At 72.5% G+C, this 57671-nt stretch carries 44 protein-coding genes and 3 pseudogenes (1 of these 47 running past the window's edge); 23 read left to right on the top strand and 24 right to left on the bottom strand.

Annotated features, from left to right (window positions below; all coding sequences use genetic code 11):
• On the top strand, positions 1-934 hold the 3' portion of the coding sequence (locus RM590_RS24750) for a LacI family DNA-binding transcriptional regulator (RefSeq protein WP_311706908.1). 95 nt of this gene lie to the left of the window's left edge; the window shows 934 of its 1029 coding nt (coding positions 96-1029); the start codon falls outside the window, past its left edge; the stop codon is at positions 932-934.
• A gap of 14 nt (positions 935-948) precedes the next feature.
• Here RM590_RS24750 and RM590_RS24745 read toward each other — a convergent pair whose 3' ends face one another.
• The gene (locus tag RM590_RS24745) at positions 949-1638 is read right to left on the bottom strand and encodes a TetR/AcrR family transcriptional regulator C-terminal domain-containing protein (protein ID WP_311706907.1); all 690 of its coding nucleotides are present in this window, start codon (positions 1636-1638) and stop codon (positions 949-951) included.
• Positions 1639-1760: 122 nt separating this feature from the next.
• On the opposite strand from RM590_RS24745, the gene RM590_RS24740 reads away from it, so the two are divergent.
• Positions 1761-3245 (top strand): MFS transporter, encoded by a 1485-nt coding sequence (locus tag RM590_RS24740; protein ID WP_311706906.1) that lies wholly within the window; start codon positions 1761-1763, stop codon positions 3243-3245.
• Positions 3246-3267: 22 nt separating this feature from the next.
• On the opposite strand, the gene RM590_RS24735 is transcribed toward RM590_RS24740, so the two are convergent.
• The 5 genes and pseudogenes from RM590_RS24735 to RM590_RS24715 all read right to left on the bottom strand — a co-directional run.
• Positions 3268-4914 carry an extracellular solute-binding protein gene (locus RM590_RS24735; protein WP_311706905.1) on the bottom strand — a complete coding sequence of 549 codons (1647 nt, stop codon included), beginning with the start codon at positions 4912-4914 and terminating at the stop codon, positions 3268-3270.
• A gap of 10 nt (positions 4915-4924) precedes the next feature.
• Positions 4925-5842: a carbohydrate ABC transporter permease gene (locus RM590_RS24730; RefSeq protein WP_311706904.1), complete on the bottom strand. Its 918-nt coding sequence runs from the start codon at positions 5840-5842 to the stop codon at positions 4925-4927.
• Entirely contained in the window at positions 5839-6759 is a 921-nt protein-coding gene (locus RM590_RS24725) for an ABC transporter permease (protein WP_311706903.1), read from the bottom strand. Before RM590_RS24725 ends, RM590_RS24730 begins: the two co-directional genes overlap by 4 nt.
• A gap of 253 nt (positions 6760-7012) precedes the next feature.
• Entirely contained in the window at positions 7013-7789 is a 777-nt protein-coding gene (locus tag RM590_RS24720) for an ABC transporter permease subunit (protein WP_311706902.1), read from the bottom strand.
• Between the two features lie 59 nt (positions 7790-7848).
• A pseudogene (locus tag RM590_RS24715) lies at positions 7849-8511 on the bottom strand (ABC transporter ATP-binding protein); the annotation flags it as partial.
• A gap of 111 nt (positions 8512-8622) precedes the next feature.
• Here RM590_RS24715 and RM590_RS24710 point away from each other — a divergent pair.
• A complete protein-coding gene (locus RM590_RS24710; RefSeq protein WP_311706901.1) occupies positions 8623-9798 on the top strand; it encodes a sensor histidine kinase in 1176 nt (391 codons plus the stop codon).
• Positions 9798-10457 carry a response regulator transcription factor gene (locus RM590_RS24705; RefSeq protein ID WP_311706900.1) on the top strand — a complete coding sequence of 220 codons (660 nt, stop codon included), beginning with the start codon at positions 9798-9800 and terminating at the stop codon, positions 10455-10457. The genes RM590_RS24710 and RM590_RS24705 overlap by 1 nt, the downstream gene beginning before the upstream one ends.
• Before the next feature lie 160 nt (positions 10458-10617).
• On the opposite strand, the gene RM590_RS24700 is transcribed toward RM590_RS24705, so the two are convergent.
• Complete coding sequence (locus tag RM590_RS24700) at positions 10618-11166, bottom strand: snapalysin family zinc-dependent metalloprotease (RefSeq protein WP_311706899.1); 549 nt, start codon at positions 11164-11166, stop codon at positions 10618-10620.
• A 123-nt stretch (positions 11167-11289) separates the two neighbouring features.
• Positions 11290-12492 carry an alanine racemase gene (locus tag RM590_RS24695; RefSeq protein WP_311706898.1) on the bottom strand — a complete coding sequence of 401 codons (1203 nt, stop codon included), beginning with the start codon at positions 12490-12492 and terminating at the stop codon, positions 11290-11292.
• A 169-nt stretch (positions 12493-12661) separates the two neighbouring features.
• Between RM590_RS24695 and RM590_RS24690 the strand changes: the two genes are divergently transcribed.
• Complete coding sequence (locus tag RM590_RS24690; RefSeq protein WP_311706897.1) at positions 12662-13972, top strand: D-arabinono-1,4-lactone oxidase; 1311 nt, start codon at positions 12662-12664, stop codon at positions 13970-13972.
• Between the two features lie 331 nt (positions 13973-14303).
• The gene (locus RM590_RS24685) at positions 14304-14942 is read left to right on the top strand and encodes a DUF4360 domain-containing protein (protein WP_311706896.1); all 639 of its coding nucleotides are present in this window, start codon (positions 14304-14306) and stop codon (positions 14940-14942) included.
• 221 nt (positions 14943-15163) lie between these two features.
• On the opposite strand, the pseudogene RM590_RS24680 reads toward RM590_RS24685, so the two are convergent.
• From RM590_RS24680 to RM590_RS24665, 4 genes and pseudogenes are all read right to left on the bottom strand, one after another.
• Positions 15164-15886: pseudogene (locus tag RM590_RS24680) on the bottom strand (class I SAM-dependent methyltransferase); the annotation flags it as partial.
• Between the two features lie 645 nt (positions 15887-16531).
• A complete protein-coding gene (locus tag RM590_RS24675) occupies positions 16532-17380 on the bottom strand; it encodes an enoyl-CoA hydratase-related protein (RefSeq protein WP_311706895.1) in 849 nt (282 codons plus the stop codon).
• A 453-nt stretch (positions 17381-17833) separates the two neighbouring features.
• Complete coding sequence (locus tag RM590_RS24670; protein ID WP_311706894.1) at positions 17834-18811, bottom strand: hypothetical protein; 978 nt, start codon at positions 18809-18811, stop codon at positions 17834-17836.
• 117 nt (positions 18812-18928) lie between these two features.
• Positions 18929-20698 (bottom strand): sigma-70 family RNA polymerase sigma factor, encoded by a 1770-nt coding sequence (locus tag RM590_RS24665; RefSeq protein ID WP_311706893.1) that lies wholly within the window; start codon positions 20696-20698, stop codon positions 18929-18931.
• A gap of 309 nt (positions 20699-21007) precedes the next feature.
• Between RM590_RS24665 and RM590_RS24660 the strand changes: the two genes are divergently transcribed.
• Entirely contained in the window at positions 21008-21415 is a 408-nt protein-coding gene (locus RM590_RS24660) for a PPOX class F420-dependent oxidoreductase (protein ID WP_311707002.1), read from the top strand.
• Positions 21416-21648: 233 nt separating this feature from the next.
• On the opposite strand, the gene RM590_RS24655 is transcribed toward RM590_RS24660, so the two are convergent.
• A complete protein-coding gene (locus tag RM590_RS24655; RefSeq protein WP_394813964.1) occupies positions 21649-23295 on the bottom strand; it encodes an MFS transporter in 1647 nt (548 codons plus the stop codon).
• A 232-nt stretch (positions 23296-23527) separates the two neighbouring features.
• On the opposite strand from RM590_RS24655, the gene RM590_RS24650 reads away from it, so the two are divergent.
• Complete coding sequence (locus RM590_RS24650) at positions 23528-26803, top strand: BTAD domain-containing putative transcriptional regulator (protein WP_311706892.1); 3276 nt, start codon at positions 23528-23530, stop codon at positions 26801-26803.
• A 162-nt stretch (positions 26804-26965) separates the two neighbouring features.
• Here the strand turns inward: RM590_RS24650 and RM590_RS24645 are convergent, their stop codons facing one another.
• The 3 genes from RM590_RS24645 to RM590_RS24635 form a co-directional block, all read right to left on the bottom strand.
• Positions 26966-28630, bottom strand: coding sequence for a cellulase family glycosylhydrolase (locus RM590_RS24645; protein ID WP_311706891.1), 1665 nt, complete (start codon positions 28628-28630; stop codon positions 26966-26968).
• Positions 28631-29043: 413 nt separating this feature from the next.
• On the bottom strand, positions 29044-30207 hold the full coding sequence (locus tag RM590_RS24640; RefSeq protein ID WP_311706890.1) for a Gfo/Idh/MocA family protein: 1164 nt from the start codon (positions 30205-30207) through the stop codon (positions 29044-29046).
• Positions 30204-30971, bottom strand: coding sequence for a ThuA domain-containing protein (locus tag RM590_RS24635; protein WP_311706889.1), 768 nt, complete (start codon positions 30969-30971; stop codon positions 30204-30206). Before RM590_RS24635 ends, RM590_RS24640 begins: the two co-directional genes overlap by 4 nt.
• Positions 30972-31177: 206 nt before the next feature.
• Between RM590_RS24635 and RM590_RS24630 the strand changes: the two genes are divergently transcribed.
• From RM590_RS24630 to RM590_RS24615, 4 genes are all read left to right on the top strand, one after another.
• Positions 31178-32209 carry a LacI family DNA-binding transcriptional regulator gene (locus RM590_RS24630; protein ID WP_311706888.1) on the top strand — a complete coding sequence of 344 codons (1032 nt, stop codon included), beginning with the start codon at positions 31178-31180 and terminating at the stop codon, positions 32207-32209.
• A 57-nt stretch (positions 32210-32266) separates the two neighbouring features.
• Complete coding sequence (locus tag RM590_RS24625; RefSeq protein WP_311706887.1) at positions 32267-33073, top strand: phospholipid scramblase-related protein; 807 nt, start codon at positions 32267-32269, stop codon at positions 33071-33073.
• 178 nt (positions 33074-33251) lie between these two features.
• A complete protein-coding gene (locus RM590_RS24620) occupies positions 33252-34553 on the top strand; it encodes a glycoside hydrolase family 27 protein (RefSeq protein ID WP_311706886.1) in 1302 nt (433 codons plus the stop codon).
• Between the two features lie 29 nt (positions 34554-34582).
• The gene (locus RM590_RS24615; RefSeq protein WP_311706885.1) at positions 34583-35227 is read left to right on the top strand and encodes an SGNH/GDSL hydrolase family protein; all 645 of its coding nucleotides are present in this window, start codon (positions 34583-34585) and stop codon (positions 35225-35227) included.
• A 19-nt stretch (positions 35228-35246) separates the two neighbouring features.
• Here RM590_RS24615 and RM590_RS24610 read toward each other — a convergent pair whose 3' ends face one another.
• Positions 35247-36137 carry an NAD(P)-dependent oxidoreductase gene (locus RM590_RS24610; RefSeq protein WP_311706884.1) on the bottom strand — a complete coding sequence of 297 codons (891 nt, stop codon included), beginning with the start codon at positions 36135-36137 and terminating at the stop codon, positions 35247-35249.
• A 338-nt stretch (positions 36138-36475) separates the two neighbouring features.
• Between RM590_RS24610 and RM590_RS24605 the strand changes: the two genes are divergently transcribed.
• Complete coding sequence (locus RM590_RS24605; RefSeq protein WP_311706883.1) at positions 36476-36679, top strand: cold-shock protein; 204 nt, start codon at positions 36476-36478, stop codon at positions 36677-36679.
• Between the two features lie 177 nt (positions 36680-36856).
• Entirely contained in the window at positions 36857-38239 is a 1383-nt protein-coding gene (locus RM590_RS24600; RefSeq protein ID WP_311706882.1) for a DEAD/DEAH box helicase, read from the top strand.
• A gap of 16 nt (positions 38240-38255) precedes the next feature.
• Here the strand turns inward: RM590_RS24600 and RM590_RS24595 are convergent, their stop codons facing one another.
• Positions 38256-38810: a GNAT family N-acetyltransferase gene (locus RM590_RS24595; protein WP_311706881.1), complete on the bottom strand. Its 555-nt coding sequence runs from the start codon at positions 38808-38810 to the stop codon at positions 38256-38258.
• Between the two features lie 447 nt (positions 38811-39257).
• Here RM590_RS24595 and RM590_RS24590 point away from each other — a divergent pair, with 447 nt between their 5' ends.
• Positions 39258-40310: a non-reducing end alpha-L-arabinofuranosidase family hydrolase gene (locus tag RM590_RS24590; protein ID WP_311706880.1), complete on the top strand. Its 1053-nt coding sequence runs from the start codon at positions 39258-39260 to the stop codon at positions 40308-40310.
• 325 nt (positions 40311-40635) lie between these two features.
• On the opposite strand, the gene RM590_RS24585 is transcribed toward RM590_RS24590, so the two are convergent.
• The gene (locus RM590_RS24585; protein ID WP_311706879.1) at positions 40636-41679 is read right to left on the bottom strand and encodes a LacI family DNA-binding transcriptional regulator; all 1044 of its coding nucleotides are present in this window, start codon (positions 41677-41679) and stop codon (positions 40636-40638) included.
• Between the two features lie 159 nt (positions 41680-41838).
• Here RM590_RS24585 and RM590_RS24580 point away from each other — a divergent pair, with 159 nt between their 5' ends.
• The 8 genes from RM590_RS24580 (at position 41839) to RM590_RS24545 (ending at position 51554) form a co-directional block, all read left to right on the top strand.
• Entirely contained in the window at positions 41839-43158 is a 1320-nt protein-coding gene (locus RM590_RS24580; RefSeq protein ID WP_311706878.1) for an ABC transporter substrate-binding protein, read from the top strand.
• A 72-nt stretch (positions 43159-43230) separates the two neighbouring features.
• Complete coding sequence (locus RM590_RS24575) at positions 43231-44184, top strand: carbohydrate ABC transporter permease (RefSeq protein WP_311706877.1); 954 nt, start codon at positions 43231-43233, stop codon at positions 44182-44184.
• Entirely contained in the window at positions 44184-45062 is an 879-nt protein-coding gene (locus RM590_RS24570; RefSeq protein ID WP_311706876.1) for a carbohydrate ABC transporter permease, read from the top strand. The genes RM590_RS24575 and RM590_RS24570 overlap by 1 nt, the downstream gene beginning before the upstream one ends.
• Before the next feature lie 42 nt (positions 45063-45104).
• On the top strand, positions 45105-46640 hold the full coding sequence (locus tag RM590_RS24565; protein ID WP_311707000.1) for a glycoside hydrolase family 43 protein: 1536 nt from the start codon (positions 45105-45107) through the stop codon (positions 46638-46640).
• A gap of 132 nt (positions 46641-46772) precedes the next feature.
• Positions 46773-47147: a DUF2255 family protein gene (locus tag RM590_RS24560; RefSeq protein WP_311706875.1), complete on the top strand. Its 375-nt coding sequence runs from the start codon at positions 46773-46775 to the stop codon at positions 47145-47147.
• 60 nt (positions 47148-47207) lie between these two features.
• Entirely contained in the window at positions 47208-48422 is a 1215-nt protein-coding gene (locus RM590_RS24555) for a low temperature requirement protein A (protein ID WP_311706874.1), read from the top strand.
• Positions 48423-48913: 491 nt separating this feature from the next.
• A complete protein-coding gene (locus RM590_RS24550) occupies positions 48914-49930 on the top strand; it encodes a nitronate monooxygenase (protein WP_394813969.1) in 1017 nt (338 codons plus the stop codon).
• Between the two features lie 325 nt (positions 49931-50255).
• A complete protein-coding gene (locus RM590_RS24545; protein WP_311706872.1) occupies positions 50256-51554 on the top strand; it encodes an FAD-dependent oxidoreductase in 1299 nt (432 codons plus the stop codon).
• On the opposite strand, the pseudogene RM590_RS24540 reads toward RM590_RS24545, so the two are convergent.
• The 5 genes and pseudogenes from RM590_RS24540 to RM590_RS24520 form a co-directional block, all read right to left on the bottom strand.
• Positions 51541-52564 (bottom strand): annotated as a pseudogene (locus RM590_RS24540) (alpha/beta fold hydrolase). The gene RM590_RS24545 and the pseudogene RM590_RS24540 overlap by 14 nt on opposite strands.
• 105 nt (positions 52565-52669) lie before the next feature.
• On the bottom strand, positions 52670-53893 hold the full coding sequence (locus RM590_RS24535) for a cytochrome P450 (protein ID WP_311706999.1): 1224 nt from the start codon (positions 53891-53893) through the stop codon (positions 52670-52672).
• A gap of 37 nt (positions 53894-53930) precedes the next feature.
• Positions 53931-54140 (bottom strand): MbtH family protein, encoded by a 210-nt coding sequence (locus tag RM590_RS24530; RefSeq protein ID WP_311706871.1) that lies wholly within the window; start codon positions 54138-54140, stop codon positions 53931-53933.
• Between the two features lie 5 nt (positions 54141-54145).
• Complete coding sequence (locus RM590_RS24525) at positions 54146-55498, bottom strand: aminotransferase-like domain-containing protein (RefSeq protein ID WP_311706870.1); 1353 nt, start codon at positions 55496-55498, stop codon at positions 54146-54148.
• Positions 55495-57671: non-ribosomal peptide synthetase (locus RM590_RS24520; RefSeq protein ID WP_311706869.1), on the bottom strand; the 2177-nt coding region annotated here is incomplete at its 5' end. The genes RM590_RS24520 and RM590_RS24525, both read right to left, overlap by 4 nt.

Raw genomic sequence — 57671 nt, 5'->3', positions numbered from 1 at the left:
CGTCACCCGCGCGATGAACGACATGAGCGGCATCAGCGAGGAAACCAAGGAGCGGGTGCTGCGCGCCGCCGCCCTGCTGGACTACCGCCCCAACCGGGCCGCCCGCGCCATGGTCCGGGGCTCCGGCACCTCGCTGGGCCTGGTCATCCGCAGCCTGATGAACCCGTACTTCCCCGAGGTCGCCGAGAGCGTCATCGACGAGGCGCACGCCCGCGGCTGGAGCATGCACTTGAGCTACATCGGCTCCAACGGGCGCGACGCGGCCGAGGTCATGCGCGACCTCGCCCCACAGGTGGACGCCGTCATCGGGTATCTGCCGCCGGACATCGGCCGGACGGGACCGCACTTCTCCGGCCCGCTCGTGCAGCTCGACCTGTCGGGCACCGACTCGCGCGACGCCGGGTTCCGTTTCGACCTGGACCACGATCTCGGCCTGGTCGTCGACCGGTTCGTCGCCGCCGGGCGCGGCCGGCTGGCCATGATCGACGGCAGCGAGGACGGCAGCCTCAGCGTCCGGGCGCCGGTCTTCACCCGGCTGGCCACCGAGGCCGGCCTGCTGGCGGGCCCGGACGCGGTGGCGCTCGCCCCCGAGTCGCCGGCCGGCGCGCGCAAGGCGCTGCACGAGCTGCTGGAGCAGGTGCCGAGCCTGGACGGGCTGTTCGTCTTCAACGACGTGATGGCGCTGGGCGTCGTTCACGAGCTGGTCCGGCTCGGCGTCCGGGTGCCGGACGACCTCGCGGTCATCTCGATGGACGGCATCCAGCTCGGCGAGCTGACGTCGCCCACGCTCACCAGCGTGGACCTCGACCCGCGCGGGCTGGCCCGGGCCGCCGTCGAGCTGGTCGAGGCGATCCTCGCCGGCGACGCCCCCCGGCACGGCCCCGGCGCCCAGCACACCCTGCGCCACCGCCTGCTGGCCCGCGAATCCGGCTGAACGGCCGGGGCCCGCTATCCGGTCCGGCCGAGCTGTGCCTCCAGGCCGTCGAGCAAGTACTCCAGGCCCGTGGTGAAGCTGCCGTCCCAGTCGTCGTCGTAGAGGTAGCCATGCGCGGCCAGGGTCGGGTAGCAGTCGCTGTCGGCCTTCAACTGGGCCTGGCCCAGGCGTCGTTCCTCGTCGGTGATGCGCAGGGCGGATTCCGTTGACGCCGATCCCATGACGTGGTTGTACAGCGCCCAGGTCGCCGCGGACAGGCCCTTGCCGGTGAACCCGGCGGCGACCAGGGTGGCTTGAAGTGCCTCCATCTGGGCGAGGAAGTTCGGCCCGATGGTGGGGCGTTGCCGGGCCGGGACGGCGGCGGCCCAGGGGTGCCGCAGCAGCGCGGCCCGCCAGGTGGTCAGCACGGCGGTGACGCTCTCCCGCCAGTGGGCCGCGGTCCCGGCCCCGGGGGGCGCCTCGCCGAAGATCGCGTCGACGGCCAGGTCGATCACGTCGTCCTTTGTGTCGACGTGCCAGTACAGCGACGGCGCGACGACGGCGAGCCGCTCGGCCAGCCGCCGCATGGTGAGCCGTTCGATGCCCTCCTCGTCGAGCAGCGCGACGGCCGCCTCGACGATCCGTGTGAGCGTCAGCGGCGGCTCGCCCCGGGAGGTCCGCCGGGGCCGCAGCCACACGCTCCGTACGTCGCCCGCCCTGCTCATCGCACCCCGTCCATCGCTCTGTTCGCCCTGCCCGGTCCGGGAAGTGTAGTACTTTGTTCGGCGCCCCTAACATCGTTAGGGGAAACCGTACATCGTTAGACACTAAGAGATGGTGGTGGAGCATGGCGGACAACGGCCCGGCGGGACCCGACGCCGGACGGCGCCGGTGGTGGACGCTGCTGGCGGTGAGCGCGGCCCAGTTGCTGGTGGTCCTGGACGGGACCATCGTGAACATCGCGCTGCCCTCCGCGCAGCACGCGCTCGACATGTCCGACGCGAGCCGGCAGTGGGCGATCACCGCGTACGCGCTGGCCTTCGGCGGGCTGCTGCTGATCGGCGGCCGGGTCAGCGGCGCGCTGGGCCACCGGCGCACGTTCGTCATCGGCCTGAGCGGCTTCGCCGCCGCCTCCGCGCTGGGCGGGGCCGCGGTGAACCCCGAAATGCTGTTCGGCGCCCGGGCGTTGCAGGGGGTGTTCGCCGCCGCGCTGGCGCCCGCCGGGCTGTCGCTGCTGACGACCACGTTCACCGAGGCACGCGAACGCGGCCGGGCCTTCGGCGTGTTCGCGGCGGTCGGCGCCGCGGGCTCGGCCCTCGGCCTGGTCGCGGGCGGGCTGCTGACCGAGTACGCGAGCTGGCGCTGGTGCCTCTACATCAACGTCCCGGTCGCGCTGCTCGCGGTGCTCGGCACGGCCCTCGTGCCCCGGGACACGCCGATCGGCCGCGGCGGGCGGCTCGATGTGCCGGGCGCCCTGCTCAGCGCCGCCGGGTTCGCCGCGGTCGTCTACGCCTTCAACGAGGCCGAACCGCTCGGCTGGGGCGCGCCCAAGGTGCTGGCCCTGCTGGTGGGCGGCGTCCTGCTCCTGGCCGCGTTCGTCGCGGTCGAGGCCCGCGCGCCGCATCCACTGCTGCCGCTGCGCGTGCTGCTGCACCGCGCCCGCGCGGGGGCGTTCGTCTCGATCACGCTCATGTTCGTCGCGATGTTCGGCTTCTACCTGTTCATGAGCTACTACACGCAGACCGTCCTCGGCTACTCGCCGGTGCAGGCGGGGCTGACGCTGATCATCAACGCCCTTGCCGCGCTGGCCGGTTCGACGCTCATCGCCGGGAGGCTGCACGGCCGCGTCCCGCCGGTCGCCCTGATCGTCCCGGGCCTGCTCGCCGCGGCGGCCGGGATGTTCGTCCTGACCCGGCTGACGGCGCAGAGCACGGACGTTCTGCCCCTGTTCCTGGTGCCCTCGCTGATACTGACGGGGCTCGGCCTCGGCTGCGTCATGCCGCCGACCGCCAGCCTGGCCACCGCGGGCATGCGGTGGCACGACATCGGGGCGGCGTCGGCCGCGTACAACGCCTCGCAGCAACTCGGCGCCGCGCTCGGCACCGCGCTGCTCAACACGATCGCGGCCAGCGCCACCGCGTCACATCTGGCCTCGGCGGGCCGGCCCACGCCCGCCGAGGCCTCCGTGCACGGCTACACCACCGCGTTGCTGGTGGCGTTCGGCATCCTCCTCGCCGCCGCGTGCGTTGCCGCGCCCCTGACCATGGCCCGCGCGGCGCGGGGGCCGGCCGAGGCGCCGGAGAAGGAGCGGGAGCCGGTGCCGCGGGCCTGAGCCGGTGCCGCACCGGGCCGTCTCAACTCCCGTGCACCGCCTCGTATTCACGCTGGAGTTCGGCGTCGATGCGGTCGCCGCCGTCGGTGCGCCAGCGGCGTACCGCGTCGTCCCAGCGGCTGATCGGGCTGTGGCCCTGGATGACCGACACGGCGGCGTCGAAGAAGACGTTGCGCAGCCGGTTCTGGTCGACGCGCGCCTCGCGGACGACCAGGCCGCTGGTCAGCGGCGGGATGCCCATCTCCACATCGGCGACCTGGAAGGCGTGCGCGCGGCGGGCCGCCTCCGGGTTGCCGGGGAAGAAGTGGACGGGCGGCGGCGCGGTGATGTACTTCACCGGCACCACGCTGGGGTTCTCCCGCTGTGCCAGCTCGGTGAGTTCGAGGTCGCCGTCGCCGCGCGTGAAGTGCGCGCCCTCCACCCCGTAGTAGGTGAGCTCGTACTCGGTCGTGCCGAACGGCGCGGCCAGGAAGTCGAGAACCCGCAGCAGGAGGCGGATCCGGTCGGGGGCGGCGGGCTTGAACAGGGTGTATCCGTAGGTGCCGCCGCTGAAGTGCGAGACGGGTCCCCGGCCCAGCCCGGTGGGCGCGCGCAGCAGATCGACGGTGAACTCGTCCCGGACGGCGGTCACCGCGGCCTGGTAGCCAGGAAGGTTGTCGACATGGCTGCGGACGGTCCCGTTGAAGAACATCGACTTGAGCGTCTCGGTGGCAAGCGTTGCGGCGCCGGGGTAGTAGACCTTCTCGTCCTGGTGCAGCCGGGTGGCGAACTCGATCGCGGCGCGGTACTCCTCGGTGGCCTCGGCCTTGACGAAGTTCCCGGCGTCGTCGACGCGGTACATGTTGGGCGCGCCGAACCAGGACGCGAACAGCGGCGCGCCGAACAGCCAGCCGCCGCTGGCGGAGCCGAAGCCGTAGTGGCCGTCGCCGGTGGCCCGGACCAAGGCGTCGACGAGTTCCTCGCCGGTCCAGTCGTTGTAACGGCCCTGGGCCGCCTCGGACATGGCCTCCTGGTTGGCGAGGACGGTCGAGCCGGTGCGGGGCCGGACGATGGGCACGCCCTGGATGCGGCCGGCCATCAGGCCCATGTCCTGCCAGGCGTAGGTGGGGAGGTTGGCGAGGTTGGGGTAGTCGCGGATCCGGTCGCCGGCCAGGAACTCGCTGAGGTCCTGGGCCGCGTTGACGGCGTAGTCGGCGACGCGGGGCATCCAGTTGCGGACGAGCATCAGGTCGGGCATGTCGCCGCTGGCCATCATGGTGGCGATCTTGTGGCCCATGTTGCCGGAGGGCACGACCCGCAGTCGCAGGTCCACACCGAGCGCGTCGTTGAGGGCGGCCCAGTACTGGTTGCTGCCCGGGCCGAGCGGCGGCGCCTCGTAGGTCTCGACGAGCGCGGTGACCGTTTCCCGGCCGGTGCCGGGCTTCTCGGGGACGGAGGTGGTCAGCCGGTCCGGGTAGCGCAGGAAGCCGGCGTCCACGCCCCGGGGGTCGGGCGGCAGGTCGGGCTCGGGCCCGTCGAAGGGGATGTGCTCGGGCCAGGGCACCGGGTCGGCGCCGACGTTGCTGGCGCTGCGGACCTGGGAGGTGCCGCAGCCGGCCAGGGCGGGGGCCGCGATAAGGGAGGCGGCACCGGCACCGAGGAGACGGCGCCGGGAGAGGGACGTGTGCATGCGGTCCTCCTCAGCTCTTGATGGCGCCGGTCAGAACGCCCTTGGTGAAGTACCGCTGGATGAACGGGTAGACGATGAGGATCGGGACCACGGCGACGACGACGGTCGCCATCTGGTAGGTCTGCGGCGCGGCGACGGCGCCCGAGTCGGACAGCGCCTCGGTGGTGTTGCCGCCGAGGTTGGCGCCGCGGGTGACCACGGTCTGGAGGACCGCCTGGAGGGGCCACTTGTCGGAGTCGTTGAGGTAGAGGATGGCGTTGAAGAAGCTGTTCCAGTAGCCGACGGCGTAGAAGAGGCCGATGACGGCGACGACGGCCTTGGACAGCGGGAGCACGATGCGCAGCAGGACGGTGAGTTCGCCAGCGCCGTCGATGCGGGCGGCGTCGTAGAGCTCCTGGGGCAGGCCCTGGAAGAAGCCGCGCATGATGACGAGGTTGAACACGTTGATTGCGACCGGCAGGACCAGCGCCCAGTACGTGTCCAGCAGGCCGAGGTTCTTGACCACCAGGTAACCGGGGAGCATGCCGGGCGGGAAGAGGAACGTGAACAGCACCATCAGCAGCAGCGGCTTGCGCAGCGAGAAGTGGTCCCGGCTCAGCGCGTAGGCCAGCGTGATCGTGCCGAACAGGCTGATCAGGGTGCCGCCGACGGTGACGCCGACGCTGACGGCCAGCGCGCGGGTGATCGTTCCCCCGGAGAGGATGTCCTCATACGCCTGGAGCGTGGGCTCGGTGGGGAAGAGCACCCAGCCGCCATTGTCAGTGACCTCGTCGGGGGAGGCCAGCGAGGTGGAGACGACGATGAGGAACGGGACGGCCACCAGGGCGCAAATGACGATAAGGGCAACGGCCTTGGCGCCCCGGGTGATGGCGCGCGGCTTCTCCTGCCAGGCGGGGCGGGGCTCCTTGGCGCCCAGGATGCCGGTCACTTGTAGACCCCCTGTTCCCCCATGCGGTGGGCGATCTTGTTGGCGCTGTAGACCAGGAGCGCGCCGACGACTCCCTTGAACAGGCCGGCCGCGGCGGAGTAGCCCCAGTCCGCGCCGAGCACGCCCTGGAAGTAGACGAAGGTGTCCAGGACTTCACCGGCCTCGGGGCCGACCGCGTCGCGCTGGAGCAGGATCTGCTCGAAGCCGACGGTGAGGATGTCGCCCAGCCGCATGATCAGCAGCAGGATGATGATGGGCCGCACGGCGGGCAGGGTGACGTGCCAGAAGCGGCGCCAGGGCCCGGCTCCGTCGATGGCCGCCGACTCGTACTGGTCGGTGTTCACCTGGGAGAGGGCGGCGAGGAAGATGATCGTGCCCCAGCCGCAGTCCTTCCAGATGATCTGCGCGACCATCAGCGGCTTGAACGCGTCCGGATTGCTCAGCACGTCGGCGACGAAGGCCACATCGCCGCCGAACATCCCGGTGGGGCCCAGGACTTGCTGGAAGAGGGCGACGACGATCACCCAGGACAGGAAGTGCGGCAGGTAGACGACCGACTGCACCAGCCCGCGTATCCGGGCCCGGGCGAGGCTGTGCAGGAGCAGCGCCAGCGCCAGGGGGAGCGGGAAGAAGAAGACGAGCTGGAGACCGGCCAGGGCCAGCGTGTTCCACGCCGCCTGCCAGAACGCCGGATCCTCAAACATCCGCTCGAAGTTGTCGAATCCGACCCAGGGGCTCTCCCAGACGCCCTGGAAGGGCACGAAGTCCTTGAACGCGATGACGTTCCCGAACAGCGCGGCGTAGTGGAACACCAGGAAGTAGGCCACTCCGGGCACCGCCAGCAGCAGCAACGTGCGCTGTCCGCGCAGCCATTGCCAGGCGGAGCGCGGCGCTCCGGCGTGAATATGCTCGTTCATGATCCGCCTCAGGACTCCGGGGACGGGAAGGCGGCACGGTCGAGCTCGCGAACAGGCGGAACGGCAGGGACGGCCGGCCCGGCGAACATGATCGGCGCCGCGTGGCGAACGTCACTTCAGCGCAGACGAAACAGGCGGTCAACAACCCAAACAGATAACGATCATTAATGTTCAGAAACGAACATCATCAGGCGGGCGGACGGCAGTTCCCGCGGCCATCGGTGCCGTGAACGGGGCTTCCCGTCCCCGGCTTCTAGGGCACGTCCGCGCGGCGGAGGGTCGCGTAGCCGGCCAGGAGGGAGGCGGACGTCCACAGCAGAACGACGGCCAGTGCCGCGCCGGGGCCATAGGCGGGCGTGAAGACCCGGTCGTCGGCGCCCTCCCAGAGGTGCATGGCCACCATGCCCGCCTGGTCCGGCAGGAACTGGAGCACGGTGCGCGCCACCGGCACGTTCCCCAGTCCCTGCGAGCCGAGGAACAGCAGCGGCAGCAGCACCGCCAGCGCCCGGGTCGTGCCACGCAGCAGAGCCGACAGCCCCGCCGCGAAGAGGCACATCAGCGTCAGGTACAGCCACCCGGCGGCGATCGCGCGCAGCGTGCGGCCCTCGGCGAGGGCGGCGCCGTGCGGGCCGAGCGCGACCTGGGCGGTTCCGAACGTGGCCGCCGCCGTGAGCAGCGCGACGGCGCAGGCCGGCACCGCGACGGCGAGGAGCTTCGCGGCGAGGAAGCGGCCCCGGCTCGGCACCGCCAGCAGCGAGGAGCGGATCGTGCCGCCGGAGAACTCGCCGCCCACCGCCAGCACACCGAAGACGACCAGCGCGAGCTGGGCGAGGGTGAGGCCGTAGAGCGACGGCAGGAGCGGGTCGTAGTCGGCCTGCTCCGCCGGGGTCATGTCCGGGTAGGCGTTGCGGTAGCTCAGCCCGGCCAGGACACCCACAACCGCGCCGGTCAGGACGGTGGCAGCCAGCGTCCAGACGGTGGAGCGGACCGTGCGGATCTTGATCAGTTCGGCGAGAACGAGGTCCTTCATCGCGTCTCGCCCCCGCCCGTCAGGCGCAGGAAAGCGTCCTCCAGGGAGCCGGCGCCACCGGCCTCGACGAACTCCGCCATCCCGGCGTCGGCCACCAGCCGGCCACGGGCGATCACGATCAAGTGGTCGGCGGTCAGCGCCATTTCACTCATCAGATGGCTGGAGACCAGCACCGTCCGGCCCTCCGCCGCCAGCCCGCGCAGCGTCTCGCGCAGCCAGCGCACACCCTCCGGGTCCAGTCCGTTGCCCGGCTCGTCCAACAGCAGCACCGGCGGATCGCCCAGCAACGCGGCGGCCAGGCCGAGGCGTTGGCGCATGCCGAGGGAGAAGCCCGCGACGCGCCGCCCGGCCGCCGCCTCCAGGTCGGTCTGGCGCAGCACCTCGCCCACGCGCCCGGCGGGGATGCGATGGGTGCGGGCCAGCCACCGCAGGTGGTCGCGCGCGCTGCGCCCGCCGTGCGCGCCGCCCACCTCCAGCAACGCCCCGACGCGGCGCAGCGGGTCGGCCAGGTCCGCGTAGGGGCGGCCGTCGATCAGCGCCGCGCCCGCGGTGGGCCGGGCCAGGCCCAGGATCAGCCGCATGGTCGTGGACTTTCCGGCGCCGTTCGGGCCGAGGAAGCCCGTCACCCGGCCCGGCCGCACCGTGAACGACAGGCCGTCGACGGCCGCCACGCTCCCGGCGCCGCTTCCGAATCGCTTGCTGAGGTCTTTCACTTCGATCACCGGGCACACGCTAGGAACGCCGAATGGGCGCGGACAGTCCCCGAAAGTGGGCCGGGGCGGGCGACGAAGGTGGATGGCGGGGCGCGGCGCGCGGCACGTACGCTCAGGCGCATGCGCCCGTCTGCGAGGCCGCTGCTGGCCGCCGCCGTGGTGGCGGCGGACACCGCGATCCTGGCCGCCGCCCGCCCGAACGGCCTGCCCGCCTGGGCACTTGGCGCCTTCGCGCTCGCCGCGACGCTGATCGTCGCCGCGGAACGCCGCGGCCCGCTCGCCGCGTTCGGCGCCACGGTGCTGCTGCTGTCCCCGGTCACGGGCGCGGGCTTCGCGCTGCTGCTGTGGACGGGGTACCGCGCCGGGCACGCCATCACCTCCCGCGCGACGGCGGCCCGGACGGTGGGCATCGCGGCGGGCGGCCTGGCCGCGCAGGCCGCGGCGCACGGCATCGCGCCGCGAACGCTGCTGTTCCTGGCCTGGTTCGAACTGGTCTTTGTGGTACTGCCGTTGCTGTCCGGCCGCTATCTCGCCCAGCACCGCCGGCTGGTGGAGACGCTGTTGCAGGAGCGCCGGCTCCTCGCCGAGCGCGAACGGCTGCGGGAACGGCTGCGCATCGCCCGCGACATGCACGACTCCCTCGGCCGCCGCCTGAGCCTGGTGTCGATCCAGGCCGCCGCGCTGGAGGTCTCCGACCGGCTGCCGCCCCGGGAGCGCGAGACCACCCGCCAACTGGCGGCGGCGGCGCGGGAGGCCATGGCCGAGCTGCACGAGCTGGTCGGCGCGCTGCGCAGCGGCGAGACGACCTTCGGGCCGGAGGCGATCGAGCGCCTGGTCGGTGACTTCCGCGCGGCGGCGGTCGAGGTGGCGTTCCGGCGGGAGGGCACCCCGGTCGAACTGCCCGACGCGACCTGGGAGGCGGCCTACCGCGTGGTGGAGGAGGGCCTGACGAACGCGGCCAAGCACGCGCCCGGGCGGCCCGTCACCGTCCGGATGGCGTGGGAGCGGGACGCGTTGCTGCTCACGATCGTCAACCCGGCCGGCCCTCCGGCGGCCGGGCGGCCCGGCGGCGGGCACGGGCTCGCCGGCCTGCGCGAACGGGCGCGCGCCGTGGGCGGCTTCGTCGACCACGGCCCCGTCGCCGAGGGCTTCCGGCTGCTCGCCATGCTCCCGGCGGCGCCCGCCGCGCCCCGGCCGCCCGCGCCCGCCGCCGCGCGCCGCCTCTGGCTGGCGGCGGCCACGGGGGTGCTGGCGTTCGGCGTGCTGCCGGCGAGTCTGCTGCTCGGGGGCCGGTGATGATCAGGGTGCTGGTGGCCGATGACGAGCCGCTGATCGTCGCCGGGATCCGCACGGTGCTGGAGTCGGCGGGCGACATCGAGGTGGTGGCGGAGGCGGGCGACGGCAGGGCCGCCGTCGACCAGGCGCTGCGGCACCGCCCGGACGTGGTGCTCGTCGACATCACGATGCCGGTGCTGAACGGCCTCGCCGCCGTTGAGGAGTTGCGCCGCCGGACCCCCGGCACGCGCACGGTGGTGCTGACGGCCTTCGGCGCGGAGCCGAACGTGCTGCGCGCGCTCCAGGGCGGCGCGGCCGGTTTCGTGCTGAAGAACTGCACGCCGGACGAGCTGATCCGCGCGGTCCGCGCGGCCCACGGCGGCGACGCCTACCTCTCCCCCGCCGTGACCCGCGTCGTCCTCGGCGTCGTCACCCCGGACGCCGTCCCCCGCCGCCGCGAGGCGCTGGCCCGCCTGGCGGCGCTGACGGACCGCGAGGCGGACGTGGTGCGCCTGCTGGCCGAGGGCCTGACGAACGCGGACATCGGGCGGCGGCTGCACATGACGGAGCTGACCATCAAGACGTATGTGAGCCGCATCCTGGCCAAGCTGGCCTGCGACAACCGGGTCCAGGCGGCGCTGCTGGTCCGCGACGCCGGCTCGGGCTGGGACGAGGCGTAAGTCACCGGCCCGGCAGGAGCGTTCGGGCACCTGGAGCTGGAGCGGGCCGGTGCGGAGCAGCCGCGCCAGGACCGGCCGGAAGACGTCCGTTCACATGGGAACGGGCTTCCCGGCCCGCCGCGTTCCGGAACCGGGGAGCCCGTTCCCGCTCACCCCGGAGTCAGTCCCGGTGCACCGAAGGTCCGGACGGCGCCGTTCCGGCCAGTGCGCCGCCGCCGAAGTCCGCCTCGACCGAGGAACGTTCGGCCGCGTTGGGGTACGGGTTGGTGCAGGAGACGCCCGCCGAGGAACCGGACATCAGGCTGGAGCAGGGACCCGGCTTGATGTCGGGAAGGCCCAGGATGTGGCCGAGTTCATGGGCGGCGATGCGGATGGTGTTGTAGCCGTCGTTCACCGCCTCGCGGCCCATCCACACCGTGCCGTTGCCCAGGCTGGTCGTCAGGGCACGGGGCCAGCCGTCGTCGGCTATGACGCGGATGTTCGCCCGGGCGCCGGGCGCGGCGGGCTCCAGGCGCACGTTGGCCACGCTCTCGTTCCAGACGGCCGCGCCGCTGTCCACCGCGTCCACGAACTCCGCGGCGCCGCTGGCGTCATAGGTCAGGACGACGGCCGCCGACGCCTCCGGCGCGGCGTACGCCTGGGTGCCGGTCACGGACAGCGCGACCGCCAGCAGGGCGATGAGCGCCCGGGCGGCGTTTCTGATTGTCACGAACAACCTCCAGTGGGGGGACGGCGTTTCCGTTTGACCATGCCCATGCCATTCCCCGGTCACCTGCTCATGCCGCCCCCGCCCCAACCACCGGGGCGGCGCGCTCCGGCCACCCCCAGCCGCTCAGAGGAACGCGAAACCCTCGCCCCGGTACGTGGGCACGTCCGCCACGATCCGGTCGCCCTCGATCAGGGCGAACGAGCCGACGTGCTCGGCCAGTTCACCCGCCTTCGCGTGCCGGAACCACACCCGGTCCCCCACCCGCAGCTCATCCGCCGCCGCGCCCAGCAGCGGGGTCTGCACCTCGCCGGCCGCCTCCTGGCCCCGGTAGGACAGGCCCGCCGGGAAGACCGGGAGGGGCAGCCGGTCGCGGCCGGGCGGGCCGGAGGCGATCCAGCCGCCGCCGAGCACGGTGACGACGCCGGGCGCCGGACGCCGCACCACCGGCAGCGCGAACCAGGCCGCCGGGCGCGGCCGGAAGGCCCGGTAGCCGTCGAACAGCGCCGGCGCGTAGAGGCCCGAGCCCGCGGCGACCTCGGTCACGGCCGGCTCGGCGGCGGTGCGTTCGACGCTGCCCGTGCCGCCGCCGTTGACGAACTCCAGGTCACACACCGAACGCACGGCGGCCACCGCGGCGGCCCGCCGCTCGGCCACATCGCCCGCCGAACGCCGCTGCATCGCCCGCACGGCCAGCCCCCGCAGCGGCGCGCCGGGCGGGGCGTCGCCCACCCCGGCGATCTGAGACTCGTACGCCATCATGCCGACGAGCCGGAACTCCGGCCGTTCCGCGATGGCGCGCGCCAGGGCCAGCGCCGCCTCGGGCCCGTGCACCGGCGAGCGCCGGGCGCCGACGTGCACGCGTCCGCCGAACAGCCGCAGGGAGACGTCCAGTTCGAGGCACACCCGCAGCGGGCGGGCGGGCACCGGCCGCGCCGCCGCGCGCAGGAACGCCAGGTGGTCGGGGGAGTCGGCCATCAGCGTCACCCGCCGGGCCAGCCGCTCGTCCCCGGCCAGCCGCCGCAGGGCCGCCCGGTCGGCCGTCGGATAGCCCACCACCACGTCCTCGATCTCCTCGGCGAGCCACAGCGCCTCGGCCAGCGTGAACGCGAGCACGCCCCGGAACCCGGGCAGTTCAAGCGCCCGCCGCAGCAGGGCCCGGCAGCGCACCGACTTGCTCGCCACCCGCAGCGGCTTGCCGAGCGCGCGACGGGCCAGGTCACCGGCGTTCGCGCGATAGGCGTCCAGGTCGACCACCGCGAACGGCGGCTCCCGGTCCGCGGTCGCCCGCGTCAGCCTGGCGATGGATGTGGTGGCGGATGCGCTCATGCGGCCTCCGGATCACTCGGCGCCCACCGGGCGCGGGACGCGAACACGGTAGTGCCACCGGCGCGTTGGCAACAGCGCGCGGAAAGGTCTTCGCGCGCCGATTGACGCGGCCCGGGCCCGGCAGAAGACTTGCGCGCACCACGGCGGCGAGCACGAGCGGAGTCCACGGATGACGACGGCCGGCTGGCGGAACTGGTCGGGCACGGTGACGGCACGTCCGGCGCGGGTGGAACGCCCGGAGTCCGTCGAGGAGTTGGCCGAGGCGGTCCGGCGGGCCACCGCGGACGGCCTGCGGGTCAAGGCGGTCGGCAGCGGCCACTCGTTCACGGGGGTCGCCGCGACCGACGGCGTCCTCATCCGGATGGACGCGCTGCACCGGCCCGTCCGCATCGACCCGCGCACCGGCCTGGTCACGGTCGAGGCCGGGATGCCGCTGCACCGGCTGAACGCGGTGCTGGCCGCGCACGGCCTGGCCATGACCAACCTCGGCGACATCGACCGGCAGACCGTATCCGGCGCGATATCGACCGGCACCCATGGCACCGGGGCCACGTCCGGCAGCCTGGCCGCGCAGGTGCACGCGCTCGAACTCGTGCTGGCCGACGGCACGTTCACCCGCTGCGCCGCCGACGAACGCCCCGACCTCTTCGCCGCCGCCCGCATCGGACTGGGCGCCCTCGGCGTCATCTCCCGCGTCACCCTGCGGTGTGAACCCGCGTTCGCCCTGGCCGCCGCCGAGGTACCCGCGCGGCTCGGTACGGTGCTCGGCGGCCTCGACCAACTGGTCGCGGAGAACGAGCACTTCGAGTTCTACTGGTTCCCGCACACCGACCGCACCCTGACCAAGCGCAACAACCGGCTGCCGGAGGGCACCCCCGCGCACCCGCTGGGCCGCGCCCGGGCCTGGTTCGAGGACGAGTTCCTGTCCAACACCGTCTTCGAGGGCATGAACCGGCTCGGTACGGCCTTCCCGCCCGCCATCCCCCGCCTCAACGCCGTCGCCGCCCGGGCCCTGTCGGCGCGCCACTACAGCGACGCCTCCGCCCGCGTGTTCACCTCACCCCGCCGCGTCGTCTTCCGCGAGATGGAGTACGCCGTCCCCCGGGAGTCGGTCGCGGAGGTGCTGCGCGCCGTCCGCCGCTGGGTGGACGGCGGCGGGGAACGGATCGCGTTCCCGGTGGAGGTGCGGTTCACGCCGGCCGACGACATCTGGCTGTCCACCGCCCATGGCCGGGACAGCGCCTACGTTGCGGTTCACCAGTACCAACGGCTGCCGTACGAACGGTACTTCCGGGCGGTCGCCGCCATCGCGGACGCGGTCGGCGGCAGGCCGCACTGGGGCAAGCTGCACTGGCTCGACGCGGCGGCGCTGCGCGAGCGCTACCCGCGCTTCGCCGACTTCCTGCGGGTACGGGCCGAGCTGGATCCGGCGGGCGTCTTCACCAACCCCTATCTGAACCGGGTGCTCGGCACCGGGTGACCCCCCGCGCCGCGAAGACACCGCGTCCGGTCACACCTACGGCCGGAAGGGTGCCTGCGTCCGCTGCGGCCACCGGCCGCGCGCCCGGTCCCGCCGCCGCTCGCCCGCGGCATATTCCGGGAAATGACGAAAGCCTGAGGGCACTTCTCGGCCGCATCCGCGAAAAGCCGTTCCTCATCTTCCGCACCCGGGAGCCCACTCCTATTATGGGAGCGCTCCCAAACCGAGCGCAATTCGGCTCGGCAACGGGAACTTTGTGCGTTCTGCGCATTCCGCACGGGCGGTGTCGGATTCTTCCCGGCAACAGCCCGAAAGACCGATTGGAGAAACCATGTCCGGCATTCTGGTGGCCGGTGGCGCGATCGCCGCGTTATTCGCCTCGACAGTTTCCGCGGGGAGCGCCCCGGCGGCGGCCGAGGCGCCGCCGGAGGGCGTGCGGGTCGGCATCGAGACCGTCAACGGCTCGGGCTGTCCGGCGGGAACGGTCGGGGTCTCGCTCTCGCCGGACCGCGGCTCGTTCACCGTGAACTACAGCGAGTACCTGGCACGCGTGGGCGCCGGCGCGGATCCGACCGGCTTCCGGAAGAACTGCCAGCTCGTCCTGAACATCGGCTCCCCGGCGGGCTGGACCTATGCCGTCTCCGGCCTGGACCACAGCGGCTACGCCCACCTGGAGCGGGGGGCGACGGGCGAGCAGAACTCGGCGTACTACTTCCAGGGTTCCTCGGGCACCACCTCGGTCTCGCACGACTTCACCGGTCCCTACGACGACGAGTGGCAGACCTCCGACAGCGCCTCGATGGGCGAGCTGGTCTGGGCGCCGTGCGGCGAGCAGCGCTTCCTCAACGTCAACACCGAGCTGCGCGTGGACGCCGGGTCCTCGGACGCCGAGCACTCGGTCAGCTTCCTGGCGATGCGGTCGACGGACGTGCCCGCCACGACGTACCACCTCACCTGGAAGCGGTGCTAGGTCGCATTCCCGAGGAGCGGACCGTTCTTTTTCCGGCCGGATAGCGCGGCGGCGCGACGGCGGAACGGAAACAGAATGCGGACTTGTGTAAACCGCTTCCGCCCGTTGGTCGATAACCGTGCCCGTTGCCATCTTTTCGGCCGGGAAACGCCGCCGTGACGCATTCGCCCGCCAGCCCTCCCGACCGCCCGGCCCGCCGTCAGGCCGGGGGGGGCGGGAGGGCGCCGGGCGATGACGAGGCGGCAGCGCGGGCTGCCGTCCGGCCGGGTGCCGAGGTCGGTCAGCGGCAGCGTGCCCACGCGGAACCCGGCGCGGATCAGGTCCGCGCGCACGTCCGGCAGCCGGAACGTCCGGTAGTACATGACGAACGGCGGGCGCCAGACCGCGTTGCGCACGCGCATCGCGGCGTCGAACCCCCACAGCGCCCAGTAGAGCGACGAGCCGACGGGGGGCGGCGCGGCGATGGGGAAGACGAACGCGCCGCCGGGCCGGAGCGCCGCGTGCGCCTGGGCGAACAGCGCCGGCCGTTCGCGGGGCAGGAAGTGCCCGAACGCGCCGAAGCTCACGGCCAGGTCGAAGGCGCGGCTGAACGGCAGCGCCAGGGCGTCCGCCCGCACCCAGTCCACGACCGGCGCCCCCGGCGCGTCGGCGAAGGAGGCGCGCGCCACCTCCAGCATGCCCGCGCTGAAGTCCACGCCGGTCACGCGCCGTTCGCACACCTCGCGCAGCACACCGACGCCCGCGCCGGTGCCGCAGCAGATGTCGAGCCCCGTCTCGAACGGCCCGAGGTCCCGAAGGGCCCGGGCCACGGAGTCCAGCACGCGTTCGGGCGTCCTGAACGGTGTCAGGTCGAACTTGGGCGCGAGCAGGTCGTACCCGCGCTCGACGGACGAGAGCGCCTGAACGACGAGCTCCCGGAGGGCCGGTCCGCGCGAAGTGAACACGACGCCCACGGTAACGAACGCCCGGCGCGTCCCGCAGGACAGCCCGGGCCCGGCGGAACCGGTCCGCTCGCCCGGTGGCACGCCGCCGCCGGGAACGCGCGGCGGCGGGGCGGTTCCGTGGGCATGCCCCTTGAATCGGCCGATTCACGTGTGCCGCCCACCGGTGCGCGCCACGCCCCTCCCGTCCTCCACGCGACCCCGCGGTCACCGCTGGGGATCCTGCTCGGCCGGCTCGGGACCGCCTGGCTCTCCGGCCTGTTGGTCGCGCTTCCGGTCGCGTTGGGGCTCGCCCGGCTGACCGCGGCGGCCTACGAGGCGTGCGATGTGGGCGTCAACGCGTCGGCGAACAGCTTTCACCTGCTCTTCGAGGTGGTGATCGGCGTCTCCGTGGTCAACACCCTGCTCTTCGCGGTCGTTCATGTCCTGCTGCCGATCGCCTCCCGTCCCCTGCGCTGGGTGGCGACGGTGGCCGTCGCCCTTCCGGCGATGGCCCTGGTGGCCTGGTGGTACTTCGCGGTCCGGGGCACCCCGGCCGACTATCCGGCCCCCTTCTGCCCGGAGAACGTGCCGCCGTGGTGGCCGTCGGCCATCCCGGTGCAACGGGCCGGGGCGCTCAACTCAGCGGCGGCCCGGGCCGGTTGGGCGTCAGGGCGCGCCGCCGGGGCCGCCCGCCCGGAAGGGGGAGAAGTCGGCCTGGCGCTTGTCGGTGAACGCGGTGTAGCCCTCCCGGGCCTCCTCCGTGTCGCCGAACAGCGACAGCGCGTTGTAGCAGACCCGGCCCAGACCCGCGATGTGCTCGGTGTCGGCGTTCAGCGAGTGCTTGAGCATCGCCAGGGCCGTGGGCGAGAACGCGCAGCACCGCCGCCCCCACTCCAGCGCCGTGGCCAGCACGCGGTCCGGCTCGACGACCGCGTTGACCAGGCCCCAGCCGAGGGCGGTCGCGGCGTCGACGTGCTCGCCCAGCAGCAGCATCTGCCGCGCCCGCTTCTCCCCCACCACCCGGGCGAGCAGCGCCGAGCCGTATCCCGCGTCGAAGGAGCCGACGCGCGGGCCCGGTTGGGCGAAGGTGGCGTCGGCGGAGGCGACCGAGAGGTCGCACACGAGGTGCATGACGTGACCGCCGCCCATGGCGTGGCCGTTCACGGCGGCGATGACCGGCTGGGGGCACTCCCGGATGACCCGGAACAGCTCCTCGGTGGCCGGGCCGCCGGACAGGCCCGCGCCGTAACCGCCCACCTCGGCCCGGTGCTTCTGGTCGCCGCCCGCGCAGAACGCCTTCCGGCCGGCGCCGGTCAGCACGATGGCGCCGGTCTCCGGCCGCTGCCGGACCTCCCGGAAGGCGGTGATGAGCTGGTCCACCGTGTCGCGGGTGAAGGCGTTGAGCCGGTGCGGCCGGTTGATCTCGATCACCGCCACCTGGTCCGTTCTGAGCACGCGGACCTCACCCAGATCCTGTGTCAGGACGGCGTCCGGCCTCTCCTCGACGGGCTCCATGTCACTCCCGGGACTTCCGCGGCTTGCGTGACCGCTGCGGCAGGACCGATGAAGGGTGACGGGCGCGCGGCCTCGGACAGCAGTCAACAAGGGAGGCGGGGCGAACGGAACAGCGCGTTGGCGCGGGGCAGTTGAGGCTCACGCCGCCGCGCAACCCACCGCGCGCCCCCGCGCGGGTGACCCACGCCTCGGCCGGCGGGCCGCCGATCACCCCGACGAGAACTGGGACCCGCCCGCCCAGTACGCCCAGGGCCTGGACGAGCTCTGGCGCCACATGCCGGGGACCTACCCCGAACTGCTCGCCTTCCGCAACGACGGCTGGGAGCAGCTCATGGCCAACGGCGGCGAGATCAACTACCGCGTCCGCTGGGAGTCCAGCGCCCCCGTGACGGCCGAGCCGCGCGACCGGATCCACGCTGACCCACAAGCCCCGGTAGCGCCCCGCTCGGCCGGTCAGCCCAACTCGGCGCGCAGCGCGTCGAGATCGGCCAGGCGCTCGGCCAGCCGGGGGTCGGGGGAACCGGTCCACGGCCCGGCGAGGTCGGGGCGGCGCCGGGCGATGTGCACGGCGAACGCGGCGAGTTGGTCGCGCGCGTTCTGCCGGGGCGTCACCTTCTCGCCGACGGCCTGCCGGGCCGCCCAGTACAGCTCGATGCGCTCGCGCAGCCAGCCCGGCGCCAACGGCTCGCGCCGCGCGGCCGACTCCGGATCGGCGCCCGCGGCCCGCGCGATCCGGTCGGCGAGGTCGCGCCGGCCGTGCGCGTCGGCCATCCGCTCGAACCGGGTCCACTCCCGGCCCATCGACCCCAGCCGCTCGCCCCACCCCTCCAGGGCGACGTGCCGCAGGGCGCGCGCCGCCTCCCGCACCTGGTAGGTGGCCTCCGCCAGCTCGCCGGACTCCCGTGCGGCGCGGGCCCGTTGGCACGCCTCGGCGGCCAGCTCGCACCACCGGCCGACGCGGGCGGCGACCACGGCGGGCGTGAACCGCGTCGCCTCGATCCAGCCGGCGAACTCCCCGGCCAGCCCGTCCGCGGCGACCACCGCGCGGCCCCGGTACGCCTTGTCCAGGCCGTGGAACCACCGGGGGTCCGCGAGCAGCCGCCGCACCGCCCAGCCGGGCCCGGAGCCCACGGCCTCGCGCGCCTCGTCCGCGATGAACGCAAGCCGCCCGATGTCCAGCGTCTGCGCCCGGCCGCTGGCCGCCCACCAGTCCACCAGCTCGGCCCGGCGCTCCTCGACCCGGGCGGCCACCGCGGCCGGGTCGCCGTCGTAGACGGGCAGGAGGTCGATGTCGGACATCGGCCAGGGCTCGCCGCGCCCGAGGCTGCCCCCCAGCAGCAGGCCATGAACTCCCGGAATGCCACCCAGGACCCGGGCGGCCTCGGCGAGCCGTTCCTGCTGGAGCTCCCGCCAGCGGGGCGACGGTTGCATCGTGAACTCCTCCTTGTGCGGCCGGGTTTGGGCTCAGGATGGCATGCCGGAGTCGGTCGGGAGGCGGTGGGCGAAGGGCCGGTGAGCGGTTCTCCCAACGGGCCCCCGGGAGACGGGCTATTCCGGTCCGACCTGCGAGTGCTGGGCGACGGCCGCCGGGTCGGCGGGCCGGGAGCGGGTCAGGTACTGCGGCACCGGCGCGCGGTCGTCGCCCGTGTCCCGGACCAGGCCGTAGCGGACCACCGAGGCGGCCGGGTCGGGCGGGGTGCCCAGGTCGGCGGCGATGGCGTCGTGGGTGACAGCGGTCACGATCAAGTTGTAATCGGCGCCGCGTTCGTGGTTGGTGAGCGTCACCGAGCCGTCGAGGTGGAAGTACTCGGTCTGCCACATCTGCTGGGCGCCGTCGGGCAGTTGGAGATAGCCCTCCGGCGGGCTGCCCATCCAGGTGGTGCCCTCGGGCAGGCCCGGCTGCTGGTCGTCCATGCGCCGGCCGCCGCCGGAGGCGACATGGAACAGCCTTCCCTCCAGTCCGGTCCAGGTCGGCATCACCATCCCCCCGCGCCGGCCGTCGGTGCCGAGCTGGTAGCGCACCTGGAAGTAGCCCTGGCCGGACAGGACCAGGTGCTCGTCCCGGTAGGTCATCAGCCAGCGGTCGCCGTCCTGCTCCTGAAAGACCCCGCCCGCCGCGGTGACCGGCCGGCCCTCGGGGCGTTCCGGCAGCGGCGCCGGCGGGGTGTTCGGGTCCGGGGCGGCGTCCACGCCGTCCACGGTCTGGCCGTAGACGGCGTCGGGCTCCTCGGGCGGCGCCGACTCGGGCCCGGTCTCCGGCGGGGTCTCCGGGATGTCGGAGGGGGAGCCGCCGGGCGCGGGGGCCTCGGCCGCGTTCCCGGGCCCGGCCTCGGAGGGCGCGGCGGCCGGGGGCCCGGCCGGGTCGTCGGAGGGGCTGGTGAGGGTGTAGGCGCCGAGTCCGGCCGCGACCACGGTGGCCCCGGCGACCGCCAGCGCGGCGGGCTTGGCCGTCAGGGCCGCGGCGAGCTTGCCGACGGCGCCCGCGGTGACGGCCGCGCCCTGGGTGCCGGTGAGCAGGCCGCCAGCGAGCATGAATCCGGCCGGCAACGGGACGAGGGCCAAGCCAGCCAGCAGCCCCTCGGCGGGGGCCAGCCCGGCGGCGTGCGCGGCGCAGCGGGGGCACTCGCGCACATGGCGGGCCAGCCGTTTGCGCCACAGGGCGGAGGGGACGCCGTTCCAGTCCGCGGTGAGCCGGCCCAGCTCGGAGCAGCGCGGCTTCGCGCGCAGGGCGCGGACCACCTCCCGGGCCATGTCCAGCCGGCCCCGCATCCGCTGCACGCGCACCCCGGCGTGGGCGGCCGACACCCCGGTGGCCGCGGCGAGTTCGGCCCGGGTGAGCTGGCCGGCCGCCTCCTGCCACCACAGGGACAGCAGCCCGCGTTCCTCGTCGTCCAGCCAGCGGGTGGCCTCGGCGATCTCCCGGCGCTGGCCGGAGAGTTCGAGCCGCAGGATGGTCAGCCCGACGAAGTCCGAGCCCGGATCGGCGGTGTGGCCGGCCTCGGCCGCCGGTGCCGGCTCGGGCCGGGCGGCCCGCCAGCGGTCCCGCATCTGGCGTACGGCGATGGCGACCAGCCAACTGCGGAACCGCTCGGGATCCGCCAGGTCGCCGATCCCGCGCACCGCCCGCAGCAGCGTCTCCTGCACCACGTCGTCGACGTCGGGATGTCCGTTCAGGCCCCGGCCGACGATGTTGTAGACGAGCGGCAGATACGCCCGGACCAGCTTGTCCAGGGCGGCGCGGTCCCCGGCCCGGGCCGCCGCCACCACCGACGCGCCGGGCAGCCGGTCCGGCTCCACCGCCGTCCCCTGTATCCGCATGCCGTCGCCACCTCTCCGGGACACGAGGGAGGCGTTCGTGGGTTCGCCCCGCCCCCGTGGGGGCCGCGTCAGCGGCAGGCTAGGCAGCGGCTCGGCGCGGGGTCAACCGGCGATCGTGAACGATCACGGCGCCACGCATCGTGGCCGACGACGACTTCGCCCAACTCTCCTGCGGCGTGGGCTCGTTCACCGCCGGACGGGCGGGCCCGTCCCGTCGTCCGGGGAATGAGTGCGATCACCCGGAACGTTGCCCTTCAAGCGCCTTCCGGGCGCGTGTCCGCACACTCCGGAACAGAAGGATTCAAGACCTTGGCAGCGCAGCTCTCGGCTGAACTCAAGAAGTACCTCGACGATTCACGTGCTTTCGCGACCGTTGCGACGCTCCTGCCCGACGGGCAGCCGCACCTGACCGTCGTCTGGCTCAAGCGTGACGGCGACGACCTGGTGTTCTCCACGACCACGGACCGTATACAGGGGAAGAACCTCGCACGTGACCCGCGCATCACCGTGATGATCAACCCGCCGGAGAACCCGTACACCTACGCCGCGGTCCGGGGCACCGCCACCGTCACGCCGGACACCACCAGGGAGCTGGTGAACGAGCTGTCGCTCAAGTACACCGGAAAGGAATATGCCTCCTTCAACCCGGCCTCGATCAACGACGGTCCCCGCGTGATCGTGCGCGTCACCCCGAACCGGATCACCGGCCGGTTCTGAGGAACCGCGGCCGGAACGCGGGGTCGCCGGGGAGGCCGGCCGGCGTCCCCGCACCGTCTGCGTCCGCCGGCCGGTGTCGGCGGGATGGGAGGACCTCGCGGGCGAGAGGAGCGAGCTCGGACTCATTCCGGGGAGGCCGTGTCTCAGAGGGGTGACCGGCCTGGCGAGGTCACGGGGGTCCAAGTCCGACGGGAACTGATGTCTCGGACAAATGGACCGCTCCTCAGCGGCCGTCACCGGAAGGGGCCGGTTCCCTCGACGGGGCCCTCATCGGCGCCCGCATCCTCCGCGCCGCCCGCCGGAACGTGCCGCAGCAGCACCATCGCGGCGACGGCCGTCACCGCCACGATCACGCCCGCGATACCGCTCGCCAGGTTCATCCCGTTGGTGAACGCCTCCCGGGCCTGCTCCAGGACCTGGGCACCCAGCGAGTCGGACACGGCGTCGGCACCGGCGAGCGTGTCACGGGCCGTCTCCGCGGCCGACTCCGCGAGGCCCGGCGGCAGGGCTTCGCCGATCTCATCCCGGTACACGGCGGTGACGACACTGCCCAGGCCCGCGATGCCCAGCGCGATGCCGAACTCCATCGCCGTCTCCGACATCGCCGCGGCCGAACCGGCCCTTTCCGGCGGCGCCGAACCGACGACCAGGTCCGTGCCGAGGACCATCATCGGGCTGATGCCCGTGTAGATGAGTACAAAGCCGGTCACCAGTAGCGGCAGTCCGTCGGTGCTGTCCACCAAACCGATCAGGGCGTACCCCAGCACCGAGAGGAACAGCGCTCCGCCGACGACATACCCCGGGCCTACCTTGCCGGCGATCGCGGGCGTGAGCGAGGAGGCCACGATCAGTGCCCCGGCCGCGGGCAGCAGCCACAGTCCCGCCCTGATCGGCGACAGGCCCTCCACCAGCTGTAGGTACTGCGTGATGAACAGATACAGCCCACCCATCAGGCCGAGGCCGAGCAGCAGTACCAGCAGCGCGGTGGTGAACGCCCGGTTCGCGAACAGCCGCAGATCCAGCAGCGGATCGGCCAGCTCGCGCTGACGCAGCACGAACAGCACACCGAAGACCACACCGGCCAGCAGCGTCACGACAGCCTGGGCGTCCGTGCCCTGCTCGGCCATGCGTTTGATGCCGTAGATCGCCGGCAGCACCGTCACCAGGGACAGCACCACGCTGGCCAGGTCGATGCGGCCGGCCTCCGCGTCCTTGTACTCGGGGATCAGCAACGGCGTCGCCACCAGGAGCACCACCATCACCGGCACGGCAAGCAGGAACACCGAGCCCCACCAGAACCACTCCAGGAACGCGCCGCCCAGGACCGGGCCGACGGCAACGCCGACGGAGAAGCAGGTCACCCACACGCTGATGGCCACCCCGCGCTGCTTGGGGTCCTTGAACATGTTGCTGATCAAGGCCAGCGTCGAGGGCATCAGCGTGGCACCGGTGATGCCGAGCAGCGCGCGGGCGGCGATCAGCATTTCCGGGCTGGTGGCCTTCGCGGCGAGGACCGAGGCGAGGCCGAAGCCGAGCGCCCCGATCATCAGCAGCTTGCGGCGGCCGATGCGGTCGCCCAACGTGCCCATGGTGACGAGGAATCCGGCGATCATGAAGCCGTAGATGTCGATCGACCACAGCAGTTCGGCGCTGCTGGGCTTGAGGTCCGCGCTGATGTGCGGGACCGCGAGGTTCAACACGGTCGCGTCGAGGGCCAGCAGGAGCGTGGGGAGGGTGAGTACGAAGAGCCCGAGCCACTCCCGGGGCCCGGCCTTCAGGCTCGCGGGGCCTGACTTTCCGTCAGCATGAGAAATCTCCTTGCCAGGTCGATCAGATCGACGTCGAAGTCCCTGCGTCGGCGGGACTGTTCGGTGAACCATCGGGGCCGCGGTGGGCAAGAAGCGCCCCGGCGGTACCGCCGATGAGGATCGCCAACCGCGGACGGCTGTCGCCGGACATCGGAAACGCTCCCGCGCCGGGTCGGCGAACCGCCGACGGTGATGGACGTGTCCCAGCCTGCGGCGAGGCCCTCACGACCCGCTCACCATCCGCTCACGGCCGAGCTCACAGCCGACTCCCGGCAGGTCAGGGAGCTGCGTTACCGTGGCGTCCGTGCGATTCGGAGTGCTGGGGCCACTGGCCGTGTGGCGGGCGGACGGCAGCCCGGTCACCGTGCCCGGACCCAAGACCCGGGCGCTGCTGGCAGCCCTGCTGTCGCATGAGGGGCACCCCGTGTCCGCGGACCGGCTCATCGACGAGGTGTGGGGAGAGGAGCAGCTCCCGGGCAATCCCGCCGCCGCCCTGCAGACCAGGGTCTGGCAGCTGCGGAAGGTATTCGAGGAGTCGGGAGCGGGCGGCCGGGAGCTGCTGACGTTGCGCGACGACGGCTATCTGCTGCGTACGGAGCCCGAGAGCGTCGACATGGACCGCTTCCTGGCCCTGACCGCGCGCGCCCGGTCCACCGATGCCCCAAGCGTGCGCGCGGCACTCCTGTCGGACGGCCTCGCTCTGTGGCGGGGCGCGGCGTTCTCCGGCTTCGAGGACGCCGCGTTCGCCCGCCCGGTCGTCACCCGCCTCGAAGAGACCCGCCTCGCCGCCCTCGAAGCGCTCGCCGAGGCCCGGATCGCACTGGGCGAACACCTCGACGTGGCGGGAGAACTGCATGAGTTGGTCGTGCGGTACCCGCTGCGCGAGCGGTTGCGCGCCCTCCAGATGCGCGCGCTCTACGCCGCCGGGCGGACGGGCGAGGCTCTGACCGCCTACCAGGAACTGCGGGCCCGGCTCGCCGACGAACTGGGCCTGGCCCCCGGCCCCGAACTGACCGCCCTGCACCAGGCGATGCTGGAGCAGGACCCCGAGCTGAGCACGCCCTCCCCCACCGCGGCCCCACCGCGGCGCCCCGCCACGAACCTGCCGGCTCCCCTGACGGAGCTGGTCGGCCGCGAGGGCGCCGTGGTGGAGGTGAAGGACCTGTTCGCCACCGCGCGGCACGTGACGCTGACCGGCTCCGGCGGCGTCGGCAAGACCAGGCTCGCGCTGGAGACGGCGGCCCAGCTCGCCGACGGCTTCCCGGACGGCGCCTGGCTGGTGGAGCTTGCCGCGCTGGGCCGCACCGACAGCGCGAACGCGGTGGACCGGGTGGCGGAGGCCGTCATGGCGGCGCTCGGCATCCGGGAGGAGCCGGGGCCGGCGGCCCCCGGCGCGAACGGACCTGCCTCACCCGCCGAGAGCCTGGCGGAGGCGCTCGCCGGCAAGCGGCTGCTGCTGCTCCTCGACAACTGCGAGCACATCGTCGACGCGGTCGCCGAACTGGCGACGCTGTTGCTGAAGCGCTGCCACGGGTTGCGGCTCCTGGCCACCAGCCAGGAACCCTTCGGCATCCTCGGTGAGGTGGTCTGGGCGGTGCCTCCGCTGGAGGTGCCCGACCCGGCCCGCGAGCCGGGACTCGACGACGTGGCGCGGACCAGCGCCGTCGAGCTGTTCGTCGCCCGGGCCGCCGCCGCGGCACCGGGCTTCACGCTCGACGCCGGGAACGCCCCGGACGTGGCGGTGATCTGCCGCCGGCTCGACGGGATTCCCCTGGCGCTCGAACTGGCCGCCACACGGGTGCGGGCGCTCGGCGTACGAGGGCTGGTCACCCGCCTCGACGACCGCTTCCGGCTGCTGGCCACCGGGTACCGGGGCGCTCCGCGCCGCCAGCAGACGCTCCGGGCCATGATCGACTGGAGCTGGGACCTGCTGACCGGTCCCGAGCGCGCCGTGCTGCGGCGCCTCGCCATCCACGCCGAAGGGTGCACCCTGGAGGCGGCGGAGGCCGTCTGCGCCGGGGAGGGGGTGGACCGCGACGACGTCCTCGACCTGCTCGCCCGCCTGGTGGCCCGCTCGCTGGTCGTCATGGTCGACAGTGGCGACAAACCGCGCTACCGGCTCCTCGAATCCGTCGCCGACTACGGGCTCGCCCGGCTGGACGAGGCGGGCGAGAGCGAGGACGTACTCCGGCGGCACCGCCGGTACTACACCGAACTGGCCGAGCAAGCGGCGCCGCTGATGCACGGCCCCGACCAGCGGCGCCAGCTGCGCCTCCTGGACGCCGAGGCCGCCAATGTCCGCCGGGTGCTCGACGACGCGGTCCGGCAGGGCGCCGTCGAGGAGGCCCTCAGGCTCGTCAACGCGCTGACCTGGTACTGGTTCCTGCGGGGCCGGCTCCGGGAGGCGGGCCGGTCGCTGGAGGCGGCGCTCGGCGCCGCGGGGCGGACCGGGCCCGTCCGGAACCCGCGGGCCATGGCGTCCTCGCAGGCCCGGGCCCGGGCCTGGCGAGCGGGGTTCGCCGTCCTCGTCGGCGACGCCACGGAGCGGGCGCAGTACAGCCGGATGGCCGTGGAGTTGTCCCGGGACGTGACGGAGCCGCGGGAGCGGGCCAGAGCACAGTGGTTCCTCGGCTTCGCCCTGTTCGGCGTCGGCGACCAGGCCGCCAGTGAGGAGCTCATCGACCGGGCACTGGAAGGGTTCCAGGCCCTGGGCGACACCTGGGGATCCGCCGCGGCGCTGAGCGTACGGGCCAACCAGGCACATGTGCGTGGTGACCTCGCGCGGCTCGCGCACGACGCGCGGCACAGCGCCGAGCTCTTCGCCGAACTCGGCGACCCCTGGGGGCAGTTGCAGACCACCGAGCCGCTTTCCGCGCTGGCCGAGATGACCGGCGACTACGAACGCGTGGCGCGGCTCCAGCAGGACGGGCTGCGGATGGCCGAGGATCTCGGGTTGTGGCCGGAGGCCGCGGACCGGCTGACCAGCCTGGGCAGCGCCGCCATGCTCACCGGGGACCACGCCAGGGCACGGGAGTTCCATCAGCGGGCGATGCGCCTCGCCGCCGAGCACAGCTACAAGCCGGGGGAGATCCACGCCGAGATCGGCCTCGGCCTCGGCGCTCGTCGTGAAGGGCGGCTCGACGCCGCCGAGGCCCATATGCGCAACGTGCTGCGGTGGCAGTCCAGGGTGGCCTTCGAGCCCGGCCGTGCGCTTGTGCTGGCCGAGCTCGGCTTCATCGCCGAGCAGCGCGGCGACGCGGACCACGCCCTGGGACTGCACCTGGAGGGCTGGGCCGCGGCCCACAACACCGGAGACGCCAGGGCCATGGCGCTGGCACTGGAGGGCCTGGCGGGCGCTCACGCCCTCGCGGGGCGCCACACGTACGCGGCCGTACTGCTCGGCGCCGCGCGGGCGGCCAGACACTCCGTGGGCATGCCGCTTCCCCCTGCCGAACGGGGCGATGTCGACCGGATCACCCAGGCGGTGCGGGAGCACCTGGACCAGGACGCCTACGGCGCCGCGTACGGGCGCGGCTTGGAGATGACGCCCGAAGAGGCACTGTCCGCCGGCCCCGGCTGAGCCGCCCTGGGGGCCGGCCCACAGGCTCTCCTTCTCGCCGCCGCGGAACGGGACACGTCTGGTCCCGCGCGGACCGTAGCAGCGCGGTCCGACGACGGGGTCGCGCCGACCGGCGGGGGCGAATCACCCCCGCCGGTCGGGTGGGTCGGCCGGGCGGCCGGGTCAGGCGGTCGCGCAGGCGGAACCGCTGAGGGTGAACGCGGTCGGGGCCGCGTTTTCGCTGCCCGTGCCGGCGGTGAAGCCGACGGTGACCGAGCCGCCGGCCAGGATGGAGGAGGTGTAGGAGGCGGGGGTGACACTCACCGTGCCGCCGTCCTGGGTGGGAACCCCTCCCCACATGTTGGTGATGGTCTGGCCGTCGGCGAAGGCGAAGACCAGCGTCCAGCCGTCGACGACGGTGGTGCCGGTGTTGCGGATGGTGATCTCGCCCTGGAAGCCGCCGCCCCACTCGCTGACGACGCGGTAGCCGACGAAGCAGCCCACGCCGGGAGTGCTGCCGCCCTCGTCGGTCGTGACGTTCACCGTGGTGGAGCGGTCCGAGCGGTTCCCGGCCGCGTCGCGGGCGTAGACGGCGAAGGTGTAGTCCGTCTCGCCGGTGAGGTCCGTCACGGTGACGGAGTTGGTGGCGGAGCCAGCGACCCTGGTCTCGGAGTCGCCACTCACGCGCACGACGTCGTAGCCGGTGACGCCCACGTTGTCGGTGGCGGCGGCCCAGGTGAGGGTGACCGAGGTGTCCGTCACGGCCGAGGCGGCCGGGGCGCCGGGAGCGGTCGGGGCCTCGGTGTCGCCCGAGCCGCCGAAGATGGTGGCCTCGCGGGAGGTCTGACCGATGCCGTTCACGCCGTGGAAGATGCGCTCGCCCCAGGAAGTCATCTGCGCCGGGTTGAAGTTGAGCACCATGTCGAGGATCGGGTCGGTGTTGCCGCTCCAGGACCAAGCCAGATAGCCGAGCCTGAGCTGCTCGGCGGCGGCCATCATGGAATCCTCGTCGGGGTCGCCGTACTGATCGGCGGGGCCACCGAACTCGCCGATGACAATGGGGAGTCCGGCGTTGACGAACGCGTTCAGGTAGTCGGTGATCTTCGCGGCGGTGTCGTACACGCTGTACATGTGAATCGAGAAGATCAAGTTGCCGGTGGTGTCGGCGTCGTAGACGGACTGGGCGTTCGTGCGCATGACGTTCTGCCAGTCCTGGCCCCAGTTGGGCGCGTCCACCATCAGCGTGTGCTCGAACCCGGCGCCGCGCAGCTTCTGAATCGCGTCGATCGTGGGCTGGGTCCAGCCGGCGGGGTCGGTGTTGCCCCAGGGCTCGTTGCCGATGTTGATGATGACGTAGTTCTCCTCGCCGACCAGGACGTCCTTCAGGCCGATCCAGTAGTCGGCCGCCTGGTCCAGCGAAGCGGCCGCCGCCTCCTCGCCGTAGCCGGTGGTGTCGTGCACCTCCAGCACGCAGATCAGCCGGTTCACCTTGCAGTCGTCGATGACGTTCGCCACGTCCTCGGGACCGTTCTCGGTCCAGCGGTGGCCGTTGGAGAGAACGACGCGGACGGTGTTGGCACCCAGCGCCTTGATGTCGGCCAGCGACTGCGTCTCGCCGAGGTACCAGGTGTGCGCGTGGTTGACGCCACGCATGATGAAGTCGTTTCCGTTGCCCTCGACCAGGCGTCCGTCACTGATGTGCAGGCCGGTGGCGAGGGTGCCGGGCGACTCGGCCTGAGCGGCCGCCGGTCCGAGGCCGCCGAGAACGACGAGCCCGAGGACGGTGGCCAGTCCGAGCAGGAGGGCGGCGACCGGATTTTTTCGTGTGGTGCTTCTCGTTGTTCTCACTGCGACTCCAGAGAGTGAGCATTTCAAGAAACTTAGGCATCAGAAGAAACTTGGGAGCGCTCCCAATCAAGCCACCACGTCCATAGCGCGTCAAGACATCGCGCACGCCCCATCCCGCCAACAACCGTGACCCCAACGCGAGTTGAACGGTGGCGAACGGGATGACCAGGACATCGCGCGAACGAGCCGGCCGCCTCGTTCGCGACCCGGCGCGATCAGTCATCCGAGCAGGGCCCCGCTCGTTCGGGAGTCTGCTTCCGGGCCACGCCGGCGCCGGTGGTCACTCGGTGTGACGCGCCACGGGCGGCGGGCCGGAGGGCGGAAATGGCCGGCGCGCACGACTGACCCGGGCGGCGCGATGTTCCGCGCCGCCCGGGTCCGCTCCCCGGCCATCCGCCGGGACTGTCGTCAACTCAGCCGTGGCCGACGGGGTTCTCCGCCCGTGCCGTCAGCGCGTCCCGGACGGACGACCAGGAACCGATCAGTTCACGGACCTCGCCGTCCGCCGCCGCCAGCGCCTCGGCGCGGGCGGTGTCCAGCACCTCGTCCAGGACGACCCTCCGGTCGGTGCTCGCCGACTGGACGGCGGCGGCGACCATGGCCAGGCTCATGACGTTCTCGTGGACCTCGCCCATCGGCACGGTGCCGGTACGCAGGGCGTGGACGAATTCGGCCAGGGCGCCCGCGATTCCCCCACCGGCGCCGCCGGCGGAAGGGGCCGGAACCGGAGCGCCGGCCGGCGGCGCGTCCGGTGCCTCGACAACGGCCGGATCGTCGCCGTTCCAGCAGGCGCTGCCGAGTTCGCCGCTGAGCCGCCAGGAGCCGTTCCAGGAGGTTTCAAGTCCGGGGCTGCACCAGCTACCGGTGTAGATGTAGCGGGTGCCGCCGGTCATCTCGAAGATCGCGGTGGTGGCCGCGTCGCCCCGGTACCAGCTCCAGGAGGGGTTGTACTCCTGGCAGTAGACGGAGACCGGCTCCGCGTCGAGGAGGAAGCGGGCCGTGTCGAAGGGGTGGATGGCCATGTCGAGCAGCAGGGGGTGGTCCATGGCGTCGCGGAATCCGCCGAAGCGGGGCGCCAGGAAGAACTCGGTGGTGAGGATGCCGGGCGCGCCGAGCCGGCGGGCCTGGTCCTTGAACCGGAACAGTTGCCGGTTGTAGCGGCGGGACTGGCTGACCATGAACAGCCGGCCGGACAGCTCCGCGGCGGCGGTCAGCCGCAGCGCCTCGGGCAGCGTCTCGGCCACGGGCTTCTCGCCCAGCACGGGCAGCCCCAGGCTCAACGCCTCGAGCGTGACGGGCAGATGGGCGGCGGGGACGGTCACGTCGATCACGGCGTCCGGATCCGTGGCCGCGGCCAGCGCCGTCAGGTCCGTGCCCGTGGGTATCTCGGGCGCGCCCGCCGCCTCGGCCGCGGCCCGGGCAACGAGCGGATCGAGGTCCACGACGCCGGCCAGCGTGACATCGGGAGAGGACCGGACGGTGCTCAGCCAGGCCCGCCCCATCCCGCCCGCGCCGACGACGATGACCCGCAGGGGGCGGCGGTCCCCGGACACGGTCCGGAAAGTCGGCGCGGTCATGCCCGGTCGTCCCCCCGCCGGAACCAGCCGGTCTCCACGTGGGCCAGCGTCGGCACCTCACGGCGCGTGGCCGGGGCGGCCCAGGTGACGGCGTTGGCGATGACGCGGCGGACGTGGGGGTGGTGGTAGACGGGGTAGTCCTGGTCGCCGGGGCTGAAGTAGAAGATCTTGCCGTTGCCGCGCCGGAACGTGCAGCCGCTGCGGAACACCTCGCCGCCGCTGAAGGAGCTGATGAACACCAGCTCGTCGGGGGCCGGGATGTCGAAGAACTCCCCGTACATCTCCTGCTCCTCGATGACGAACGGATGCGGCACCCCCGCCGCGATCGGGTGGGAAGGAGCCACCGTCCAGACCACCTCACGGTCCCCCGCGCTGCGCCAGCGCAGCGTGCAGGTCGTGCCCATGAGCCGGGTGAAGATCTTCGACCAGTGACCGGAATGCAGCACAATCAGGCCCATCCCGGCGAGCACGTGGCGGTGCACCCGTTCCACCACCTCGTCCGCCACCTGGTCATGGGCGATGTGCCCCCACCAGGTGAGCACATCGGTCTGCTCAAGCACCGACTCGGTCAGGCCGTGCTCCGGCTCGTCGAGTGTCGCGGTGCGCACGACGGCCGCGTCGCCGAGGTGCTCGCCGATGCCCTCGGCGACGGCGCCGTGCATGCCGCGCGGGTACAGCGCGGCGACTCCGGCGTCCTGCCGCTCGTGGCGGCCCTCACTCCAGACGGTGACGTTCAGGGGCGCGGCGGGCGCCGATGAGGTCATGAGGAAACTCCCGACTTTGCGAAAGGTTGCGAAACAACCGGGAGAGACGCTAAGGGCGCGATACCGGAAGCGTCAAGACGCCGACGCAGATAAGGCTTTCCACGACCCGCAGTTGAACAGATCAAGACGAACGACCTCCCGGCACGGGGCGCCGGATCGGTTACAGTGGGCCGAAAATTTTGCCGGGAGAACGGGAGAGCCAGCCGTTGACCGTTAACCGGACATTGCGCCCCACTCTGGCGCAAATAGCCACCACGGCCGGAGTGTCGATCTCGACGGTCTCCAAGGTCCTCAACGGCCGGGACGACGTCTCGGAGGACACCCGCCTCAAGGTCGACACGGCGCTGCGCCAGCACCAGTACGTGCGCCGCGGCGTCCCCGCCGCCGTACCGTCCGCGCGGACGGTCGACCTGGTGCTGAACGGGCTGGACGGCTCCTGGCCGGCCAGCGTGGCCAGCGGCATGGAGGCGGCGGCCCACGAGGCCGGGCTGCACGTCGTGATCTCCGTCGCCCGGACCCCGGCGCCCGGGAGCGGCCAGAACTCCCCCGACTGGGTCGACCGCATTCTGCACCGGGGCAGTTCGGGCGTGGTGCTGGGCCTGGTCGAGCCCACCCCCGCCCAGCTCACCCGGCTCGCCCGGGCCCAGGTGCCCTGCGTGGTCATCGACCCGCTCAGCGACCCGCCGCCCGGCGTGACCTCGGTCGGCACCACCAACTGGGCCGGGGCGTACGAGGCGACCACCCATCTGCTGGAACGCGGCCACCGGCGCATCGCGCTGGTCACCGGCCCGCCGCACCACCTCTACGCGCGGGCGCGCGTCGCGGGCTACCACTCCGCGCTGGCGGCGGCCGGGGTCGAGGCCGCCCCCGAGCTGATCCGCCACGGCACCTACGACCGCGCCAGCGGCGGGCGTCAGGTCGAGGCGCTGCTGGCGCTGCCCGAGCCGCCGACCGCGCTGTTCATCTGCTCCGACCACATGGCCATCGGCGGCTACGCGGCCCTGACCGCGGCCGGGCTGCGGGTGCCCGACGACGTCAGCGTGGTGGGCTTCGACGACCTGCCCGAGGCCCGCTGGGTCTCCCCGCCCCTGACGACCGTGCGCCAGCCGCTCAAGGAGATGGGCCGCAGCGCGCTGCGGACGCTGGCCCGGCTGATGGACGGCGAGGAACTGGAAAGCCCCCGGGTCGAGCTCGCCACCACGCTCGTCGTCCGCGACAGCACGCGCGAACGCGCCTGATCCCCGCCGGTCACCTCCCGGATCCGGCCGCGGCGGACGGCGGGTAGCCTGCCCGGCATGACAGGACATGCGAATGCCTCCCCGGGCTGGTACCCCGACCCCCAGGGCACGCCGAACGTGATGCGCTGGTGGGACGGCACCCGGTGGACCGACCAGACCCAGCAGGCCGGACCCGGACAGGCGCCGCCGCAGGCCGCCGACCCGTCCCGGATCCAGCACCAGGTCCAGCAGCAGGCGGGGGCGGCGACCGCCGCGACCGGCGGCGGGACGCTGTTCACGGAGCCCGTGCTCGTGGTGAACCAGAAGACCAAGATCATTGAACTGACCAACGAATACAGCGTGTTCGACCAGCACGGGCGCACCATCGGCTCGGTGGTCCAGGTCGGCCAGAGCGCGCTCAAGAAGGCGGCGCGGTTCCTGACCAGCCTCGATCAGTTCATGACGCACCGGCTGGAGATACGCGACGCGCACGGGCAGCCACACCTGGTGCTCACGCGCCCCGCGAAGTTCGTCAAGTCGAAGGTGATCGTGGCGCGCCCGGACGGCCAGCCGGTGGGCGAGATCGTCCAGCAGAACGCGTTCGGCAAGATCAACTTCTCCATCGAGGCCGGCGGTCAGCAGCTCGGCGCGATCAAGGCGGAGAACTGGCGCGCCTGGAATTTCTCCATTGTGGATCACACCGACGCCGAGATCGCCCGGATCACCAAGACCTGGGAGGGCCTGGCGAAGACGATGTTCACGACGGCGGACAACTACGTCCTCCAGATCCACCGCCAGCTCGCCGATCCGCTGCTGAGCCTCGTCGTGGCCACCGCGCTGACCGTGGACACTGCGCTCAAGCAGGACTCGCGCGGGTTCGGCTGAGCCCGGGGCAGCGGCGCCGGGCCGACCGCCGGCCCTTGGCGGCCGTCGCCAACATCCGTCGCGGTCACCACCCTTGACACACCTTTCCCACCATGGCAGCGTTTTTATCGATATAAGACGTCGAGGGGCCGGCATCGCCCTCCCCCGTGTTCCGCGCCCCGAGGGAGAGCGACACACCGTGAACCGTCCGATTCCGGCGCATCACAAGCGCCCGCCCATGGGCTGGAACAGCTGGGACTGCTACGGCACCACGGTGACCGAGGACGAGGTCCTGGCAAACGCGGCGTTCATGCACGAGCGCATGCTCGCGCACGGCTGGGACACCGTGGTCGTGGACATCCAGTGGTACGAACCGACCGCGCGGCAGCACGGCTACAACCCCGACGCCCCGCTGATCCTGGACGACTTCGGCCGCCAGATGCCCGCCCCGAACCGGTTCCCCTCGGCGGCGAACGGCGCCGGGTTCGCGCCGCTGGCGGCCCGCGTCCACGACCTCGGGCTGCGCTTCGGGCTGCACATCATGCGCGGCATCCCGCGCCGGGCGGTGCACGCCGATCTCCCGGTGGCCGGCACCCGTTGGACGGCCGCGCAGATCGCCGACACCGGGTCGGTCTGCCCCTGGAACACCGACAACTACGGCCTGGACCACTCCCACCCGGGCGCCCAGGCGTACTACGACGCGCAGGTCGCCCAATTCGCCGCGTGGGGCGTTGACTTCATCAAGGCCGACGACATGCTCTTCCCGTACCACGAGCGGGAGATCGAAGCCTACGCGCGCGCAATCGAGAAGAGCGGCCGTTCCATCGAGCTGAGCCTGTCCCCCGGCACCGATGTCTCCCTGGCCCACCTGGACCACCTGCGGGAGACGGCCACCATGTGGCGGGTCTGCGACGACCTGTGGGACCGGTGGGCGGACGTCGAGGCCCAGTTCGCCCGCATGGCCCGGTGGGCGCCCTGGCAGGGCGCGGCGCCGAAAGGCGGCTGGGCCGACGCCGACATGCTGCCGCTGGGCCGCATCGGCATCAGGGCCGAGCGGGGTGAGGACCGGACCAGCGCCCTGACCCGCCCGGAGCAGATCACGCTGCTGACGCTGTGGACCATGTCCCGTTCCCCGCTGATGATGGGCGGCGACCTGCCCACCAGCCCCGCGGACACCATCGACCTGCTCACCAACGACGCGGCGCTCGACGTGCTGTGGCACAGCACCGACAACCGCGAGGTCCTGCGCGAGGGCGACACCGTCCTGTGGACCGCCCGCGACACCGACGGCCGCACCCGGTACGCCGCGGTCTTCTCGCTGAGCGACGCCCCGCGGCGCGTCCGCGTGCCGCTCGGCTCGATCGGCGGACGTCCCGGCGACCGCCTGCGGGAGCTGTGGACGCACACGGACACACCGCACGACGACAGGACCGTGACCGCGGACCTCGACGCCCACGGCGCCGCCCTCTACCGGATATCCCCGCCCGACGCGACCGCCTGAGCGCGCGCCACGACACCCGGAGCTGACCGATGCCCCTGCACCTGCCCCCCGGCACGACCGTTCTCTTCCAGGGAGACAGCATCACCGACGCGGGCCGCCTGGCCGAGCCCGGAGAGGGGCTGGGCGACGGCTACGCCCGCGTCGGCGCCGATCTGCTGCGCGCCCGGCATCCGGAGGCCGGAATCACCTTCCTCAACCGGGGCATCAGCGGCAACCGGGTGGCCGACCTCCGGGCGCGCTGGGCGGATGACGCGCTGGCGCTCAAGCCGGATCTCGTCTCCGTCATGATCGGCATCAACGACACCTGGCGACGTTACGACTCCGGCGACGCGACGGCGGTGGAGACCTATGAGGCCGACTACCGCTTCCTGCTCACCCGGGTGAAGGAGGAGCTCGGCGCCCAACTCCTGCTCATCGAGCCCTTCCTGCTGCCCGTCAGCCCCGAACAGTGGGAGTGGCGCGAGGATCTGGACCCGCGGATTCACGTGGTGCGCCGGCTCGCCGAGGAGTTCGACGCGGCGCTGCTGACGGCGGACGGCCTGCTCAACCAGGCGGCCCGGGCGGCGGGCGGCGCCGCCGAGGTGGCCGCCGACGGCGTGCACCTCACGCCGTTCGGCAGCCGCGTGCTCGGCGAGGCGTGGGCCGACCTGATCGCGCTCGCGCCCGGTCAGTAGGGACGCGGGCGCCGGAGCGTCACGCCGCCGGCCCCGGCTTCCTGAGCACCTCGACCAGCGCGGAGAGGCTGTGGTCGCGGTGGCCTTCGGCGACGGCCCGGTTCACCAGCTCGTTCAACGGGGCGTGCCAGGAGACGTCGACGCCCGAGGCCGCCCAGAACTCGCGTTCCTGGCCGATGAATTCGTGGAAGAGGCCGATGGAGGAGGACGGGTTGGCGTAGTCGCCGGCGTCGACCTCCGCGGCCAGGGCCGGCAGGAGGGAGGCGATCATCTCCAGCCACTTGACGGAGTACCGCACCAGCGAGGCGGCCTCCAGGCCGCGGGCCGTGACCAGGGCGGTGCCCTGGAAGAAGCCCACGAGGGCCGGCAGCAGCATGCCGCCCACGGCCGTCTCGTACAGGGCGGCGAGGTCGGGCTCGGTGCCCAGGTGGACGGTGTCGCCGCCCAGCACCCGCAGCGTCTTCTCGTGGTCGTCGAAGGTGGCGCGGTCGCCGCTGTAGTACAGCAGGGTGTCCGGCTTCCCGACGGCCTCGGGCACGTTCTTCACGGCGCCGTCGAGGAAACGCGCACCGCGCCCGGCCGCCCAGTCGGCCATCTGGCGCGCCTGGCCGGGGCTGCCGGAGTTCAGCGTGATCAGGGTGCGGCCGGCCAGCGCCCCGCCAGCCGGCTCCAGCGCCTCGGACGTGGCGTCGTAGGTGGTCAGACAGGCGACGATCAACGGGCTGGCGGCGACCGCGTCCGCGATGTCCAAGGAGTGGACGGCGCCCCGGGCGACCAGGGGTTCGGCCTTGCCGGCGGTGCGGTTCCACACGGTGGTGGGGTGCCCGGCGCCGATGAACGCCTCGGCCAGCGCCCGGCCCATCGCGCCCAGCCCGACGACGGTCACCGGGGCAGGGGTGTGCCCTGTCATATTTCGCTCCAGTTTTTCAGTGATCGACAAGGAATCGGCGCCGGTTTCCATGCTGGGACCGGGCGGCCCTGTGATCAAGTACCTACATTTTTGTTGGGTACGCACTTTTTGGTCAGTGGGGCCGCTGCGGCCGGCCGGACGTCCGCCCACCCGCATTGCGAGAGGGTGTGCTAGGCTCGCCGCAGTTGCAGTTTTGGTACCCATAAGTTCTTGTGTGCACCTGACGGAAGTGACCCGACAGGTGCATTTCTTTTTGCCGGTCATTCCGGATGGGCTCATTGCGGCGACAGGGAACCCGCGCGGTGCGGGTTCGACACGGCCCACCGAAGGAGATCGACATGGCCAGCGGCACTGTGAAGTGGTTCAACGCCGAAAAGGGTTTCGGCTTCATCCAGCAGGACGGCGGCGGCGCCGACGTCTTCGCCCACTACTCGAACATCGCGGGCAACGGCTTCCGTGAGCTTCAGGAAGGCCAGCGCGTGACGTTCGACGTCACCCAGGGCCAGAAGGGCCCGCAGGCGGAGAACATCGTTCCCGCCTGATCACAGCGCGAAGCCGGAGCCTGGTCCCCTGCCGCAGGGCGGGGACCAGGCTCCGGTGGCGCCACCGTCCGGAACTCCGGCGCAGCTCACGATCCTGCGGACCGTGCCCAGTTCCTCCCAGATCCCGCCCGGCACCGACGCCCGCGCGGGAGAGCCGCCCGAGGAAAGGCACACCGCATGACCCGTAACGCCCGATCACCCGCGCGAGGCCGGCGCCCCGCCGCCGCACGCGGCGGCGACATCGCCCTGCCGCCCAGTACCACCCCCGTGCTGCCCGCCGTGGAGTCCTTCGCCGACAGCGCGCTGCCGGCCGAGCTGGCCCAGGAGCTGGCGCGCCACGGGATCTCCGCGCCCTTCCCGATTCAGGCGGCCACCCTGCCGAACGCGCTCGCGGGGCGCGACATACTCGGCCGCGGCCGGACCGGCTCCGGCAAGACGCTGGCCTTCGGCCTGCCCCTGCTGGCCCGGACCGCCGGCGGCCGCGCCCAGGCCCATCGCCCGCTGGCGCTGATCCTCGTTCCCACGCGGGAGCTCGCCCAGCAGGTCACCGAGGCGCTCGCCCCCTACGCGCGGTCGGTGCGGCTGCGGCTGACCACGGTGGTCGGCGGGCTGCCGATCAACCGCCAGGCCCGGGCGCTGCGCGACGGCGCCGAGGTCGTGATCGCGACCCCGGGGCGGCTGCACGACCTGACCGAACGCGGCGACTGCCGGCTGGACCAGGTGCGGATCACCGTCCTCGACGAGGCCGACGAGATGTCCGACATGGGCTTCCTGCCGCAGGTGACCCGGCTGCTGCGCCTGACGCCGGCGGACGGGCAGCGCATGCTGTTCTCCGCCACCCTCGACCGCAACGTCGAACGGCTGACGCGGCAGTTCCTCAACGACCCCGTGCTGCACTCCGTCGATCCCGCCGCGGGTGTCGTGGCCACGATGGAGCACCATCTGCTGCACGTCGCGGAGACCGACAAGACGGCGCTCGCCGTCCGGGTCGCGGCGCGCCGGGGCCGGGTCATCATGTTCCTGGGCACGAAGCACGCGGTGAACCGGTTCTGCAAGACGCTGCTGGCCGCCGGTGTGCGGGCGGCGGCTCTGCACGGCGGCAAGTCCCAGCCCCAACGCGCCCGCACGCTGCGCGCGTTCAAGGAGGGCGAGGTGACCGTGCTGGTGGCGACCAACGTCGCGGCGCGCGGCATTCACGTCGACGACCTCGACCTCGTCGTCAACGTCGATCCCCCGACGGAGCACAAGGACTACCTGCACCGCGGCGGCCGGACGGCGCGCGCCGGGGGCTCGGGGCGCGTTGTCACGCTCGTCCTGCCCGGCCAGCGCGGCGACGTGGCCCGGCTGATGCGGGACGCGGGCATCACCCCGCACACCGCCCGGGTCCGGCCCGACGACCCGGAGTTGGTGCGCATCACGGGAGCCCGCGTGCCCAGCGGCGTCCCGGTGGAGAGCGCCGCGCCCGCGGCCCTCGCCGCCCAGCCGGCGGGACGGCATCCGCGCCACGGCAGGCCGCGCGCCGGCCGGAGCCGTCGCGCGGCGTCGCGCGTCACGCGCTGAGCGGGCCCCGCTCTCATCAGCCGCGGGACGCCCGCCACTCGTGCGCGAGCACGGACCAGATCTCCATGTCGCACCGCGTGCCCCGGTACAGGTAACTCTCGCGCAGCACGCCCTCCTTGGTCATGCCGAGCCGGCGGGCCACGGCGATGCTGGGCTCGTTCGCCGCCGAGGCGTACCACTCCACGCGGTGGATGCCCCGTTCCTCGACGGCCCAGTCGATGATCACGCGCGTGGCCCGGGTGACCAGGCCCCGGCCCGCCGCCGACGGCTCCAGCCAGCAGCCCGCCTCGGCGGTGCCCTGGTCGAGGTCCATCGTCCGGAAGAGGACTCCGCCGACCAGCTTGCCGTCCGTCCAGATGCCGTCGATGCGCCCGGCGTCGGCCGCCCTCTTGTCCGCGTACCGCTGGAGGAACGAGCGGCTGGACGCCAGGTCCGTGACGAAGTCCGGCAGCGCGACGTGCTGCCCGATGAACTCGCGGCCCCGGTCGATGTGGGCCAGGAACTCCTCGGCCCGCCACGGCTCCAGCGGGCGCAGCTCCGCCCCGTCGTCCCCCAGGGATATCGCGTACATCGTCACCCTCCACGTTCGAACATCCGGCGCCTGCCGCGCAGGGATACTCCCATGGCGGCGGCCGGGCGCGGACGGCGGCCGGGCGGTCCCGGCGTCGCCGGGCGGGGTCCGCGCCGGCCCGGAGCGCGGAATTTCCTGGTCACCGAAAAACTTCCGGGCGCCGTCCGGCGCCGGTCCGTTTCCGTTGATTTTCGGTGGTCGGACGGGTTCGGAAGCGGCTTATTGACCGCTCCGCGCAAAGCGGCACTCAACTGCTCCCGGGCACCGGGTCGGATTTCGTTGAATTTCGTGCCCGGTGACGTCCGCCGAAAAGCTCTCGGTGGAAGTCACCGCCGATATACGGGCTGCTCGAAGCATTGACACCCCACCCGCCCCAACTTATGTTCCCGTCCGGATCTTTGAACGACGTTCGTGATGCCGAACGCCTATCCGTCAGGGAGTGCCCGAATGCCTGCTCCACGTGCCCGCCTCGCCGCTCTGGTGACGGCGGCCCTCCTTCTCGTCCTGGGCATCGCCCCGGCCGCGCCGGCGGCCACCGCCACCGCGCCGCCGACCACGTTCACCTGGTCGTCCAGCGACGTGCTGATCAGCCCGCAGCCGGACGCCGCGCATGACATCGTGTCCGTCAAGGACCCCACGGTCGTCCGTCACGACGGCAAATGGCACGTCTTCGCCACCACCGCGAACACCGACGGCGAGTGGAGCCTGACCTACACCAGCTTCCGGAACTGGGCCGAGGCCGACACCGCGCCGCAGTACCACCTGGACCAGACGGCGATCGGCGAGGGCTACCGCGCGGCGCCGCAGGTTTTCTACTTCGCCCCGGAAAAGACCTGGTATTTGATCTACCAGACCGGCCTGCCCTCGTACTCGACCACCACCGACATCAGCGATCCCACCAGTTGGTCCGCGCCGCGGAACTTCCAGGAGGAAATGCCGCCCATCGTCGAGGAGAACATCGGCAACGGCTACTGGCTGGACTACTGGGTGATCTGTGACGACACCATGTGCCATCTCTTCTCCTCCGACGACAACGGCCAGCTCTACCGGGCCGAGACGAGCGTCGAGGAGTTCCCCCATGGCTTCGACAACACGGTGATCGCCATGGAGGACACCAAGGAGAACCTGTTCGAGGCGGCCAACGTCTACCGGCTGGGGGACGCCGACAGGTACCTCCTGCTGGTCGAGGCGATCGGCGCCGAGGGCCGGCGGTACTTCAGGTCCTGGACCTCCGACTCGATCGCGGAGGGGTGGACCCCCCTCGCCGCGACCGAGAGCGACCCCTTCGCCGGCGCCGCCAACGTCACCTTCCCGCGCGGCAGTTGGACCGAGGACATCAGCCACGGCGAGATGCTCCGGTCCGGGACCGACCAGACGATGGAGATCCACCCCTGCCGCTTCCAGTACCTCTACCAGGGCATGGATCCCTCGGCCGGCGGCGACTACTCCCAGCTCCCCTGGCGCCTCGGCCTCCTCACCCAGCGGCACGCGCGGTGCTGACAGCGCCATGAACGGCCCGCTTGTGGCACCTCCTTCGACAGGGCGCGGTGAGCCGGCATGTGCCGAGTCCCAGGCCCTGTCCGGCCGATCTTGCCGGGCCCACGACGCTCCCCCGCAAGCGGGAGGTACCCCCAGGCACGCACACTCGCTGCTCCCCCAGCTAACGCTGGGAGGTGCCCCCATCCGTACGAGCCGCGATCCGGCGCCTTGCGATCGCACGCACCTTGGGGGTACCTCCCAGGCCCCCGAGGGCCTGGGGGAGCCAAGGGCTGATCCTCCCCCAGACTCCGTCCGGGAGGACCCCCATCGACCGACCGGACAGGACCTACCGGCGCGGTGGAGCGGTGCTCTCCCGGATCACGAGTTCGGTGGCCAGCTCCACCCGCCGCTGGGCCAGCGGCTCGCCGTTGGCCAGGGTGACCGCCATGCCCGCGGCGGCGGCGCCCATCTCCGTGAGCGGCTGACGGACCGTCGTCAGCGGCGGGGCGAGCCACTGCGCCGGGTACAGGTCGTCGAAGCCGACGACGCTCAGGTCCTGCGGAACGCGCAGGCCGGCCTCGGCGGCGGCCCGGTACACGCCCAGGGCCTGCCCGTCGTTGCAGGCGAAGACGGCGGTCGGCGGGTCGGGGAGCCGCAGCAGTTCCCGGGTGTGCGTCACGCCGTCGGCGACCTTGAAGTCGCCGGTGCGGATCAGTTCCGGGTCACCGACGGCGCCGCCGAGGTCCATCGCGGCCCGGTAGCCGTCCAGGCGCGCCCGGCTGGAATGGGCGTGTTCCGGGCCGGTGATGACGGCGATCCGCCGGTGCCCGAGCTCGAGCAGGTGCCGGGTGGCCGTCAGCCCGCCGTTCCAGTTGCTCGTGCCCACCGACGGGCACGTGTGGCCGGGGTCGCCGGTGGGGTCGACCAGCACAAACGGGATGCCGCGCGTGCGGAGTTGGTCGCTCTGCTCGTCGGTGGGGCCGGAGAACACCGCGATGACGCCGGTGGGGCGGCGGGCCAGCACGCTCTCGACCCAGCCGCGGCCCGGCGTGTGGCGGCCCTGGAGCTCGGAGAGGACCACGGCCAGTTGGTGCTCGCGCGCCACCCGGTCCACGCCCTTGAAGATCTCGACCGGGTAGGAGCCCTCGACCGCGTGGAAGACGAGATCCAGCAGGGGCGCCGGGCCGGGGGTCTTCTTCTGTCTCCGGTAGCCGTGCCGGCGGATGACGCCCTCGACATGGGCCCGGGTGTCGGCGGCCACGTCCGCGCGCCCGTTGACGACCTTGGAGACCGTCGCGATCGAGACGCCCGCGCGTTCGGCGATCTGCGCGATGGTCAGTGGCCGGTCCGAAGGGCCCTGGCCGCGTGCTGTCCTGTGGCCGGAAGTCATGAGCGGAAGTCTATTCTCACGCCCGCGCTCCGATCGTTTCGAACGTATCTGAGCCCAGGTTGTCATAGGCCTTGACGGCGTCTATGACGCTTCTTACAGTTCCTCCGCCAGTAAACGATCGCTTCTTAGTCCAAAAGTTTCGATGACAGGGGTGTCCCCGTGCTCACCAACGTGTCGCATCGGCGTCCGCACCGCCCCGGGCACGCCGCGGCCCGGTTCCGGGGCGCGCTGTCGATCGCGCTCGCCGCGGTCCTCGGCCTGGCGGCCGCCGGCTGTTCCAACGTCTCCGAGCCCGGCAGCGGCGACGGCAGGTCGTTCGAGTTCTGGTCGTTCTCCGGCATCAACCAGAAGGCCGCCGTCGAGGACTACGAGGCGGCGCACCCGGACATCGACGTGAAGCTGACCGAGGTCGGCAGCTCGGTGGAGACGGCGCAGTCGCTCGTGACCGCGCTGGCCGGCGGCAAGGTGCCGGACCTCGTCCTGATCCAGGGCGACGACCTGCCCCGCTTCGTGGACCAGCCGCAGAACTTCCACGATCTGCGGGACTTCGGCGCCGACACGATCCAGGACGACTACCTGGACTGGGTGATCGCCCAGAGCACCGGGGACGACGGCACGATCATCGGCGTCCCCACGGATGTCGGCGGCATGGCCGTCGCCTACCGGACGGACCTGTTCGCCGAGGCCGGCCTGCCGACCGACCGCGACGAGGTCGGCGCGCTGTGGCCCACCTGGGACGACTTCATCGAAGTCGGGCAGCGGTACACGGAGGCGACGGGCAAGGCGTTCGTCGACAACGCGGCCACCGGCATCTTCTACCAGGCGGTCAACCAGGGCTCCCTGAAGTACTACGACGACGAGGGCGAGCCGGTCTACCGCGAGAGCCCGGACGTCAAAACGGCGTTCGACTACGCGCTGGACGCCATCGACGCGGGCATCACGGCCGGGCAGAGCTCCTTCTCCGAGGGCTGGAGCGCCGGGATGGGCCAGGGCGACTACGCCGTCGTGGCCGCACCCTCCTGGATGCTCAACTCCATCCGCTCCAACGCGCCCGGCACGGAAGGCAAGTGGGACCTCGCCACGATCCCCGGCGGCGCGGGCAACTGGGGCGGCAGCTATCTGGCGATCCCGAAGAACGCCGAGAACCCCGAGGCCGCGTGGAACTACATCAGGGAAACGCAGTCACCCCAGGGCCAGCTCGACCACTTCACCGACTCGGGCTCCCTCCCCACCACGCCGTCGGTGTACGACGACGAGCGCCTCCAGGGACTCAGGGACCCGTTCTTCAGCGACGCGCCGACCGGACGCATCTACACCGACTCGCTGATCGGACTCGAACCCTTCCCGGTCGGCCGGGACAGCTCAACGATCGGCCAGGAATTCCTGAACGCCATCACCGATGTCGAACAGGGCGGCGGCGATCCGACCGACGCCTGGGAACGGGCCCTGGAAAACATCCGCATCGCCATCGGGAAGTGACACGCCCCCGGACGAGACCACGCGTGTGCCCGGCCGCCGGCCGGGCACAGGCCGGTGAGAAAGCGACGACCCTTGACGACACATCCCAGCCCGGTTTCGGGCACCCTCCGCACGGGCTCGGTCCCGACCCGGATACGCCGGGGACTCGGTGAGCGATTCGCCCCCTACGTCTACATCGCGCCGTTCTACCTCATTTTTGCGGTCTTCGGCCTCTTCCCTCTTCTTTTCACTTTCTATGTAGCCCTGTTCGACTGGAATCCGATCGGCGAGCACACATACATCGGCCTCGACAACTTCACGCGTCTTCTGGACGACCCACGGTTCTGGAAGGCCACCCGGAACACGATCAGCATCTGGCTGCTCTCGACCGTTCCGCAGTTGATCGCGGCGCTCTTCCTGGCCCATCTGCTCAATCACGCGCGCCTGCGCTTCGCGGTCTTCTTCCGCATGACGATGCTCGTCCCCTACATCACCTCGGTGGCCGCGACGGCGATCGTGTTCGCCCAGATGTTTGACCGGGACTACGGCCTGCTCAACTGGCTGCTGGGACTGGTGGGAATCGGCCCGATCAACTTCGTGCAGTCCGGCTGGGGCAGCCACGTCATGATCGCGGTGATGGTGGCCTGGCGCTGGTTCGGCTACACGACCCTGCTGTACCTGGCCTCCCTCCAGGCGGTGCCGCGCGAGACCTACGAGGCGGCCTCGGTCGACGGCGCCGGCGGCTGGAAGCAGTTCACGCACATCACGGTCCCCTCGCTGCGGCCCGTCATCGTGTTCACCATCGTGACCTCCACGATCGGCGGACTCCAGATCTTCACCGAACCGCTGCTCATCTCACGGGCCGCGCCGCTGACCTGCGGGCCCACACGGGAGTGCCAGACGCTCACGCTCTTCCTCTACGAACAGGGCTTCGGCGCCTTCCAGTTCGGGTACGCGGCGGCGATCGGCGTGGCGCTGTTCGTCATGGTCGTCGTCATCGCGTTGATCAACTACCTCCTGTCCACCCGTATCCGCCCGGAGCGATGATGAGCGAAGCGACCGGGGCGACGCCGCCCCGCACCCGGACACCACGACCGCGGCGTTCCGTGGGCCGGGTTCCCTGGTGGGCCTACGCCCTGCTCGTACTGGCGGCGGTTGTCTGCCTGTTCCCCCTGTACTGGATGTTCGTCGTCGCCACGACGGACTCCGCCACCGCCACCGAGATGCCGCCGGAGATCGTGCCCGGCGACAACTTCTTCCACCTCGCCGACCTCGTCTTCACCACCGTCCCGTTCCTCCAGTCCATCGCGAACAGCGTGCTCGTGGCGGGCGCCATCGGCGTCGGGCACGCGGTGCTGTGCTCGCTGGCCGGATTCGCCTTCGCCAAGCTGGAGTTCCGCGGCCGCAACGCCCTGTTCGTGATCGTGGTGCTCACGATGACGGTGCCGACGCAACTCGCCATCATCCCGCAGTACTTGATCATCTCGGAGCTGGGCTGGGTCGACACCCTGCAGGCCCTGATCGTGCCCGGCCTGGCGAGCGCGTTCGGCATCTTCTGGATGCGGCAGCACCTGCTCACCACGCTCAGCGACGAGCTGATGCAGGCGGCCTGGATCGACGGCGCGAACAGTTGGCAGATCTTCTGGCGCATCGCGTTCCCGATCGTCCGCCCGGCCGCCTTCGTGCTGGGGCTCTTCGGCTATGTCACGGCGTGGAACGACTTCCTGTGGCCGTTCATCGTCCTGAAGTCCCCGGACACCTACACCGTTCAGATCGCGATCAAGGCGTTGCAGAACAACTTCGCCATCGACCTGGGTCTCGCGATGGCCGGCTCCTTCCTCGCCACCCTCCCGCTGCTCGTGCTGTTCATCTTTGTCGGGCGCCGCATGGTGGCTGGGATCCTGGACGGAGCCTTCAAGGGATGAGGCACAGCAAGGGATGGGACACAGTAAGGGATGAACGTGCGGATGTATGACAACCCGGTGATCGCCGGGTTCCACCCCGATCCGAGCGTGTGCCGCGTGGAGGAGGACTACTACCTCGTCTGCTCCAGCTTCGAGTACTTCCCCGGCGTACCGCTCTTCCACAGCCGGGACCTGGTGCACTGGCGGCAGGTGGGCAACGTCCTGGACCGGCCGGCGCAGTTGCCGCTGCCGCCCGAACTGCCGGCCTCCGGCGGCATCTTCGCGCCCACCCTCCGCCACCACGACGGCCGCTTCTGGCTGATCACCACCAACGTGGCCGGCGGCGGGAACTTCGTTGTCACCGCCGAGCGGCCCGAGGGCCCGTGGTCCGACCCGGTCTGGCTCGACCTGCCCGGCATCGACCCCGATCTGGCCTGGGCGGAGGACGGATCGTGCTGGTGCGCGTTCTCCTCCGCCTCGGGCATCCAGACGGCCCGCGTCGACCCGCTGACCGGGGCGGTGCTGGAGGGCCCCTGGCCTCTGTGGTCCGGGACGGGGCTCCAGTACCCGGAGGCGCCCCACCTGCACCGCGTCGGCGAGTGGTGGTACCTGGTGCTGGCCGAGGGCGGCACCGAGCGCGGTCACAGCGTCTCGGTCGCCCGCGGCCGGTCGCCGCGCGGCTCGTTCGAACCCGCGCCCGGCAACCCGATCCTGTCGCACCGCAGCACCGACCGGCCGATCCAGAGCACCGGCCACGCGGACCTCGTGTCGGCACCCGACGGCACCTGGTGGATGACGCTGCTGGGCACCCGGCCCACCGGCCGGACCCCGCAGTTCCACGTCCTGGGCCGGGAGACGTTCCTGGCCCCGGTCGAGTGGGAGGACGGATGGCCGGTCGTCGGGCCGGTCCAGCAACGCCATCCGGCCCCGGCCGCCTGGCACCCGTTCCCGCCGCTGCCCGCCCGGGACGACTTCGACGCGCCCCGGCTCGCGCCGCACTGGATCTCGCCGCGCACCCGGCCCGACGGTTCCTGGTCGCTGGGCGAACGCCCCGGCTGGCTGACGCTGACCGCCACGGGACCCACGCTCGACCGTCCCGGCCACACCTTCGTCGGCCGGCGCCAGCAGCACCACGACTGCCGGATCAGCGCCCTGCTGGACCCCGCGTCCGGCCGGGCCGGGCTCTCGGTCCGGCTGGACGAGGCCCACCACTACGACCTGGAGGTGGACGACGGCCACGCCCGGGTGATCGCCCGCGTCGGCCCGCTGCGCCAGTGCGTGGCCGAGCACCCGGTGCCGCCCGGGCCGCTCACCCTCGTCATCGACATCCGCACGACCGACATGCTGCCCCCGTCCGTCACCACCGCCGACGGGGCCGCCGGCGAACCGCTCGGGGTCCTGGCCGGCGGGCCGGACACCCTCGCCTTCTCCGTTCACGCCCCCGAACCGGTGCCGCTGGCCGAACTCGACGGCCGCTACCTGTCCACCGAGGTCGCCACCGGCTTCACGGGACGGGTCATCGGCATGTACGCCACCCGGGGCAGCGCGCACTTCGACTGGTTCGACTACCGGCCCACGACCCCGTCCGCCGTCCCGTAGGCCGTTCCGGTCCCTCGCCGCGGCGGCGTCACGGTGATCGGCGCCGCCGCCCCGGCGCCGCTGTACCGTACCGGCCAGACCGCCCCGCTCCCGGTCCGGCGCCGGAGACGGCCTGACGAAGGAGACGCGCCGATGGCGACGTGGACGAACGACGAGCTCACCCGGATCGGAACGGCGGACGAGCTGCGGATCGCCGCGCTCCGGAGCGACGGCACGCTGCGCGATCCGGTCACCATCTGGGTCGTGCGCCTGGGCGACGACCTGTACGTCCGAGCCGTGAACGGGCGCAACGGTGCCTGGTTCCGCGCCACCCGGGTGCGCCACGAGGGCCACATCCAGGCGGGCGGCGTCGACAAGGACGTCTCCTTCGAGGACGCCGACGAGAGCCTGGGCGACCGGATCGACGAGGCATACCGCGGCAAGTACCGCCGTTACGCGGCGAACATCGTCGGCACCATCGTCAGCCCCCAGGCCCGCGCCGCGACGACCAGGCTCGTGCCGCGCTGAACCGCCGCCGGGCGGCGGCCGGCCGCGCCGGATGCCCGACCCAGGAGGTGACCACCGGCGATGACCGAGCCGAGCGGGCCCCTGCGGCGGGTGCCCGTCCGCCTGACCGGCGAGGCGGACCGGGCCACGACCTTCGAGCTGTTCTTCGACCTGGTCTACGTCTTCGCGGCCACGCGGGTCACCGGCTACATGGCGAACGCGCACAGCGCCCATGGCGTGCTCCAGGGGCTGGTCATCCTGGCCCTGCTGTGGTGGACCTGGGCCGGGTACGCCTGGCTCGGCAACCACGCGCGGGCCGACTCCGGCGTCCTGCGAGCCGGGATGACCGTCGCGATGGCCGCGCTCTTCGTGGTCTCCCTCACCATCCCCGAGGCGTGGAACGACATGGCGGGCGGGCTGTACGGGCCCCTCGTGCTGATGTGCGCGTACCTGATCGTGCGCTGTGTGCACCTGACCGTCTACGCCGTGGCCGCGGTGGGCGACCCGGGGCTGCGGCGCCAGGTCGCCATCTCCGCGCTCCCCCTGCTGGCGGGCGCGCCCCTGCTCCTCACCGGCGTGCTGCTGGGCGGCCGGCGGCAGACACTGCTGGCCGCCTGCGCCCTGCTGGTGGACTGGGGAGGCACCTACCTCACCTCCCGGGAGGGCCACTGGCGCCTGCGCAGCGCGGCGCACTGGACCGAACGCCACGGCCTGTTCGTCATTCTGACGCTCGGCGAGTCCGTCGCCGCGATCGGAGTGGGAGCCGCGCGGCATCCCATCAGCACGCCGCTGCTGGCCGGGGCCGTCCTGGGCATCGCCATCGCCGTCTGCCTGTGGTGGCTCTACTTCGACGTCGTGTCCCTCGCGGCGGAACGGCGGCTGCGCGAGGCGCGCGGGAAGGAGAGGGTCGCGATGGCCATCGACGCGTACACCTACGGCCACTTCCCCATCGTCACGGGCATCATGCTCACCGCGCTGGGCGTCGAGGGGGTCCTGTCGCACGCCGAGGAGAGCACGGCGCTGGGCACGTTCTACGCGTCCGCGCTCTTCGGCGGGCCGACGCTCTACCTGGCCGGGCACGTGCTGTTCAAACGCCGCATGCTCGCCATCGTGAGCGGGCGCCGGCTCGTCGCCATGGCCGTTCTCCTGGCGGCGCTGCCGCTGGCGACCGCCCTACCGCCGCTGGCCGGCCTGGCGGGCGTGGCGCTCATCCTCACGGCGCTGATCACCGCGGAGACGACGCACTACGCGCCGGTCCGCCGCCGGTTGCGCGGCGCGGCGCCCGAGGCCGGGTAGGGCCTGTCGTTTGGATCTCCGTGGATCAGGCTGCGTCGTCTGGCGCCCGTCTGGCAAGGCGCCGGATCGCAGCTCGTACGGATGGGGGCACCTCCCAGCCGCCAGGCTGGGGGACGTACTCGCGCGATTCGGCAACGCAGCCAGGGGGGATGCCAGGGGGCGCGGCCCCGCGGAGATCCAAACGACAGGCCCTCGGCCGGACGGCCACGGGTGCCGGCGCGGCTAGGGCCTGTATCGAGTTCCCGGTCGGATCAGCCCGCGGCGTCAGACGCGGTGCCCCCCCAGGCCCTTGGGGGCCTGGGAGGTACCCCCAGCAAGGCACCGGATCGCAGCTCATACCCGGCCGTATTCGCGCGATTCGGCTGGGGGCACCTCCCAGACGGAGTCTGGGGGAGCGGCGAGGTGCCGTGACTGGCGTCGCGGGCCCGGGCGGGAACTCGATACAGGCCCTAGGGTGGGGAGCCGAGAGACGGGAACGGCCGGAGGTGTCGGTGTTCGACGTGCGGGAGTTGCGTCTTCCGGTGGTGCAGGCGCCGATGGCGGGTGGGCCTTCGACGCCGGAGCTGGTGGCGGCGGTGGCCGGGGCGGGCGGTCTCGGGTTCCTCGCCGCGGGGTACCGGACGGCGGACGAGGTCGCGGACCTGATCGGGCGGGTGCGGGCGCGTACCACCGAGGCGTTCGGCGTCAACGTGTTCGTGCCGCGGCCGGTCCCGGATCCGGCGGGGGCCGCCCGCTACCGGGCGGAACTGGCGGCCGAGGCGGAACGTTACGGCGTGCCGCTGCCGGAGCCGGACCCGGCCGACACCGACGACTGGGACGCGAAGGTGCGGCTGCTCACCGACGACCCGGTGCCCGTGGTGTCGTTCACGTTCGGACCGCCGCCCGCCCCGGTGGTGGCCGCGCTGCGGGCGGCCGGGACCTGTGTGGTCGTGACCGTCACCACCGCGGCGGAGGCGCGCGAGGCGGCGGCGCTGGGCGTGGCCGCGCTGTGCGTCCAGGGCCCGGAGGCCGGTGGGCACCGGGGTACGTTCGCCCCGGCCGCCGACCCCGGCCCGGCGCCGCTGCCCGCGCTGCTCGCGGCGGTCGGCGCGGCCACCGGCCTGCCGCTGATCGCGGCCGGGGGCATCACCACGGGCACCGGAGCGGCGGCGGCGCTGCGGGCGGGCGCGGTCGCGGTGCAGTCCGGCACCGGCTATCTGCTCAGCCCGGAGGCGGGCACCGCCCCGGCGTACCGGGCCGCGCTGACCGACCCGGCGTTCGGGAGCACGGCCGTCACCCGGGCGTTCACCGGCCGGCCGGCCCGGGGCCTGCGGAACCGTTTCATCGACGAGCACGACGCCTCGGCCCCGGCCGCCTACCCGCTGCTTCACCATCTGACCCGGCCGCTGCGCGCGGCGGCCGCGGCGGCCGGCGATCCGCACGGCATGAGCCTGTGGGCCGGCACCGGCCACCGCGACGCCAGGCCGGAGCCGGCGGCCGAGGTGACGCGGCGCCTCGCCGGCGGTTAGGGGCTGGCCAGGCGATCATGTCGGGACTCCCCGGCATTTCCGCTCGACTGGAGAAGACAACCCGATCGGATTAACGTGGAGCGGAAGCCCTTCGTTTCTCCTCATTTTTCCGAAAAGGATAGCGGCAATGGCACGGCATTTCTTTTTCGGGGTGCGTCGACGGAGCAGAAACCGGCGGGCCGGGCGAATACGTTCCGCCTCGTCTCCCGCCCGCCTTTTCGGAATGCGCAGGCGCGGCGCGGAAAAACGTTCCCGGGCGGCCGGGTCACCGACGGCCGCGGCCGGCTCCGCGGGTCCCGTCGACTGGGACGGATTGCGACGGCGCATGCGGGGGGATCTGCTGCGGCCGGGCGACGGCGGATTCGACATGGCCAGGGAACTGTTCAATCCGCTGACCGACGACCGGGTGCCCGCCGCCGTGGCCCGGTGCGCCTCGGTGTCCGACGTGCGCGAGGCGGTGCTGGCGGCGGGCGGCCGGGTGCCGGTGGCCGCGCGCGGCGGCGGGCACTCCTACGTCGGCTACTCGGCGCCGCCCCAGGGCCTCGCCGTCGACCTGCGGCTGATGTCCGGCGTGGAGGTGCTGGCGGACGGCAGCGCCGTCATCGGCGCCGGCGCCGTGCTCGGCGACGTCTACCGCGGGCTCGCGCAGGCCAACCGCTGCCTGCCCGGCGGCACTTGCCCCACCGTCGGCATCGCGGGGCTCACCCTCGGCGGCGGAATCGGCGTGCTCCAGCGCAAGTTCGGGCTCACCTGCGACCACTTGACCGCGGTGGAGATCGTCATGGCGGACGGCACCGTGCGGACCGTCTCCGAGACCTCCTCCCCGGACCTGTTCTGGGCGCTGCGCGGCGGCGGGGGCGGCAACTTCGGGATCGTGACGAGCTTCGTCTTCACCACCGACGCGGCACCGGCGCCCACCGTGTTCCGGCTCCGCTTCCCGGCGGGCCGGGTACCGCAGGTGCTGTCCGGCTGGCAGCCGTGGATCTCCTCGGCCCCCCGCGCGCTGTGGGCCAACCTCAACATCTCGGGCAGCGACACCGCGCCCAAGTGCTCGGTCTCCGGCTGCTACGTGGGTCCGGGCAGCGACTGCGCCCCGCTGCTGGACGACCTGGAACGGCGCTGCGGGGTGCGACCGGACTCCCGCAGCATGCAGGAGGGCTCCTACCTGGACGCGATGGGCTTCTTCAGCGGCAACACCGGTCGGCAGTCATTCGTCGCCTCCTCCCGGGTGCTCGGGCGTCCCACCGACGATCCGGCCGCGCTGGTGCGCACGATGGAAGGGCGACGGGGTATCGCGCTCATTCTCGACCCGCTGGGCGGCGCGATCACCGACGTGCCGCCGGGCGGGACCGCGTTCCCGCACCGCACGGCGTTCGCCACGGCGCAGATCTACGCGAGCGCCACGGCCGCCACCGAGGCGGAGGTGACCCGGAAGGTGGGTGAGGTCGTCGCCGGCCTGGGCGCCCTGGGCGTCGGCGGTGGGTACGTCAACTACATCGACCCGGCCCTGCCGGACTGGGCCGCGGCGTACTACGGCGCCGGCCTGGAGCGGCTGCGCTCGGTGGCCCGCGCCTGCGACCCCCATGGGGTGTTCGCTTTTCCCCAGGGGCTCACGAGGGCTTGACCCGGGAGACACCTGACGGGCCGTTCTCCGGGGCGGGCAGGGCGGCGAGCCAGTCCGTCAGGAGCTGGTTGACCTCCGCGGGGCGTTCCTGCTGGATCCAGTGGCCGCAGCCGTCGAGGATGTGCGAGGCGGCCAGGCCCGGCAGGGTGGTCGGGTAGGCCGCGATGGCGTCGGCCAGCCAGGTGGTGGAGGCGTCCAGGGCGCCGCCGATGAACAGCGACGGCTGGGTGATCGGGGCGCCGTCGACGTCGGCCAGGTCCGCCCAGTCCCGGTCCATGTTCCGGTAGCGGTTGAGCGCGCCGGTCAGCCCGGTTCGCTCGAACTCCACGGCGTAGAAGTCGAGTTCGCGCCTCCCGAGCCAGGCGGGCAGCCGGCCGGCGGGGAACCGTTCGCGCAGCGTTCCGCCCCGGCTCACGTAGTGCGGGTCGGGGCGCCGGGGGCGGGCATGGTGTCGGCGGACAGGGCGGCGTAGAGGCCCGCGAGCCAGCCGCGGACATCGGGCTCGATCTCCGCCTCGGCCCGGCCCGGCTCCTGGAAGTAGGAGACGTAGAACTCCTCGTCGCCGCCCAGCCCCGCGAAGACCTCGCTCGGCCGCGGTTCGCCGCGCGGGGCGTAGGGGACGCTCAGCAGTCCGACCGCGCGGAACACATCGGGCCGGAGCAGGGCCGAGTTGGCCGCGATGCCCGAGCCCCAGTCGTGCCCGACGATCACGGCGGAGCGCTCGCCCAGGGCCCGCACCACGGCGACGTTGTCCGCGACCAGGTCGAGCATCCGGTAGGCGTCCACCGCCGGGGCCGGGGGGAACGCCCGTAGCCGCGGACGTCGATGGCGGCCACGCGGTGGCCGGCCGCGGCCAGCGCGGGCAGTTGGTGGCGCCACGAGTACCAGGACTCGGGGAAGCCGTGCACGAGCAGGACGAGCGGTCCGGTGCCCTGCTCCACCAGATGGATCCGCCCGGCGGGTCCGGGGACGAGACGGTGGGTGGCTTCCGCGGTGGACGGCTGCGGCATGGGGGCTCCCGGGTCACTCGGCGTGGGGCGACACCACGATCATGCGGCGGCCGGGGCCCGGGACACGAAGCCTGTTGCCGGTTCGGCAACGTCCCGGGCGACCGGTCACCGACCGTCCCCGGCGGCCAGTCCCGCCTCATCCGGTTCGAACCGGACGGGGAGGTGCGCGATGCCCCGCATGAAGTTCGAGTGGAGCGGACGCGGTTCGGCCGTGGGCGCGAAGCCGGTGCTGAACGTCCGCAGCGCGTCGAGCACCTCCCTCACCTCGACACGGCCGAGGAAGGCACCGAGGCAGAAGTGAGGGCCGTAGCCGAAGGTGAGGTGCTTGTTGGGCGAGCGCGCGAGGTCGAATGTGTGGGGCTCGGCGAACACCGACTCGTCCCGGTTGGCCGAGATGTTCCACACCGTCACGATTTCATCCGCGCGGACGAGTTGGCCAGCTACCTCAACGTCGTCCAGGGCCGTCCGGCCGAAGTTCATCGCCGGGGTGGACCAGCGCAGCACCTCCTCCGTCGCGCTGTCGAGCGACACCCGGCCCTCGCGCAGCAGCCGCCACTGTTCGGGGTGCCGGCTCAGCGTCCACACCGCGTCGACCATGGCCAGCCTGCTGGTCTCGTCGCCTCCGATGATGAGGCTGTAGCAGTTGAAGACGAGGTCCGTGTCGGAAATCCCCTCGCCCCGCAGCTCGGCCCGCGCCAGGGCGCTGATCACGTCGTCAGTCGGCTCCTTGCGTTTCCGTTCGACCAGGTCGCTGAAGTAGCCGAGGATCTCGTTGCGGGCCAGCCAGGCGTCGGCGGGCGACTGGTCGGCCTCGTCGGAACTGAGCGCCGACTTGGTCCAGCTCATCAGGTCGGGGCGGTCCTCGTCGGGCACGCCGAGCAGCGCCGAGATCGTGATGTTGGGGATGACCGAGGCCACCTCCTGGGCGAAGTCGCCCTCGCCACCGCGGACGAAGTCGGCGACGACGGCGCGAGTGTTGGTCCGCACGCTCTTCCGCACGCGATTCAGCGCGCGGGGAGAGAACGCCTTCAGCATCACGTTCCGCAGATCCCGGTGCCGCGGGCCGTCGGTCACGGGGAGCATCTGGCCCGACGCCGAGTCGCCCCCGGCGAGCAGGGTGACCAGCACATTGCCCTTCTCGGAGGTGAGATTCTGGTTGTCCCGGAACACGGCCATGACGTCGGCGTACCGGCTGATCACCCAGAAGCCGGGGTGCTCACCGTTCGGCGGGTGCCAGTAGGCCGGGAAGTCGGCGCGCAGCCGGCGCCAGTAGTCAGTCAGATCATTGTCGACGAACGTCTGGGGATCGGCGAGGTCGATCGCCAGCATCTCGTCGGTCAGCCGTCGGCGGCGTGCGGTCACGCGTTCACCCCCGTTCCATGGCGGTCCGCAGGCTCAGCGGACGCATGTCGGTCCACACCTGCTCGATGTACTCCAGGCACGCGGCCTTCCCGCCGCTCCTCCCCGCGTCCCGCCACCCCTCGGGGACGTCCCGGTCCGCCGGCCAGATCGAGTACTGCTCCTCGTCGTTGACGACCACCCGGTAGGTGATCGCCACCTCCTCATCCTGTGCCATTGCCGCTATCCCTTTCCCTGTGCGTCGGACACCGAGCCGGCCTTCTGCCCGGCTCGGTCAGTCACCAGCGAGAGCAGCCGCTCCAGACCGGCGTCGATCTGTTCGGGGGTCATGACGCTGACGGAGAGCCGCATCTGGTGTGTGCCGCCGCCCTCGCCGGCGCCGTAGAAGTGCGTCATCGGCGTCCAGAGCACGCCGTGGTGCCGTGCCGAGTACTCCAGCGCGTCGTCGTCGGCGGCGAACGGGACCGTCAGCACGACGAAGAACCCGCCCGCCGGGGCGTTCCAGGTGACCTTCAGTGGTCCGGAGCGCGGAAACCGCCGTTCCAGTCCCTCGCGCAGCAGCCGCATGTTCCGGCGGTAGACGGCGTTCTCGGCCCGGGTGGCCGCGACCAGGCTGCAACCGTGTTCGAGGAGTCTGCCCGCCACGATCGCCTGGGTCAGCGGCGAGGTGTTGATGGTGAGCATGCTCTTCAGCTTGGAGATCTCGTCGGCGAGCAGCACCGTCGCCGAGGTGGCGGTCGCCACTCGCTGGTCCGCGACGAGGTATCCGACGCGGGCCCCCGGGAAGCAGGTCTTGGCCAGCGAGCCGAGGTAGATCACGCGGCGCCCCGTGTCCAGCGCCTTGAGCGTGGGCGGGCGCGGCTCGTCGTCGGCCTGGAACAGCCCGTAGGGATTGTCCTCCAGCAGCAGCAGATCGTGCCGTTCGGCGATGGCCAGCAGGGCCTTCCTGGTGCCGAGGTCGAGGCGGAGACCGGACGGGTTGGCGAAGTCGGGGATGAGGTAGCACGCCCGGGGCCGTTTGCTCGCCGCGCGGGCCGCCGCAATCTGCTCGACGAGATGCCCGAGGTCCACCCCGGACGCCGTCTCGCGCACGGGCCACACCTCGCGGTCCAGCAGGCGCGCGGCGCCCGTGAGTCCGACGTAGCGGGGCGCCACCGCCAGCACGATGTCATCCTCGTGCGCGCACAGCGCGCGCAGGACCAGGAACATGGCCTCCTGGCAGCCGACGGTGACCACGATGGACTGCGGGTCGGCGTCGATACCCTCGTCCAGCCGGAGGTTGCGCGCCAGCAGTTCGTGGATGACGCCCTTGGTCCGGCCGTACTGGAGCACCGTGCGCCGGACCTCGCCCGGGTCCACGCCCTTCTCCCGCTCCAGGTAACGCTGGAAGGTGCGCAGGTGGCGCGGTATGGCGTCCAGATCGTAGAACTCCTCGTGGGGACGTCCGGCGGCGAACGACACGGCACCGGGGAACCGCGCGGCGACCTCGTTGAGGAAGTTCATGGTCTCCAGCGCCGGGTCCACGAGCGACGAGTGGAGGTCCTCGATCAACAGGTCGGGCTCGGCGCCGGTCACCGGAGATGCTCCCCGTCGAGTTCCATGGCGAGGACCCGGCCGATCTCCGCGACGGCCGGGGCGCGCAGCAGGTCCTCGTGCTCCCCGGGAACCGGGTGTATCCGCAGAGGTCCGTCGAGGTATGCCTTCCAGGCGGCGGCCGTCGCCCCGTGCTCCGGCTGCCCGGCCGCGGTGAACAGGACGGTGGGCCCGGCATACGGGGCCGGGGTGTGGGCGGCGGCGAGCCCGAGTATGTGCGCCGCGGCGTCGATCAGCCGGTCGGCCCGCTCCGGCGGCAGCCCGAGGGAGGCGCGCACCAGCCCGGTCACGGTGGCTCGGTCGGGGGGCGTCGCCGTGGCGGGGGCGGACGACCGGTCGAGGCTGGCCCGCAGCGCGGTGAGCGTGGCCGACTCGGCGGCGCCGGGCGGCCCGTCCCCGGGCCCGGACCGGCCGAGGAAGGGGTAGGCGTCGATCAGGGCGAGCAGGGTGACGTCCTCGCCGCGTTCGCGCAGCGCGACGGCAATCGCCTGGGCGATGCTGCCGCCCAGGGACCAGCCGACCAGGCGGTACGGTCCGTGCGGCTGGATCGCGGTGATCCGCGCCGTGTACGCGGCGGCCAGGTCGTCGAGCGTGGCGTGCCGTTCGTCCGTCGCCTGGAGGCCGTAGACAGGCGTGCCCGGGCCCAGATGCGGGAGCAGGGCCGTATAGCTCCAGGCCAGGCCCGTGATGGGGTGGACGCAGAACAGCGGCCGGCCCGTTGTGCCGGTACCGAGGCGGATCACCGGCTCCGGTCGGCCGCGGCCGGCGGTGCCCGCCAGGCGGGGCGCGAGGGCGCGCACGGTGGGGGCGGTGAAGACATCCTCCACCGTCAGGGTGCCGCCGAGCACGCTCTCGATGCGGCCGATCAGGGGGAACACCAAGAGCGAATGGCCCCCCCGTTCGAAGAAGTTGTCGTCGATCGTGACGCCGGGGACATCGAGGACGGCGGCGAACAACTGGCACAGGGCCTCTTCCCGCTGGGTGCGCGGCGGGCTGCCGCGTTCGGCCGTGCGGCGGGGCTCGGGCAGCGCCGCGCGGTCGAGCTTCCCGGCGGCCGTCAAGGGCAGCCGCGCCAGGAAGTCCACGGTGGCCGGGACCATGTGGTCCGGGAGTTCCGCCGCGAGATGGGCGCGGATCTCCGCCGCCGGAGGCACCGCCTCCGGGGCGGCCGGCACCGCGTAGGCCACGAGCCGGTGCGTGCCGGAGGGGTCGGGGAGGGCCGTCGCCGCGGCCTGGGCCACCGCCGGGTGCCGGGCGAGAACGGACTCGATCTCGCCGAGCTCCACGCGGAAGCCCCGCACCTGGACCTGGGTGTCAGCTCGGCCCAGGTACTCCAGCTCTCCGTCGGCGGTCCACCGCGCCAGGTCACCGGTGCGGTACATCCGGGTCCCCGGCGGGCCGAACGGGTCGGGCAGGAACCGCTCGGCCGACAGCGCGGGCCGGTGGAGATACCCGCGGGAGAGCCCTGCGCCCGCCACGTACAGCTCGCCCGGCACCCCGGGCGCCACCGGGCGCAGCCCCTCGTCGAGCACGTACAGCCGCAGGTCGGGGATGGCCCGCCCGATCGGTGAACGGCCGGGGTCCGCCGTGTCCTTCGGGTCCAGCGGCCGGAGGGTGACGTGGACGGTGGTCTCGGTGATGCCGTACATGTTGACCATCTGCGGGGCGTCGGCCGCGTGGCGGGCGTACCAGTCGCCGAGTCGGGCGGGGTCCAGCACCTCGCCGCCGAAGATGACGCGGCGCAGCCTGCCGCCGGCCAGCGGCCGGGGGTTCTCCCGGTCTGCCTCGGCGAGTTGGTAGAAGGCGGACGGCGTCTGGTTGAGCACCGTCACTCCCTCGGCGGCGATCAGGTCCAGCAGCAGCCGCGGCGAACGGCGGATCTCGTGGGGAACGACGACCAGCCGGCCGCCGGTCAGCAGCGCCCCCCACAGCTCCCACACGGAGAAATCGAAGGCGTAGGAGTGGAACAGCGTCCAGACGTCGTCGGGCCCGAAGCCGAACCAGGCGTCCGTCGCGCCGAGGAGGCGGGTCACGTTGGTGTGGGTGACGACGACGCCCTTGGGGGTGCCGGTGGTGCCGGAGGTGTAGATGGTGTAGGCGGCGTTGAGGGGGTGTGAGGGGCGGATCCGGTCGTGGTCCTGGGGGTTGGCCGTGG

The organism is Streptomyces litchfieldiae (assembly GCF_031845365.1).
GTDB lineage: Bacteria > Actinomycetota > Actinomycetes > Streptomycetales > Streptomycetaceae > Streptomyces > Streptomyces litchfieldiae.
This window is presented reverse-complemented; position numbering and strand designations above follow the sequence as displayed.

Bases quoted from the DNA above. Each gene is read 5' to 3' on its own strand.
- RM590_RS24670 (WP_311706894.1), bottom strand. From the start codon at position 18,811: ATGCAACCGTCGCCCCGCTGGCGGGAGCTCCAGCAGGAACGGCTCGCC.
- RM590_RS24695 (WP_311706898.1), bottom strand. From the start codon at position 12,492: ATGAGCGCATCCGCCACCACATCCATCGCCAGGCTGACGCGGGCGACC.
- RM590_RS24530 (WP_311706871.1), bottom strand. From the start codon at position 54,140: ATGGCACAGGATGAGGAGGTGGCGATCACCTACCGGGTGGTCGTCAAC.
- RM590_RS24585 (WP_311706879.1), bottom strand. From the start codon at position 41,679: ATGACTTCCGGCCACAGGACAGCACGCGGCCAGGGCCCTTCGGACCGG.
- RM590_RS24570 (WP_311706876.1), top strand. From the start codon at position 44,184: ATGAGCGAAGCGACCGGGGCGACGCCGCCCCGCACCCGGACACCACGA.
- RM590_RS24535 (WP_311706999.1), bottom strand. From the start codon at position 53,893: ATGCTGGCGATCGACCTCGCCGATCCCCAGACGTTCGTCGACAATGAT.
- RM590_RS24705 (WP_311706900.1), top strand. From the start codon at position 9,798: ATGATCAGGGTGCTGGTGGCCGATGACGAGCCGCTGATCGTCGCCGGG.
- RM590_RS24655 (WP_394813964.1), bottom strand. From the start codon at position 23,295: ATGGTTCACCGAACAGTCCCGCCGACGCAGGGACTTCGACGTCGATCT.
- RM590_RS24735 (WP_311706905.1), bottom strand. From the start codon at position 4,914: ATGCACACGTCCCTCTCCCGGCGCCGTCTCCTCGGTGCCGGTGCCGCC.
- RM590_RS24665 (WP_311706893.1), bottom strand. From the start codon at position 20,698: ATGCGGATACAGGGGACGGCGGTGGAGCCGGACCGGCTGCCCGGCGCG.
- RM590_RS24545 (WP_311706872.1), top strand. From the start codon at position 50,256: ATGCGGGGGGATCTGCTGCGGCCGGGCGACGGCGGATTCGACATGGCC.
- RM590_RS24690 (WP_311706897.1), top strand. From the start codon at position 12,662: ATGACGACGGCCGGCTGGCGGAACTGGTCGGGCACGGTGACGGCACGT.
- RM590_RS24555 (WP_311706874.1), top strand. From the start codon at position 47,208: ATGACCGAGCCGAGCGGGCCCCTGCGGCGGGTGCCCGTCCGCCTGACC.
- RM590_RS24635 (WP_311706889.1), bottom strand. From the start codon at position 30,971: ATGACCTCATCGGCGCCCGCCGCGCCCCTGAACGTCACCGTCTGGAGT.
- RM590_RS24595 (WP_311706881.1), bottom strand. From the start codon at position 38,810: ATGTACGCGATATCCCTGGGGGACGACGGGGCGGAGCTGCGCCCGCTG.
- RM590_RS24560 (WP_311706875.1), top strand. From the start codon at position 46,773: ATGGCGACGTGGACGAACGACGAGCTCACCCGGATCGGAACGGCGGAC.
- RM590_RS24590 (WP_311706880.1), top strand. From the start codon at position 39,258: ATGCCTGCTCCACGTGCCCGCCTCGCCGCTCTGGTGACGGCGGCCCTC.
- RM590_RS24685 (WP_311706896.1), top strand. From the start codon at position 14,304: ATGTCCGGCATTCTGGTGGCCGGTGGCGCGATCGCCGCGTTATTCGCC.
- RM590_RS24720 (WP_311706902.1), bottom strand. From the start codon at position 7,789: ATGAAGGACCTCGTTCTCGCCGAACTGATCAAGATCCGCACGGTCCGC.
- RM590_RS24565 (WP_311707000.1), top strand. From the start codon at position 45,105: ATGTATGACAACCCGGTGATCGCCGGGTTCCACCCCGATCCGAGCGTG.
- RM590_RS24710 (WP_311706901.1), top strand. From the start codon at position 8,623: ATGCGCCCGTCTGCGAGGCCGCTGCTGGCCGCCGCCGTGGTGGCGGCG.
- RM590_RS24640 (WP_311706890.1), bottom strand. From the start codon at position 30,207: ATGACCGCGCCGACTTTCCGGACCGTGTCCGGGGACCGCCGCCCCCTG.
- RM590_RS24675 (WP_311706895.1), bottom strand. From the start codon at position 17,380: ATGGAGCCCGTCGAGGAGAGGCCGGACGCCGTCCTGACACAGGATCTG.
- RM590_RS24610 (WP_311706884.1), bottom strand. From the start codon at position 36,137: ATGACAGGGCACACCCCTGCCCCGGTGACCGTCGTCGGGCTGGGCGCG.
- RM590_RS24745 (WP_311706907.1), bottom strand. From the start codon at position 1,638: ATGAGCAGGGCGGGCGACGTACGGAGCGTGTGGCTGCGGCCCCGGCGG.
- RM590_RS24615 (WP_311706885.1), top strand. From the start codon at position 34,583: ATGCCCCTGCACCTGCCCCCCGGCACGACCGTTCTCTTCCAGGGAGAC.
- RM590_RS24740 (WP_311706906.1), top strand. From the start codon at position 1,761: ATGGCGGACAACGGCCCGGCGGGACCCGACGCCGGACGGCGCCGGTGG.
- RM590_RS24725 (WP_311706903.1), bottom strand. From the start codon at position 6,759: ATGAACGAGCATATTCACGCCGGAGCGCCGCGCTCCGCCTGGCAATGG.
- RM590_RS24600 (WP_311706882.1), top strand. From the start codon at position 36,857: ATGACCCGTAACGCCCGATCACCCGCGCGAGGCCGGCGCCCCGCCGCC.
- RM590_RS24605 (WP_311706883.1), top strand. From the start codon at position 36,476: ATGGCCAGCGGCACTGTGAAGTGGTTCAACGCCGAAAAGGGTTTCGGC.
- RM590_RS24625 (WP_311706887.1), top strand. From the start codon at position 32,267: ATGACAGGACATGCGAATGCCTCCCCGGGCTGGTACCCCGACCCCCAG.